Origin of the sequence: Sphingobacterium corticis (genome assembly GCF_042684745.1) — a bacterium.
GTDB classification, from domain to species: domain Bacteria; phylum Bacteroidota; class Bacteroidia; order Sphingobacteriales; family Sphingobacteriaceae; genus Sphingobacterium; species Sphingobacterium corticis.
The window spans coordinates 54,848-112,518 of the sequence record NZ_JBHUMA010000009.1; the positions used below are offsets into that span (position 1 = coordinate 54,848).

Sequence of the window (57,671 nt, forward strand, 5' to 3'; positions counted from 1 at the left end):
CATCGTCCGAATATTTGCTATCATTAAAATGGAAACCACCCAATTTGCCTTCCATCAGCAATAGCGAAACAATCTGTTCAATATTCGCATTTGGCAGATGATGACCTAAATCCACCAACGTATATGCTTTTGGCCCCAATTTATTGGCCAACAATAACGATTGTCCCCAATCTCCAATGGTCATGGAATAGAAGAAGGGTTCGAATGCTTTGTATTCTACGAACAATTTCCAATCTTCCGGAAGGTGCGCGTATATTTCCTGCAAGGAACTCAACGTATTCTGGAACGCTTCACGGAAATTAAGTTGTCCAGGGAAAGAAGACCCATCGGCTAGCCAAACCGTCAAAGATTTGGATCCTAACTCGATACCGCGGTTGATTACATCAATATTATGTTGCACGGCTTGCTTACGAACAGCCGGATCAACATGATGCAACGAACCGAACTTATAGCTCAATTCTTGAGCGTCCTGATCTTGAAATGTATTGGAATTGACGGCATCGAACGACAAACCTAATGAGCTTGCCAGTTCTTTCACCTTCGTGGCATCATCCACATTGTCCCAAGGAATATGCAAAGAAATTGCGCCGCTGGATTGATTTAAAGCATGTAATAAACCTACATCTTCGATCTTTTGTTCCAACGTTCCCGGCTCACCTTTTCCGGAAAAACGACCAAAACGCGTGCCGCCCGTTCCCAGCGCCCAACTCGGAATAGCAATCTGAAATTGTTGTAAGCGCTCGATAACAGCCTCCACTTCGGGCACTTCCGAACGAATGTATTGAAATGCGCGCTGATGCTTTGCGATGCGCGGCGCGTTATGACTTTCTATATCTTGATTATGTATTTTCATATAAATGACTTGTTTTTTAATGGTGATATGGAATGTTCATGCTTGTTTGTTTTCTACCTAACATGAATATTTCATAGCGTTCAAATTAAAGGAAGGTGCTAAGAATATGGCTACTCCTAACACCTAAACCAACACAAACATAAAACTTATCTTACGAATGCCATGGCAACACCACCATCGACATTTAATACGTTTCCCGTAGATTTATTTAAACCACCGCCAACAAATGCAAAACATGCATTGGCAATATCTTCCGGCAGTATGATCTCATTTAATAGCGTTCTCTTCGCGTAGTATGCTGGAAGCTCTTCTACGCTAACACCGTATGCCTTCGCGCGCCCTTCGGCCCATCCGCCAGCCCAGATATTACTATCAGAAATAACCGCATCCGGATTAACAACATTGACACGTATTCTTGCACTTCCCAATTCTGCTGCGTTTAATCGGCTGAGATGCAATTGCGCTGCTTTTGCACTACCGTAACCTGCATTGTTCGGCCCGCTAACTAATGCGTTTTTACTAACGATATTCACAATATCGCCGCCGATTTCTTGTGCTTTCAATACTTTCGTAGCACCTTGGGTTACCAAGAACTGGCCTTTAACCAATACATTATATAGCAAATCCCAGTCTTTCTGCGTATGATCTTCGATCGTTTTCGAGATGGATAATCCAGCATTGTTTACGATAATATCAATTCCTCCGAAGGCTAGAGCTGCTTCTGCTAAGGCTGTTTCGATCTGTTCTTCGTTGGTGACGTCCAGCTTCGCTGTCGCTACGGCATCTTTACCAAACAACTCAACAAATTCTTCCTTAGCGCTCGCCAAACGTTCCTCGTTCAAATCGTTTAATAGCACAACAGCACCTTCCTGAACGAATTTCTTAGCAATCGCTTTTCCGATTCCGCCCGCACTTCCGGTCACCAAAGCGATCTTTCCAGATAATGCTTTTGGCTTAGGCATGCGCTGTAATTTTGCTTCTTCCAAAAGCCAATATTCAATATTGAAAGCTTCTTGACGCGGCAATGATGTATATTCGCTCACCGCCTCTGCGCCTTTCATCACATTAATTGCATTGATATAAAATTCCGCTGCCACGCGCGCTGTTTGCTTATCTTTTGCGAAAGCAAACATCCCTACGCCCGGATACAGGATAATTACCGGATTACGATCGCGAATGTCCGGACTATTCGGATGTTTGCATGTTTCGTAATATTCGGTGTACATGGCGCGGTAATCGGCAAACCAAGGACTTAATTTAGCTTTCACTTCTTCCAGATCACCCAAATCTTCATTGGCATCCAGTTGCAAAACTAACGGTTGAATTTTGGTGCGTAAGAAATGATCCGGACAGCTCGTTCCTAATGGTGCCAAGCGATCAAGATCCGCTGAGTTGATAAACTCCAGCACCTTTTCGTCGTCGGTAAAATGTCCGATCATGTGACGTTCGCTAGAACAAAAACCGCGCAACACGGGCGCTAATTTTGCAGCTTGCAAACGACGCGCATCCGCATCTAAACTTTCTATTTTTTGTCCGCCGAAAACAGGGCGATCTTTGCCGTAATGTTCGCTTAAATAGCTTGCGCAAGTTTCAATAACGTCCAAAGAATTTACATACGATTCGTATGCTGTATCTCCCCAAGTGAATAAACCATGTGAACCAAGCATGATACCACGGATGCCTGGATTTTGCTCTAGGCATTCACGAAGCTGTAATCCCAAATCAAAACCAGGTTTCTGCCAATCTACCCATCCGATCGTGCCGTTAAATAGCTTTTGTGTAATTTCCTTTCCATCTTTGGCTGCCGCGATAGCAATAGCAGCATCCGGATGAAGATGATCGATATGTTTGAACGGCAAGAAGCCATGCAGCGGTGTATCAATAGAAGGTGCTTTCGAATTTAAATCAAAGATACAGTGATTGAAAAGCTCCACCATCTCGTCTTCATGATCTATACCGCGGTATACATTTTCAAGGTTCCTCAAACGATTCACGTACAAAGCAGCTAAACCGGACTTTTTCAATGTTCCGATATCGCCACCCGAACCTTTAATCCACATTACTTCCACCTCTTCACCTGTTAACGGATCTTTGTCGACCGTTTTGCAAGACGTATTCCCTCCGCCGTAGTTTGTAATTCGAAGATCGGAACCCAATAAGTTCGATCGGTAAAGTAACAAGGCAACTTCATCTCCCTCCAGAGATTTCGCTTTGTCCTCGTCCCATAGATAGTTTACATGTTTATATGATTTCACTTCCATTTTTATAATTTTCTATTCTAATGTTTTCGCAAACCCGACAATACAGATCGATAAAATGATTGTGAGAATGCCTATAATAATCGTGTTGTACGTTGTTTTACCTACACCTTTCCATTCTTTCAGAATAATACCCCAAGCATTAGATATCAGGATAATAAATGCCATATGTAATATCCACGAGCTGGCACCATTCCCCAGTCGGCTTTCTCCCATCCCATAAAAGAAAAATTGTAAATACCAGGTTGTACCAGCCAAAGCGCACAGTAGCAAGTTTTTCAACCGCGGTGCAGAAGTTTTACGGTAATCGGTAATAGTTTTGTTTTTCAGTAATAGAAAAAAGCACCAAATAAAGTTCGTTGTGAAACCTCCCCAAAGAATGATGATATAGCTGACGTTATTTTGGTAGAGAAATTCTCCTTGATTTGGATTCGCGCCCTTCCACACATTGTTTGCGACGTCCGCCATCGGTTTTCCGGCTTCGATACCAAAATTAAAGCAAGCACTTAGAATACCAGATATAATGGCTACGAGTATCCCTGTGGCAAAATTATAACCCGCTTTTGCTTCTGCTGACAGATGAGCCATTCCCTTTTCTTTAAGCATTCCTGCTCTCCCGCAAAGCACAACACCAAGCACACAAACCAGCAAACCTGCGAGAACGCATATTCCAGCGTTATCGGTAAAGAAATAATCGATACCATGTTTACCTTCTACTTTATTGAAAAAGTAATAAACGGCAGGCGTGAGCGCGCCAAAAACCATACTAAGTCCGAGCATGACGCTGCTTCCAAGCGAAACACCTAAAAAGCGGACTCCTAGACCATAAGTTAGTCCACCTATTCCCCAAAGAACGCCGAATAGATACGTAAATCCTAAGGTGCTTGCATCCGTATTTTGAATGATCTTCCAGAAACCAGGAATGGTTATCCATGCTGCTAGCGGTGGAACGATAATCCAGGAAAACAAGCCACCCAATATCCACATTGCCTCCCACGACCAGTCTTTTACCTTTTTGTAAGGCACATAAAAACTGCCAGATGCAAATCCTCCAATAAAATGAAATATTACTCCTGCTAACGCATTCATAGTTTGTTTTAAATCAGTTTAGCTTTATAATTGAAATTCTAAATTAAAATATCTCGTGCATACAACTGTTATGAACTGTCATGTACAGCGTTTGCAAAATAAGCAGATAGCTTTAAACCTTCTGTATTTTCTAACGTCTAAACCCATATAAGATCACGTTTAGCGTATAAAACCATGAAAAAATATGTAATCTATTCGACCATGTTGCTTTGCGTAACGTTGCTTTTTGCAGCATGTCGCACCAACAAATTCAACACTACTAAGGTGATGAATAAGGATTTCACACAATATAAAACGTACGGCTGGTTAGCGCCAATCGATTCCTTATCCAAAGATTATTTCTCCAATGACATTGCGCGCGAGAATATTATGATCGCAGCGAACACGGAGATTGAAAAATTAGGATTGACGTACTCAAAAGAAAACCCGGATATCCTGTTCCGCTATATCGCTATCGTAAATAATAAGAGCCGTATGGTTTGGTCGAACCCTTATTGGGGCGGCGGCTGGGGTTTCGGTCCTTGGGGCATGATGGGAATGGGTTGGGGCATGGGCTGGGGAGGCGGCTGGTCGCAACCAGTTGGCCGAGAAGGTTACCGCTACGCACATATCATCGTTGAAGCAGTAGATCGCAAAGAAGATGCGGTAGTATGGCAGGCTCGTGGATCACGCGAGGTACGCAACCCAGAACGTGCTATAAATAGATTACCAGAAGTCGTTCGAGGTATTTTCAAACAATATCCAGTTCGCAATTAAAAGGAAACAAAAACCAAACAAGATATAGTACCGAGGTAAGCAATTATGCTTACCTTTTTTGTTTACTTTTTTTCCATGCTCTTTTTGTAGATTCGTTGTGTATATATTGATGCAGGAAATTATAAAACCAATAACCTATGCAAGAGATATTAGATCATTTAGCTTCGCTAAGCAACGAAAGCACTTATGCGCACAACACAAAATACGGTGCAACAAATCAATATGGTGTCAAATTGGGTGATATTCGTCAGGTTGCAAAATCCACGAAAAAAGACAAACAGTTGGCGATAAGTTTATGGGAAACGGGGATTGCTGATGCGCAGTTACTGGCGACTTTAATTGTTAATCCCAAACAATTGAGTTTGGATGAAGTGGATGAAATGGTTCGAACGATCAATTTCTCTCAGGTTGCCGATTGGTTTAGTGCTTATTTATTAAAAGATCGAACAGACAAACGCTTATTGTATGATCAATGGATTGAAAGCGACAACAAATGGGCACAACGCGCTGCATGGAATTTACTTTCAGGGTTTATAGCTAGAAATACCGAAAACATCAACTTGGATGTTATTCTAAAAGATATTGAGAAAAACATGAGCTCCGCTGCGCCGGAAATACAATGGACAATGAATACCGCTTTAGCGCAAATCGGAATCCATCACGAAGCTTACCGAGAACAAGCACTTTCTATTGGGGAGAAACTCGGCGTTTATCGCGATTATCCGGTTTCTAAAGGTTGCACCTCCCCTTTCGCGCCCATTTGGATTAATGAAATGGTTTCCAGAAAAAACAATAAAGCTTAACTCCAGCGTTATGAAAAAGTGGACGGACGACCAAAAACAAGACCTATTTACGATATTACAACAACGTTTTGAAAAATTTCCAAAACGACATGAAGGCATTATATGGGAGCAGGTGCAAGAAAAGTTAAACGCTGCATCGGACAAGCAACTTTCCGCCTTACTGGCCATGGAGGAAACGGGCGGCGAACCCGATGTGATCGGAACGGACACCAAAAATGGAGCTATTATTTTTTGCGACTGCGCAGCAGAAACGCCGAAAGATCGTCGAAGTTTGTGTTATGATCAAGCCGCACTAGATGCTAGAAAGCAAAATAAACCGGCAGGCAATGTGGTAGAAACCGCAAAAGCAATGGGCATTGAATTGTTGGATGAAGAACTTTACAAAAAGCTCCAAGAAGTTGGACCGTTTGATCAGAAAACGTCCAGCTGGATAGAAACACCGAAAACCGTGCGCGATCGTGGCGGCGCATTGTTCGGCGATTACCGATTTGGCCGCGTATTTATTTACCACAACGGAGCAGAATCCTATTATGGAGCACGCGGATTCCGAGGTTTAGTCCGCATTTAAAATTAAGAAATGAGAAGTGAGAATATCAATTCTCACGACTAACCACTATCATCTAGATACGCACATCTCAACACTCATCATTCAACCAACTTTCCTTTGGTGCTGACGCAAACCTGATCAAGCGTGACACCATCATGTAGTTCCACGATTTTAAAACCACCGTCCGGAATAACATCAAACACTCCTAATTCAGTAACGATCTTTTTAACACACCGAAGCCCGGTCAACGGCAACGTACAAGCTGGCAACAATTTTGATTCGCCTTGTCGATTGACATGCTGCATCGCAACAATAATATTCTGCGCACTTGCAACTAAATCCATTGCCCCACCCATTCCTTTCACCATTTTCCCTGGAATCTTCCAATTGGCGATATCACCATTTTCAGAAACTTCCATCGCTCCCAAAATCGTCAGATCGACTTTTCGGGATCGAATCATTCCAAAACTCATCGCAGAATCGAAAAATGCCGAACCCGGCAATGTGGTAATGGTCTGCTTTCCCGCATTGATATAATCTGCATCTTCTTCCCCCTCAAAAGGAAACGGCCCCATACCAAGCAGACCATTCTCGCTCTGCAAAACAACATCAATATCATCAGGAATATAATTGGCAACCAAGGTTGGAATACCAATTCCCAAATTTACATAATAGCCATCCTGCACTTCCTTAGCGATGCGTTTCGCAATTCCATATTTATCTAACATAACCTTAGCATTTTTTGATAATCATTGCGCTGGCGCCGCCACCGCCATTACAAATTGCTGCCAAACCATAATTACCACCTTCTTGTTGTAGAACACTCGTCAATGTCACCACGATACGTGCACCACTACAACCTAGCGGATGTCCGAGTGCTACAGCTCCGCCATAAACATTCACTTTCTCGGTATCCAGTCCAAGAATTTGAGCATTTGCCAATGCGACCACCGAAAATGCTTCGTTGAATTCGAAAAAATCGATTTCGCCAATGTTCAATCCAGCCTTTTTTAACACCTTCTCCGTAGCAATACTTGGCGTAGTTGTAAACCATTCCGGATCTTGCTCCGCATCTGCATAAGCAATCACTTCGGCCAAAGGCGTTAAGCCCAGCTCCTTCAGCTTTTCCTCGGAGACAAGCAATACCGCTGCCGCGCCATCACTTAATGTAGACGCGTTTGCTGCTGTAATCGTTCCGTCCTTTTGAAATGATGGATGTAGTTGCGTAATCTTATCTACTTTCACTTGGCGGAATTCTTCATCCTCAGAAATCACCACATCCCCTTTCCTACCGGAAATGGTAATGTTCACCACTTCATTAGCAAACTTGCCGGAATCCCATGCTTTTGCACTTCTTTCGTAAGATGATATGGCATAATTATCTTGATCTTCCCGACTAATATTGTATTTCGAAGCGCAACTTTCCCCACAGTTTCCCATGGCTTGATCCGAATACACATCCGTTAATCCGTCTTTCTGCAAGCCATCGATCAATTGCTGATGGCCATATTTCGCTCCCCAACGTGCCGCATTATCGTAGAATGGCACTTGACTCATGCTTTCCATTCCGCCGGCGACAACGACATCCGCATCGCCAAGCAAAATTTGCTGTACGCCAATGGAGATCGCTTTCATACCGCTCGCGCATACTTTATTAATGGTGGTAGCCGGAATAGAATCCGGCAACCCCGCTTGCTTAGATGCTTGTCGTGCCGGCGCTTGTCCGACGTTTGCAGACAAAACATTTCCCATTAACACTTCGTTCACTTCTCTAGCAGCAATTCCGCTACTTGTGATTACTGCCTCGATCGCTTTACCGCCAAGTTTTGGTGCGGATAAACTGGATAATGTTCCGCCAAACCCACCGATTGGCGTTCTTTTCGCTGCAACTATAAATACCCGTTTGTTGTTGTTTTGCATTGCCTTTTAGTTTTCTTGTTTGCTGTATGTGCGTTGTTCTATTCTTTTCTCGTATCGCTCGCCTTGGAAGATTTGGTGAACGAAAATGCCTGGCGTATGGATATAATTCGGATCCAACTCACCCGGCTCTACCAATTCTTCTACCTCCGCAATCGTGATTTTTCCGCACATCGCCATCGCATGGTTGAAATTGTTAGCTGTTCCGCGATAAACCAAATTCCCCATGCGATCGCCTTTCCAAGCTTTTACAAAAGCGTAGTCGGGCTCAAAAGCATGCTCCATGAGGTAATCTTTTTCTACACCTTGAAAAGTAAAACGACGCACTTCTTTGCTTTCAGCAACCTCGGTTCCCACACCGGCAGGGGTAAAAACGACGGGCATTCCGTAGCCCGCTGCCATTAAACGTGTTGCCAGCGTTCCTTGCGGAACTAATTCCACCTCCAATTCTCCGCTTAACATCTGCCGTTCAAATTCCGCGTTTTCGCCAACGTAAGATGCTATCATCTTTTTCACTTGCCTGCGTTGAAGTAATAAGCCCAAACCAAAGTCATCCACACCGGCATTGTTGCTGATGCAGGTTAGGTTAGTAATGTTACGATCGATCAACGCTTGAATTAAATTTTCTGGAATGCCGCAAAGGCCAAAACCACCCAAGGCGATGGTCATTCCGGACTGCACGTCGCGGATGGCTTCCAGTGCATTAGACACTGTTTTATCTATCATAAAGTTTATAATTTGCTGGTTGAAAACCTTAATAAAGGTACGAATTTGATGGTGGGAAATAAAATACAAATCTTGCGTATGTACAATATTATGCCTAAAATTGAGTCAACATATAAAATATCAACAACGTTTTTCGAATTATGTCTAAAGCATTTTTTTCTACCGCCTTCTTTTTTTGCGTATTATTTTCTTTTAGCCAAAACAGGCCCATGTTACCGTACGCATTAAAAGGAGCCGTTGACTCGCAGTTTTATTTTATTAATACGCTGTCGCGTAGTCAGGATGCCGACACCAAGTTGATCCGTAAAACCAATTTGGAGATCCTTCGGAAGAATACGCTGGACACGATTAATCGTTTGAAGAAAGAAATTGCTGACATCAATCAAGCAAACTCTTCTTCCGTTGCGACGACAAAAAGCTTACGCGATTCAGTATCTACTTTGGAAGGTGATTTACGCGTAGAACGTGATCGTACGGACAGCATTTCTTTTTTAGGAATTGATTTTCAAAAAAGCAGTTACCATACGATGGTTTGGGCATTAATTTTTGTTTTTGCCATTGCCTTTATTGCGAGTTTCTTCGCTTTCAAAAAGTCGAAGATCGACACCGTAGAACATAAGAAAACCGTAGAAGAATTGCAGGAAGAACTGCAAGCATTCAAAAAGAAATCGATGGAAAAAGAGCAACTTTTGAAACGTCAGCTCTTGGACGAACAATTAAAAAGAAATTCTTAAGCATTAGCTTCAAGAAAAAATCGAATCAATTATGTTTCGCACATTGATTCTCATAGGTATCGGCGGAGGTGCAGGCAGCATTCTCCGCTTTTTAACGACTGTAGGTGTCAACAGATACCTGCCTTCGGCTTTTCCTTGGGGAACGTTTGCGGTAAATATTGTCGGATCCTTTTTAGCAGGAATCGTTTTATCCTTTGCTAGCAAAAGCGGCGAACAAGCTGAGCAATGGCGATTTCTATTGATGACGGGATTTTGCGGAGGATATACTACTTTCTCTGCCTTCACGGCTGAAAATTTGACGCTGTTACAATCCGGACAATCGTTCACCGCATTGCTCTATATTCTTAGTAGCGTGTTGAGCAGCCTCCTTGCTATTTGGGCTGCATTCCTATTAATGCGATAACTCAACGAATTTTCTTTTTTAAGTTTTGGTTTTCAACGGATAAAAGCTATTTTTGCAAACCAAAATACATCACTACAGAAGTGACTGTATATCAATGAATAATTATATTTAGTCCTATTAATATGCCCAATATTGGTAAAATAGCGCAGATTATCGGTCCGGTTGTTGACGTCAACTTCGCCGACAACGAAAATCTTCCAAAAATTTTTGATGCTCTGTACATTGAAAAAGAAAATGGTCAGCGCGTAGTTTTAGAAGTTCAAAAACACCTAGGTGAAGAACGTGTTCGTACCATCGCGATGGATGCTACCGAAGGTTTAGTTCGTGGTATGAAAGTAGTTGATACTGGAGCGCCAATCAAAATGCCTATAGGTGAAGCAATCAAAGGTCGCGTATTCAACGTGGTTGGTGATGCGATCGATGGTATCCAAAATGTGGAGAAAGACAATGGCCGTAGTATCCATAATGTACCTCCTCGTTTCGAAGATTTATCGACAGAAACAGAAGTACTTTTTACTGGTATTAAAGTAATCGATTTGCTAGAGCCTTATGCTAAAGGTGGTAAAATCGGTTTGTTCGGTGGTGCTGGTGTAGGTAAAACAGTATTGATTCAAGAGCTTATCAACAACATCGCAAAAGGACACGGTGGTTTATCTGTATTCGCTGGTGTAGGTGAGCGTACTCGTGAAGGAAACGATTTGCTTCGTGAGATGTTGGAATCGGGCATTATTAAATATGGCGATCACTTTATGGAAAGCATGGAAAAAGGCGAATGGCCTTTGGATCAAGTGGACCACGAATTAATGAAAGAATCAAAATGTACTTTCGTATTCGGACAAATGAATGAGCCTCCAGGTGCGCGTGCACGTGTAGCACTTTCCGGATTGACGATTGCAGAATATTTCCGTGATGGCGATGGCGAAGGTCAAGGTCGTGATGTACTTTTCTTTATCGACAACATCTTCCGTTTTACACAAGCAGGTTCTGAGGTATCCGCACTATTGGGTCGTATGCCATCTGCAGTAGGTTACCAACCAACGTTGGCAACAGAAATGGGTTTGATGCAAGAGCGTATTACATCTACTAAAAACGGCTCCATCACTTCTGTACAAGCGGTTTACGTTCCTGCGGATGACTTGACGGATCCGGCGCCGGCAACTACATTTGCCCACTTGGATGCAACTACGGTATTATCTCGTAAAATTTCTGAGCTAGGTATCTATCCTGCGGTGGATCCATTGGATTCTACTTCTCGTATCTTATCTCCTGCAGTTTTGGGTGATGAGCACTATAATACGGCTCAACGTGTAAAAGAAATTTTGCAACGTTACAAAGAATTACAAGATATCATTGCTATCTTGGGTATGGATGAGTTGTCTGAAGAAGATAAATTGACAGTAACTCGTGCACGTCGTGTTCAACGTTTCTTATCACAACCTTTCCACGTTGCAGAGCAATTCACTGGTTTAAAAGGCGTGTTGGTAGATATCAAGGATACGATCAAAGGATTTAATATGATCATTGATGGTGAAGTAGATGAATATCCTGAAGCTTCATTCAACTTAGTAGGTACCATCGAAGATGCGATCGAAAAAGGTAAAAAACTATTAGCTGAAGCGGTATAATTGTATAATATGAAGTTGACAATCGTAACTCCAGACAAGTTAGCATACGAAGGGGATGTAACAGCAGTTACAGTACCAGGTAGTGCGGGTTCTTTTCAAATTTTGAAAGACCACGCTGCTATTGTATCTACATTGGACGATGGTAAGGTAATTATTAATACAGGTACAGCAGAACAAGTTTTTCAAATTAATGGTGGTGTAGTAGAAGCAAAAGATAATGTAATTACTGTCTTGGCTGAAGGTATTGTTGTGGATAAACAATAACGGTAAACCCTGCATCAGTTAAGCCTCCTAAAACGTGATGTTTTAGGAGGCTTTTTTTGTTATGTAGATCGATGATCTCGATGTTTTCAGGAAGAAATCAGACATACTAGCAAAAAAAGTCATATTTCAAAAAGTAGACTACATTTAATATTAGTCTACCAACAACAGAATTATATTCTGTGCTAAATTTAAATTTTAAACTTAAATACCTAACAAGTGCTATAAACGAAACAAAAACCTTTTTTAATTTTCCGAAGTTAGCTATTGCACAATAATTGGATTCGCGCTAACTTACCAAAACGAAAAGAAAGGTTTACCACAATTTGGAAGCTATGCAATATTACAACCACGACACCTACATTTTTTTAGATGGAGAATTTGTGAAAGCAAATGAAGCCGGTACCGACTTTTTCGGACAAGCGTTGCATTATGGATATGGTGCTTTTGAAGGCCTTCGCGCCTACGCTACGCACAACGGCGCGCGTATCTTCAAAGCGGAAGAACATTTCGAACGCTTAAAAAAATCCTGCGAAGCGATAAACCTACCTTTTACATGGACTACGCGCGAATTGTCGGAAAGCGCTTACGAGCTGTTGGAGCGTAACAATCTCCGAGCCGCCTATATTCGTCCCTTGGTATTTTCAGGTTCTAATATGCATTTAACATCTGCATCAGCTTCCCATATTGTCATTGCAGCTTGGGAATGGGGACCATTTCTTGGACAAAACCTACTAAATGTTTGCATCTCGTCTATCCGCCGACCGGATTCCAATGCTTTTCAAATCGACGCCAAGATTTCCGGACAATATATCAATGCAATACGCGCGACGAGTGATGCTATCCAACAAGGTTTTGATGAAGCATTGATGTTGGATCAAGATGGTTTTGTAGCCCAAGCTTCCAGCGAGAATTTGTTCATAGAGAAAGATTTCAAATTATACACACCACCATTAGATAATGCCTTTCCAGGCATTACTAGACAGACAGTCATTGCTATTTGCAAAGAATTGAATATCGACATCGTCGAAAAGACGCTAACGATTGAAGATGTTCTTGCTGCAGATAGCGCATTCTTATGTGGAACAGCTGCAGGTATCATCGGCATCCAACGAATAGATAACACGACCTATCCTGAAGATTGGGAAAACACGATAGGTTCATCCATACAACGTACATACAAGAAATTAGTATTAGAGCAAGAGAATTATGAAGTCATCATCTGATAGCGGACAAGTATTAAATAAATACAGCCGCATTTTCACACAGGATGAAACCCAACCTGCCGCGAAGGCAATGCTATATGGCATCGGCCTAACTGATCAGGACATGGGAAAAGCGCAAGTCGGAATTGCTAGCATGGGATACGATGGTAATACCTGCAACATGCACTTGAACGATTTGGCTAAAGAAGTTAAAAAAGGTGTTTGGTCGGAAGATCTTGTCGGACTGATTTTCAATACCATCGGCGTAAGCGATGGAATGAGCAACGGAACGGACGGAATGCGCTATTCATTGGTAAGTCGTGATGTTATCGCGGATAGCATTGAGACGATTTGCGGCGGACAATATTATGATGGCGTCATTGCTATTCCGGGTTGCGACAAAAATATGCCGGGTGCAATTATGGCGATGGCACGATTGGATCGACCTTCTTTGATGGTTTACGGAGGTACGATTGCTCCAGGACATTATAAAGGAGAAGAATTAAATATTGTTTCCGCTTTTGAAGCTTTAGGACAAAAGATTTGCGGAAACATCTCTGATGAGGATTTTGAAGGCGTTATTAAGCATACCTGTCCAGGCGCAGGCGCTTGCGGCGGTATGTACACCGCAAATACCATGGCTTCAGCAATTGAAGCATTAGGAATGAGCTTGCCGTATTCTTCTTCCAATCCCGCAGTGAGCGTGGAGAAAAAGCAAGAATGTTTAGACGCTGGACAGTACATCCGTATTCTATTAGAAAAAGATATTAAGCCATCCGATATCATGACGCGTAAAGCATTTGAAAATGCGTTGCGTACGATTGTTATTTTGGGCGGAAGTACGAATGCTGTGCTACATTTTATTGCTATTGGAAAGGCTGTTGGCGTTGATATTACGCAAGATGATTTCCAACGTATGAGCGATCAAACGCCAGTTTTGGCGGATTTTAAACCAAGTGGAAAATACTTGATGCAAGATTTGCATCAATACGGAGGAATTCCTGCAGTCATGCGCTTTCTATTGGATGAAGGATTGATTCATGGCGATTGCTTAACCGTTACCGGAAAAACAGTGGCAGAAAACCTAGCAGATGTAAAATCCATCATGGATTACAACCAGCCGATCATCAAGCCATTGAGCGAACCGATTAAAGCAACCGGACATTTACAGATTTTGTACGGAAACATTGCGGAGAAAGGTTCCGTAGCGAAGATTTCCGGCAAAGAAGGAGAACGTTTCGAAGGACCTGCACGTGTTTTCGATGGTGAACAAAATTTGATTCAGGGAATCTCCTCCGGAAGGGTGAAACCGGGCGATGTCGTAGTAATTATCAACTCGGGACCAAAAGGCGCGCCGGGCATGCCGGAAATGTTGAAACCTACTTCCGCAATTATTGGCGCAGGTTTAGGTAAATCCGTAGCATTAATCACCGATGGTAGATTCTCCGGCGGAACACATGGTTTTGTAGTTGGTCACATTACCCCAGAATCCTACAACGGCGGATTAATTGGATTGATCGAAGATAACGATCAGATTGTAATTGATGCAGTAAACAATACCATCAACGTGGCATTAAGCGACGAAGAAATTGCTGCACGTCGAGCGCGCTGGCAACAACCGGCGTTAAAAGTGAGCAAAGGAGTTTTATATAAATACGCCAAAACGGTAGCAGATGCTTCCGAAGGTTGCGTGACAGATTTGTAAAAAATAACAAATTAGAAGTGGGAAGTGGGAAGTGGGAAGTGGGAAAATTAAAAATTAGAAACTGTGAAGACGTCTCAATACTAACTACTCAATACTAATTGACTTTTGACTTAGAAACGATGAGTACACTAGAAAAAACGGAGTTAGAAAAGGAAACCGCAACCAGCACAACATTGAGCGGTTCGCAAGCGGTGCTAGAAGCCTTACTTAACGAAGGCGTGGATACCATTTTCGGTTATCCAGGTGGTGCGATTATGCCCATTTATGATGCTTTGTATGATTACAATGAGAAGCTAAAACATATTCTCGTCCGCCATGAGCAAGGCGGTATTCACGCAGCACAAGGTTACGCGCGTACATCAGGAAAAGTCGGTGTAGCATTCGCTACCAGCGGACCGGGTGCAACAAATCTCGTCACCGGTTTGGCAGATGCGATGATCGATAGTAACCCGATTGTTTGTGTTACCGGACAAGTTTTCGCCGCGCTATTAGGTACTGATGCATTTCAAGAAACCGACGTGATCAACATCACGACTCCGGTCACTAAATGGAATTATCAAGTAACCGATGCTACCGAAATTCCTGAAGTCATGGCTAAAGCTTTCTATATCGCAAGAACCGGCCGTCCTGGACCTGTTTTGGTAGATATTACGAAGAATGCTCAGCTACAATTATTCGAATATTTAGGATATAAAAAATGTAATCATATCCGCAGTTATCGTCCTGCTCCCGTTGTACGCAACGAATATATCGCGAAAGCAGCGGAAGTGATCAATCAAGCTAAAAAACCATTTGTGCTTTTCGGACAAGGCGTGATCATCGGAAAAGCGGAACAAGAGTTTAAAGCCTTTATTGAGAAATCGGGCTTTCCTGCCGCTTGGACAGTCATGGGATTAAGTGCTTTGGAAACCGATCATCCGCTGAATGTGGGTATGCTTGGTATGCACGGAAATTATGCACCGAACGTAATGACCAATGAATGCGATGTTTTGATTGCCGTTGGTATGCGATTCGATGACCGTGTTACGGGACGATTGGATAAGTACGCTAAGCAGGCCAAAATCGTTCATCTAGATATTGACCCGGCAGAAATCGATAAAAACGTAAAATCTACGGTACCGGTTTGGGGCGATTGTAAGGAAACGCTTCCATTGCTTACCGAACTTTTAGAAGTGAAAGATCACAGCACTTGGCTTGCTAAATTCCGCGAATTGGAACAAACGGAGATCAAAGAAGTAATCCACGACGAACTGAATCCGCAAGGCGACGTCATGACGATGGGCGAAGTATTGAAAACGTTGAATGAACTGACGAATGGCGACGCAATTGTCGTTACTGATGTTGGTCAGCACCAAATGGTTTCCTGCCGCTACGCGAAATTCAACCAAAGCCGTTCCAACGTTACTTCGGGTGGATTAGGAACGATGGGATTCGGATTACCAGCCGCAATTGGTGCTTGGTACGGCGCACCGCATCGTGATGTGGTCGCGATCATCGGCGACGGCGGTATTCAAATGACGATTCAGGAATTAGGAACAATTATGCAGTTCGGCGCTAAAGTCAAAATTTTGATTCTCAACAACGAATTTTTAGGAATGGTTCGCCAATGGCAACAGCTTTTCCACGAACGTCGCTATTCTTTCGTTGACATCACCAGTCCAGATTTTGTCGCGGTAGCAAAAGGTTACTACATCGATGGCAATAAGATTTCTGAACGCAAAGATTTAAAATCAGCGCTTAAAACCATGTTGGATCATGAGGGGGCTTATTTACTGGAAGTAATGGTTGGAAAAGAAAACAATGTTTTCCCGATGGTAGCGCAAGGCACTTCGGTTTCCGAGATAAGGTTGAAGTAGAATTGAAGTATAAAGTTAGAAGTGAGAAGTTTGAAGTAAGAAATTGGAAATGGAGAGCGAAAGAAAGATATATGACATTAAAGATCGAACTTTTGAATTTTCCAAAAGCGTAGTTCTTTTCGTTAAGGACTTCAAATTCAACCGCATTTACCATTCTTTATTCGACCAATTGATAAGAAGTGCTACGTCTATCGGTGCAAATATAACAGAAGGAAAAGCGGGATCTTCTAAAAACGACTTTTTGAAATTTCATATCATAGCTTTGAAGTCAGCCAACGAAACGGAATATTGGTTAAAACTTATTAAAGAAACATTAGTAACGGAAGAACAATCAGAAAATATTAACTCCTTACTGAAAGAAACGGATGAGCTTATCAGAATACTGGTGGCAATAATAGTTAGGACAAAAAAAATAGAAGTTACAAGCCAGAAGTAGGAAATTAAAAGTCAGAACGGCTTTCTCACTTCTTCCTTCTTACTTCTTACTTCTTAAATTAAGTACAATGGAAAAACAAGAATTCACGATAACCGCATTTACGGAAAACTCCATAGGGATGATCAGTCGTATTTCGATCATCTTCTCCCGCCGTAAAATCAACATCGAAAGTTTAAATACATCACCTTCAGAGGTGGATGGAATACACCGTTTCACGATTGTCATCAGCGAAAGCGAAGAAGTGGTACGCAAACTTTGTCGCCAGATCGAAAAACAGGTGGAAGTTTTAAAAGCGTATTACAACACCAACGACGAATTGATTTGGCAAGAACAAGCTTTGTACAAAGTACCAGCGGATGTGATTGCGGAAAAAGCATACGTGGAAAGGTTGTTGAGACAATATGGTGCTAGTGCCGTGGTTATCCGAAACGATTACATCGTGTTTGAAACGGCGGGACACCGCGAGGAAATCGACCGATTAACGGCAGAATTAACCAAATATAATTTGATTGAGTTTGTCCGCGGAGCGCGAATAGCAATTATTAAAGATAGCGCTGGATTCCACCAAAAAATAAAACAATTTGAGCAACGCGAGCCGTCACCGGATGTAGTAGAAAATGAGTTCTTAGATCAGCAAGATCGCGTATTCACGATGTAAATGGAAAACGTTATGATGGAAGTATTTAATTTTATTCGAGATACACGACGCGCTTTCATAGCGCTCTTAGATGGCTTGACATTGGAACAACTTAACGAAATTCCAGAAGGCTTCAACAACAATATGATATGGAATTTCGGTCATATCGTCGTTTCCACGCAAGCGCTGTGTTATGCTCGTTCGGGCGTACGGCCTGATCTTAGTCAAATCAGTTATTTGGCTGGATACATTAAAGGCAGCAAACCCGAATATTTTGTTTCGCAGGAAGAAGTAGACGATCTAAAACGCTTAGCGCTGGAAACAATCGACCAACTACAACAAGATTACGAAGCAAACTTTTTCTCCGGCTTTCAAGCGTTCGAAACATCCACATATCAATCGCAATTGCCGCGCATTGAAGATGTGATCGTTACCACGGCCGGACATGACAACCTGCATTTTGGCTACGCCATCGCACAAAAACGAATAATAAACTAACCCAATTGATATCAAAAAATATAAATAAAAAACAATGGCAAATTATTTCAATACCCTATCGCTTAGAGAGCAATTAACCCAATTAGGTCAAGCTGAATTTATGGATTTAGCAGATTTCAGTGACGGCGTAGAAGCCCTAAAAGGCAAAAAGATTGTGATCGTAGGAGCTGGAGCACAAGGCTTAAACCAAGGTTTGAATCTACGCGATAGCGGTTTAGATGTATCTTATGCGTTGCGTAAGGAAGCCATCGAAGAAAAAAGAGATTCTTGGAAAAATGCGACCGACAATAATTTTGTAGTGGGCACGTATGAAGAATTGATTCCATCGGCAGATTTAGTGATTAATCTTACGCCAGATAAGCAACACACCAATGTGGTAAATGCGGTACAGCCCTTGATGAAAGAAGGCGCTACGCTATCATACTCGCACGGTTTCAACATCGTGGAAGAAGGATTACAAGTACGTAAAGATTTAACAGTAATCATGGTGGCTCCAAAATCTCCAGGTTCGGAAGTTCGTGCAGAATTCCTTCGTGGATTTGGCGTACCAACGTTGATCGCCGTTCACCCAGAAAATGATCCGCAAGGAAAAGGCTGGGCTGAAGCAAAAGCGTACTGTGTTGGTACAGGTGGACATAAAGCTGGCGTATTGAAATCATCTTTCGTTGCTGAAGTGAAATCTGATTTAATGGGTGAACAAACCATCCTTTGTGGATTGTTGCAAACAGGTTCTATCCTATCGTTTAATAAAATGGTGGAGAAAGGAATCGATGCCGGATACGCTTCTAAATTGGTACAATATGGCGTTGAAGTAATCACGGAAGCGTTGAAACACGGCGGTGTGAGCGGTATGTTGGATCGTTTGAGCAATCCTGCAAAAGTGAAAGCTTACGAATTGTCCGAAGAGTTGAAAGATATTATGCGTCCATTATTCCAAAAACACCAAGACGATATTATGTCGGGTGAGTTCAGCAAAACGATGATGGAAGACTGGGCAAACGGCGATGCGAATCTTTTGAAATGGCGCGCAGAAACAGGCGAAACAGCATTTGAGAAAACACCAGCTGGCGATGTTCAAATCAACGAGCAAGAATACTTCGACAATTATACATTAATGGTGGCTTTCGTTCGTGCCGGAGTAGAATTGGCGTTCGAAGTGATGGTAGAAGCAGGTATCAAACCAGAAAGTGCTTATTACGAATCGTTGCACGAAACACCTCTTATCGCAAATACGATCGCGCGTAAGAAATTGTTCGAAATGAACCGCGTTATTTCCGACACCGCAGAATACGGATGTTATCTGTTCGATCAAGCTTGTAAACCATTGTTAACAGATTTCATGAAATCCATTGATACCGATGTTGTTGGAAAGAATTTTAACGAAGGCAAAGATGGCGCTGTGGACAACGTGAAATTGGTAGCGATCAACGAAAAATTGCGCAAGCACCAAGTGGAAATCGTTGGACGTGAGCTACGTAAGGCGATGAAGGCTATGAAAACAATTAAAACGGCGTAAGGCTGAAAAACAGATAATCCATTAAAATTTTCGTAATTTTGATAGAGACATCGCGGGATAAATTGAGAAAATATCAATTTATCCCGTATCTACAATACCACAATTTGAGATAGAGTATAATGGGAAAAACGTTAGTAGAAAAAATTTGGGATGCACACGTAGTGAAAAGGCAAGAGGGCTTTCCCGACATCCTATATATCGACACGCATTTGATTCACGAGGTTACTTCTCCGCAAGCGTTTGATGGTTTGCGCAAAAGAGATTTGCCCGTATTGCGACCAAATCAAACCGTAGCGACAGCAGATCACAACGTTCCGACAGTAGATCAGCATTTGCCAATTAAGGAAGAGCTATCGCGCTATCAGGTGGATATGCTAAGCAAAAACACAAAGGAATTCGGCGTGGAGCTTTACGGATTGGGGCATCCTTATCAAGGAATTGTACACGTGATTGGTCCGGAATTGGGAATAACACTTCCGGGGAAAACCATGGTTTGTGGCGATAGTCACACGTCAACACACGGTGCATTTGGCGCAATTGCTTTTGGAATCGGAACATCACAAGTGGAACAGGTTTTTGCTACGCAATGTTTGTTGCAACAGAAACCGAAAACCATGAAAATTGAAGTGAATGGTACGTTGGGTGCTGGCGTAAGTGCAAAAGATATTATTCTATATATCATTGCCAAAATTTCGGCAGCTGGCGGAACGGGATATTTCATTGAATATGCAGGTTCGGCAATTCGTGCGTTGAGCATGGAAGCGCGCATGACCATCTGCAACATGAGCATTGAAATGGGTGCGCGTGGCGGATTAATTGCTCCGGATGACATTACATTTGATTACATTAAAGGACGCGAATTCGCACCGAAAGATGCAAAATGGGATGAGGCATTAGCGTACTGGAAAACCTTGTACACCGATGAAGATGCGCAATTTGATTCCGTATTGGAATTCGCGGCAGAAGATATTGAGCCGATGCTGACTTACGGTACAAACCCAGGCATGGGAATGGGCGTAACCGAACATATTCCTGCGACGGAAGCACAACCGGAATCCGAACGCCCATCATACAAGAAAGCATTGGCGTACATGGGATTTGAAGACAATCAACCGCTTTTGGGACGCGATATTGATTATGTTTTCATCGGAAGCTGCACTAACTCACGCATTGAAGATTTACGCGAGGTAGCCGATTTCGTGAAAGGAAAGCGCAAAGCAGATCACGTGGAAGTCTGGATTGTACCCGGATCGAAGCAAGTGGAAGCGCAAGCGAAAGAAGAAGGCATCGATAAGGTTTTGGAAAGTGCTGGATTTATTCTACGCGAACCGGGTTGCTCGGCATGTTTAGGCATGAACGAAGATAAAATTCCGGCAGGCAAATACTGTATTTCAACATCGAATAGAAATTTCGAAGGTCGTCAAGGACCGAATGCACGCACGTTACTGGCAAGTCCGTTGACCGCCGCTGCAGCAGCGATTACCGGAAAGATTACGGATGTTCGTGAATTTTTAAACAAGGAGGCGGAGTTGGAATTGGCTTAACCGTTCAAGCTTGTAAAATGATAATCGTTTACGTCGTTTGAGTTAACAAAATAAAATGTACCTTCGGCGAGAATATATAATTAACTATAGATTATCATTTAACATTAAATTTTGAACAATGAAGACCATTCATTCTTTTAAAAAAATCGCTGCCGTATCTATTTCTACGTCGATCTTGTTTGCTAGCTGCGCGAGTAAAACGATGATTCAGTCCAATCCGTCAAACGCTAAGTTGTATATCAACGAGGAGTATGTTGGAATGACACCATTTTCTTACAAGGATACCAAGATTGTAGGATCAAGTAATGATGTCAAACTTGAAAAGGAGGGTTACGAAACATTTTATTCTTCGTTCTCTAGAAGTGAAAAAGCAGATGTTGGAGCAATCATCGGAGGTGTATTCCTTTTATTTCCATTTTTATGGACGATGAAATACAAAGACAGCCGTACGTACGAACTTCTTCCTGTTGGCGGAACGCCGGAAAAGAAAGAAGCGCTAACAAATGCGAGTGATTCAAAAGCAAAAAGATTACGTGATCTTAAACAATTGTTGGATGAGGAAGTGATCACGAAAGCAGAATTTGAAAAAGAAAAGGAAAAAATCCTAAACGAATAAGGATGATGGGCATTTCAAATGCGATTGCCTGCATCTAAAAAATGGTCATCCTACACGGATGACCACAATTGCATTAGAAATGAAAAAATTTGAAAAATTAAGTTCTCGGGTAGTACCTCTACCGATTGAAAACATTGACACCGACCAAATCATTCCCGCGCGCTTCCTAAAAGCAACTACGCGCGAAGGATTTGGCGACAACCTATTCCGCGATTGGCGATTCGATGGTGAAAACCAACCGAAATCCGACTTCGTGATGAACGATCCTACTTACAGCGGCAAAATATTGGTTGCCGGGAAAAATTTCGGTTGCGGATCTTCCCGCGAGCACGCTGCGTGGGCTATTCAAGACTACGGATTCGACGTGGTTATCAGTTCATTCTTCGCAGATATTTTTAAGGGAAATGCCCTAAACAACGGCGTTCTTCCAATTCAAGTTCCTGAAGCGTTTCTAGAGAAAGTATTCGCAGCAACATTCGAAAATCCAGCATCCGAATTGGTGGTAGATTTAGAAGCACAAACCGTAACTATTGCCGAAACGGGCGAAGCGTTCACATTCGAAATCAACGCTTACAAAAAATCGTGCTTAATCAATGGTTATGACGATATCGATTTCATATTGAGCCATACCAATGAAATAGAAGAATTCGAAAAGAATCGTCCTTTCAGTTATGTCTAAACCTTTCGTCCACATACAAAATCTTTCTGTTCAATATGGCCAAAAAACCGTATTGAAGGATTTGGAGTGGATTTATTCAACAGGTTCGCAGTGGGCAATTGGTGGGAAAAGTGGTTCTGGAAAAAGCACATTGGCGAAAGCCATCGCCGGACAGGTTTCCTATCAAGGTTCCATCGATTTGAATACGCCAGAACGAAAAGTACTTTACGTACCAAGCTGGTATCAATTCACGAATTTGGAAGGCGATAGAAATTTCTATTATCAGCAACGCTACAACACACAACAACGAAAAGATACGCAAACCGTAAAGAGCGATTTGGCAAACTTCGCTAAGGATGCCAACCTTCTGCTCGAAGATTCACTGCCTTTGATGGAAGCTTTGGGGTTAACCGATCAATTAAATGCACAGCTTATTGCGCTTTCTAGCGGCGAGCATAAAAAGATGCAGCTGGTTAAAGCATTTTGGCAACGTCCAGCGATGCTCGTTATCGATGAACCATATACGGGATTGGATAAAGCGACTCGATCTGCATTAAATGATTGCTTCAACGATCTTTCCGACAAAGGAACTCATCTTATTTTACTGACGAACGACACAAATCTTCCTCAGTGCATCAACGCCTTTGCGGTGATAGAGAATGGACAGCTTAAGCAAGTGGAAAGTCCGCTTCATTTCACACCAGCGGAAGTTCGCGAAGCGAAAAATCTACCGGAATTTTTGAAGGAAGAACCAACGCTTTCCAGCTCCGAAATTGTTCGTCTAAAAGATGTAAACGTTCGCTACGGCGACAAGACGGTGCTTTCCGATATTTCGTGGCAAATTGATCGCGGAGAAAGATGGGTAGTTCAAGGGCATAACGGATCCGGGAAATCGACTCTGCTAAGCTTAATAAATGCCGACCATCCGCAAGCTTATGGATATGATATTCGCTTGTTTGGCAACCAACGTGGATCAGGCGAAAGCATTTGGGATATTAAGCAGAAAATCGGTTTGATTTCTCCCGAAATGCATTGGTATTTCGATCAAACGGCAACCGTTTGGGAAACCGTTGCTTCCGGTCTGCGCGATAGCATTGGATTGTTTTCCGATATTTCCTATCGGGAAAAACAGCAAGTGAATGAACTGCTGGATTTCTTTGAGCTAACGGAAGTGAAAAACGACCTGTTGCAAACATTAGCTTTGGGAAAACAGCGCTTAGCGATGCTTGCTCGCACCATTATTAAGAATCCACCTTTGCTGGTGTTGGACGAACCGTGCCAAGGTTTGGATCAATCGCAAACGCAATATTTTAACGACGTCGTCGATGAATTATGCCAATATGGTAAAACATTGCTCTACGTCGGACATTACGAAAGTCAATTGCCAAAAAGTATTGATCATCGTTTGCTTTTGGAAAAAGGACATATCGTATTTAACGGAGCAATAAAGTCCGTTAAAGAAACAACAGTAGAACAAGAAGCTTAGATTGGTGACAGGCATTTTACGCGTAAAATGATTGATCCGACAGAGCACATAAATAGATAACACGCATGAAAAAAAATATATTGATCATCCCGGGAGACGGAATCGGACAAGAAGTTACGGCTTGGGGAAAAGAAGTTTTGGTAAAAATTGCGGAGCAATTTGGACATGAATTTGTGTTCGAAGATGCAATCATGGGACATACTGCGATTGAAGCAACTGGAAATCCACTTCCCGATGAAACATTGGAAAAAGCTAAAGCTTCTGATGCGATCTTGTTTGGCGCAATCGGCCATGCGAAATACGACAATGATCCTTCGGCAAAAGTTCGTCCGGAACAAGGATTACTTAAAATCCGTAAGGAATTGGGCTTGTACGCCAATCTTCGTCCCATCTTATTGTTCGACGAGCTGTTGGATGCGTCCAGCTTGAAACCTGAAATCTTGCGCGGAACGGACATCCTTTTCTTCCGTGAATTGACGGGCGATGTATATTTTGGCGAGAAACTACGTAATCAGGATAACACGTTTGCGTCCGATTTGATGAATTACCATCGCTACGAAGTAGAACGTATCACCCGTAAAGCATACGAAGCAGCGCAAACACGCGGGAAACGACTTTGCTCGGTAGATAAAGCCAATGTTTTAGAAACTTCACGCCTTTGGAGAGAAGTGGTGCAAGAAATTGCGGCAGAATATCCGGATGTAGAAACGGAACACATGTTTATCGACAATGCAGCGATGCAATTGGTAAAGAATCCGAAGAAATTCGATGTTGTTTTGACAGCTAATTTGTTTGGTGATATCTTAACCGACGAAGCTTCGCAAATTGCCGGATCTATGGGCATGTTGGCTTCCGCATCAATTGGTGATGGCACCGGATTCTTCGAACCAATCCACGGATCAGCGCATGATATCGCTGGTCAAGACAAAGCAAATCCATTAGCTTCCATCCTATCAGCAGCTTTGATGTTGGATATCGCATTTGGTTTGCAAGATGAAGCGAAAGCGGTAACCGATGCAGTCGACAAAACGTTGAAAGCAGGTTGGAGAACCTCCGATATTGCAGACAAAACAACGCCAGCAGATCACATTCTAGGCACAGCAGCGATGGGCGCTAAGGTGTTAGCGTTTTTGAAATAAGAAGTAACCGATTTAAACATATACTGTACAGTACTAAAATTTGAACATTATGTTACACGATCCTAATCATTTATATATTTTCGACACCACGCTACGCGATGGGGAACAAGTACCCGGATGTCAATTAACTACGCCGGAAAAAATTGAGATTGCTAGAGATCTAGAAACTTTGGGCGTAGATATTATTGAAGCTGGATTTCCAGTTTCAAGTCCAGGAGATTTTCAATCTGTGGTAGAGCTTTCCAAAGCGGTAGATAATGTTATTATTTGTGCGTTAACACGTGCTAACGAAAACGATATTACCGTTGCCGCAGATGCGCTAAAATATGCGAAACGTCCGCGAATTCATACCGGAATCGGTGCTTCGGACATGCACATTAAATATAAATTTAATAGCACACGCGAAGAAATTCTGAGCCGTGCGGTCGGTGCGGTGAAGCATGCGAAAAGCTTCGTCGAAGATGTTGAGTTTTACGCAGAAGATGCAGGAAGAGCAGATTTACCTTATTTGGCGCAGATGATTGAGGCCGTTATTGCTGCTGGCGCAACGGTAGTCAACATTCCGGACACCAACGGATATTGTTTAGCGGATCAATATGGCGCAAAGATCAAGTACTTGAAAGAAAATGTAAAGAACATTGATCAAGCGATTATCTCGGCACATTGTCACAACGACTTGGGATTGGCAACAGCCAATTCTATCGCCGCCATTCAAAATGGTGCACGCCAAGTGGAATGCACCATCAACGGAATTGGCGAACGTGCCGGAAACACCTCATTGGAAGAAGTAGCGATGATATTAAAAGTACATGCTGCGCATTTCCCTGGATTAACATCGAATATCAACAGCAAGCTTTTTACGGCAATTTCGCAAAAAGTAAGCTCCATGATGCGCATGCCGGTACAGCCGAATAAAGCAATCGTTGGGAAAAACGCATTTGCACATAGCTCAGGAATCCACCAAGATGGTTTCTTGAAACATCGCGAAAACTACGAAATCATTCGTCCGGAGGATGTTGGTTTGGATGAAGCAGGAATTATTTTGACTGCGCGTTCAGGCCGTCACGCATTGAAGCATCATTTGGAGCGTTTAGGATACAACCTAGATAAAGAAGCTTTGTCGGATACTTACGAACGTTTCCTTGCTTTAGCGGATGCGAAAAAAGACATTGTTGACGAGGATTTATTGAGCTTAGTCAAATAATTCGTCACTTAAACATAAAATCAATCTACCGATGAATTTATCCTCGTTGGAAATCGACTGCCTGCGTGCGAAAGAACGCATAAAAGAGGTCGTTTTCCGAACACCATTACAATACAACCATCACCTCTCCGAGCAATACGGCGCGGAGGTTTATCTGAAACGCGAAGATTTGCAGGTAGTCCGCTCGTACAAATTACGTGGCGCATTCAATAAAATCAGCAGCCTGTCGCAAGCTGATCTTCAGCATGGCGTGGTATGCGCAAGTGCGGGAAATCATGCGCAAGGCGTAGCACTTTCGTGCAAAAAATTAGACATCAAAGGGGTGATCTTCATGCCCGGCCCAACTCCGCGTCAAAAGATCACGCAAACAGAAATGTGGGGCAATGGTAACATCGAAATTGTGCTTACCGGTGATACATTTGATGATTGCCAAAAGGCGGCATTAGAATACGCATCCGAGCACAATATGACGTTTATCCCTCCTTTCGATGATATTAAAATCATCGAAGGCCAAGGAACCGTTGCAGTCGAAATTTTGGAAGATTTGCCGGACGTAGATGCAGTAATTATGCCGATTGGCGGTGGTGGATTGTCATCGGGTTTAAGCTTCTACATGAAGCAACATGCGCCTGCAACAAAATTATACGGCGTGGAGCCGGAAGGCGCTCCGTCGATGCAGGCAGCGATGAATCATGGCGAGCCCATCGAATTAGAAAGCATTAACAAATTTGTAGATGGTGCGGCCGTTAAAAAAATTGGAGCACTACCATTTGCGATCAGCAGTCAATTGCTGGACAGCGTAAAATCTGTTCCCGAAGGAAAAATCTGTACAACGATCTTAGAACTTTATAATAAAGATGCCATCGTTGCTGAACCTGCCGGAGCGCTATCCATCGCTGCGTTGGACTTCCACAAGGAAGAAATAAAAGGCAAAAAAGTGGTTTGTATTGTTTCCGGTGGCAATAATGATATTGATCGCATGGGCGAAATCAAAGAAATGTCGCTTTTGTATGAAGGAATCAAGCATTATTTCATTGTTCGCTTCCCACAACGTCCGGGTGCTTTACGTCTGCTTGTTACCGAAGTTCTTGGTCCGAAAGATGATATTACGCGTTTTGAATACATCAAAAAAACGGAACGCGAACGTGGTCCAGCATTGATCGGTGTCGAATTGGGAACTGCAAAAGATTACACCAGTTTGATTGAGCGATTAAAAGCCTACAAATTTGATTTCATCGAAGTCAACAAAGATCAAACCTTATTTGAGTACTTGGTTTAGGTGTAAACAATCATCGCATAGAAAAAAATTAGCAAAGCAGCATTAACAATGGTTAAAGCTGCTTTGCTTTTTTTATTTTATATTATATTCGTGAAATTTAAACTGACAAACCATTAACAACTAGGAATATGGCATCAAAAATCCGATGTTTTGCACTAAAACTATTCTTTCTAACGATCGTCATGCTTTCCGCTTCCCCAGTCAACGCGCAAGAAAAAAAGGCTGTCGATTGGCATCTTGTAGATTCTTTGCTGGAAAAAGTTAGAAACGATTATCATGTAGGCGGATTTTCAGTTGCGGTAGTCCACAAAGACAGCGTGATATATAGCAAAGGGTTCGGATATCGAAATATTGAGCAAAAATCACCAGCAACCTCGGAAACCTTGTATGCGATTGGTTCTTCTACGAAAGCATTTACGGCTGGTTTGTTAGGAAAATTATTTAGCGACAGCTTATCGCTCGACGATCGCCTTATAAAGCACTTGCCAGCCTTGGAATTTCAAGACCATCGCGAATCACAATTGACCGTTCGTGACCTTATGTCGCATCGAACCGGATTATCCCGATATGATTTTTCTTGGTATTTGTTTAACACAAGCTCTCGAGATAGTTTGTTAATGCGTGTGAAACACATGAAACCCACGGCAGATATACGAACAACATGGCTTTATAACAACTTTATGTACCTCGCGCAGGGCATGATTGCTGAACGCATGACAGGAAAAACGTGGGAGGACAACATTCAATCGTCCTTCTTCAAACCTTTAAATATGTCGTCAAGCAACTTGAGCATAGCTTCGTTGAAAGAAAGTAAAGCCGCTTCGCTGGGTTATACAACGGATAAAGACGGAAATAACATACTACTGCCCTACTACAATATCAATGGTATGGGACCAGCTGGAAGCATCAATAGTAGCGCTAAAGAAATGGCCAATTGGCTAAAAATTTGGCTCAACAATGGGAAATATAATAATCAACAAATTCTGCCGGCAAAATACGTTCTAGATGCAATCAGTGCTCAAATGATCATGAATAGTCGTCCGCCTCAAGAGGGTCAACCGAATGGACACATATCAAATTATGGATTAGGATGGATGATGGGTACTTACCGCAACCATTTTCATGTAGAACATGGTGGAAATATCGATGGCTTTTCTTCTTCTGTAGGATTTTTTCCGAAAGATTCCATCGGAATTGTAGTTTTGACGAACCAAAACGCTTCCGAAGCACCGAATATCGTTCGAAATCTGATTGCCGATCAAGTTTTGGAGTTACCTTTCTATAATTGGAATACGCGCGGAACTAAAAAGGAAAAAAAATCGGATGATGAATTTCCGTCAGAAGATTTCGTACGAGTGAAAAACACCAAACCTTCTCATGTTCTGAGTGATTACACAGGCCAATATTCCCATCCTGCTTACAGCCATTTCGAAATCAGCTTAAAAAATGATTCCCTACAATTGCAGATGGGCGAAAAGCACTTTTATTTAACCCATTATCATTATGACACCTTCAACATATATGAAAAGAATAATGATATTGCAAAAGATGACGACGATGAGAAGCAACAAATTACTTTTCACACCGGGTTCGATAGCGAAATAAAAAGTGCAGAAATGTTACTGCCGGAACCTGTAGAATTTTCGCGTCAAGCCAAAGCAAAAGAGATTGATCCTAAAGAATTTGACAGCTATGTCGGAAAATATACGATTGGTAATATGACAATCACAATTACCGTAAAAGACAATACTGTTTTCATGGATGTTCCGGGACAAAAAAATTACGAAACAATAGCACAAGGTAATCATGCATTTAAGATCAAAGACTTAAGCGGTTTTTCTGTCCGTTTTGAAGTGGATGAAAATACCAAAAAAGCAACGAAGATTTATTTGATTCAACCGAACGGAACATTTTCTGCTAAACGTGTGGATGATTAAGTAAACGCGCAAAGCAAATTGCTAAAAGGCTGCCTATGCCAAGAAATCTTAAAAATGTCTTTCATTAAATTGGAGGACATTTTTTGTGATGCCCAATTATTAACGAAACAAGCGAATCCGATTTGGTCAATTAACAAGAATTCCAATACTCAAAACAAAGTTTTTCAGCAGCATCCGTTCCAAAATAATCAGAAAAGCAAGGTAAGCGTAAGTTTAGCATCTCGCATTACGTTAATTTATTTCTTTTAGCTAAGATGATATATTGATATCCATGATCACTTATCTTTCGATTTACATTCGGCATTCTGCTGTACCACAAAAACCTTTTAGCAAATTTTGCTAAACAAATTTCTTACAATAATTACAAAATTAGCGCCCAAAAAATAGAAATACCATCTATTTTCATTACTTTTGACGACCATTTATAAAAAAATCACAAAACTACATAGTTTGCACACAACATCTTTACGTAGCTGTTTAAGAGAAGGGGCTAACTAAAGGCTTTATTATAAACTTAAAATAAACTAAACATGAGACAAAAATTACCTGCTAAAGGTATGCGTGCGTTGTTTTCTGTCATGGCACTTTTCCTTCTATTCGGAAATATAGTTTATGCACAAACTACTATGCTAAACGGCCGGGTACGAGGCGATGGCCAACCAATTTCTGGTGCTACATTAACTATTGTTGAGCTGGAACAAACGGCAGGAACAGATGCTGGAGGAACATTCAGTTTCAGCGCAGTAAAACCTGGAACGTACACATTAACAGTTGCTTTTTTAGGGTTTGAAACATATCGCGAGAAGATTACCGTTGGAGAAGGAATGTCGCCATTAAATATTAATCTTCAACCTTCCGATGGCGAAGATATCGGAGAAATTACCGTAGTAGGTTACGCTTCCGTTCAACGCAAAGATTTAACTGGAGCAGTAACGAAGGTGAGCGAAAAGGATTTTAACCAAGGACCCTTTACAGCGCCAGATCAACTGATTCAAGGTAAAGCTCCCGGTGTACAAATGATTAACAACAGCGGTCAGCCCGGTGGAGAAACTACGGTTCGTATTCGTGGTAATTCAGCCGTCACAGGAGCTGGCCAGCCATTATATGTCGTGGACGGAATTGCATTAGACGGTCGTTCTCCACGTCCATCGCGGAGTGCTGCAGTTGGCTCCACGCCCGGCGGAAACCCATTGGTTTTTTTAAATCCTTCGGATATCGAAAGCATGGAAATTCTGAAAGATGCTTCCGCAACGGCGATTTATGGAGCACGTGCAGCTTATGGCGTCGTTTTAATTAATACAAAACGCGGAAAAGCAGGACCATTGCAGGTTAATGTAAATGCTTCTACTGGCGTTGCATCGCTAATGCGTCGGATAGATATTTTGGATGCCAATCAATTTCGCAGCGCGTTGAACAGCTACGGAATTACGGGCGGCGATTACGGTGACAATGTGGATGCTTTGGGAGCAATCACGCGTAACGGCATCTTGCAAGATTATGCTGTTTCGATGTCTGGAGGTACGGAAGACGCGAAATTCCGTGCATCGGTCGGTTATCAGGATCAGCAAGGTATCCTAGACAAAAGTGGTTTCAAAAAAATTGCTGCTTCTGTCAACGGAAACTTCCGCATGTTGGAAAGCAAGAAATTAGGATTGGATTTGGGTTTGATTGGTACGCAAACCAATGAACAACTGGCCGCAATTACAACGGACGCCGGATTTGAAGGCAGTTTGGTTGGTCAAGCATTAAATTGGAATCCTACCGAACCGTTGTATAACGAAGATGGATCATTAAATATTAAATACGGCACATCGGTTATTAACCCACTGGGAATGAGCGGTGCAAATAATGATCATGCTCGGGTAAACACCGTTATTGGTAGCTTATCTCCTTACTACAAATTCAACGACTGGTTAGAATACCGCGTATTGGGATCGGTAAATTACAGCTCGGGTATCCGCCGTGCTTCTACTAAAAGTTGGATCAACATTCCTGGAATTGTTGCCGACCAAGACGGTGGTGCATTGGGTGGAGAAGCATCTTATGCGAATAACGAATTGCTAACAACACAATTAACACACACGTTGACATTCAATCGCGAGATCGCAGATAAATTAAACTTAAATGCCGTTGTCGGTTACGAATACATGAATTTCATGTACCGTGGAATGGACTTTAGAGGTATTAATTACGGCGATATCGACATTGATTACACAGATGCCTTACAAGCGGGGTCAAGTGGTAATCGTAGAGTAAACTCATTTGCAGATCCTAACACCGAACTACAATCCTATTTCTTCCGTGCTATTTTCAATTACGACAGCCGCTATCTGTTAACAGCAACAATTCGTCGAGATGGTTCCACCAAATTTGGCGCAAACAACAAGTACGGAAATTTCCCGTCGTTCTCTGCCGCTTGGAACATTCGAAATGAAACCTTCATGCAGGATGTAAACTGGCTGAGCGAATTGCGCTTACGTGCTGGTTGGGGACGCACAGGGAATCAAGAATTTCCTGCTGGAGCAGCAGTAAATCGTTACGGATTTATCGATGACAATGCGATCAGACCGATTAACAATAGAAACTTGGATTTACGCTGGCAGAGCGATGAGCAGCTAAACATTGGTTTGGACTTTGGTTTCTTTGGAGGCAGACTAAGTGGTACCATCGATGTATTCGACAAGAAAACAACAGACCTACTTTACCCAACCATTCCGCTCTATCCGAATGCACCGGATGCGCCGATCATTTGGAGCAATTTGGATGGGCGCGTTCGCAACCGCGGGGTCGAGTTAGCACTACTAGGTAATATCATCCAAAAAGAGAATTTGACTTGGAACATCGGCGGTAACTTGACTTTATTGAAGAATGAAGTGAGCAACATGAACAACGTGGTTCTTACTGGAGCGTTAAGTGGACAAGGTGTTTCGGGAGCTACCGTGCAGGTAATCCAAGCCGGATATCCTATGTTCGCTATGATGACTAGAGAATACCTAGGACTCAATGCGGAGGGATTTTCTACTTACACCGATGACGGATTTTCGATGTTGTACATGGGTAATCCAAACCCAAGCGCAATCGTTGGTTTAAGCACGGATGTAGCTTATAAGAGATTCACATTCTCGGCGAATTTCAATGGTATGTTGGGACAAGATATTTACAACAACACCGCGAATACGGTTTTGCCAATCACAAACTTGGGCGGTTTCAGAAATATTGCTGCAGGGTTGCTAGACTCTCCTATTCAAGAATCATTGACAAATTCTGCGTCGCCTTCGTCGCGCTTCATTGAAAATGGCAGCTATTTGAAATTAGCCAATGCGACAATCGGTTATCGCGTTGGAGACATCGGTGCTTCTCTAAAAAACCTGAACATTTTCTTCAATGGAACTAATCTATTATTATTCACGAAATATAGCGGGTTTGATCCGGAAGTGAATACTGCAAAAGGGGTTGGAAACACAGGTTCTGCAGGCATCGATTACATCGGTTATCCGCCACTAAGAACATTCAACTTAGGCGTCAACTTCTCACTTTAACGGAAACAACAATGAAAAAACAATTATATACGATATTATTAGCTGGATGCGTCGCGTTTACCGGCTGTACGAAGCTGGACGAATCGCTTAACGGGCAAATTTCAGATAACGAACCTGGAGCAGTCAATGCAACGGCACTTCTTCAAGGAGCATACATCTCCATGCGAAGCCCATACCAAGGTAACGGCGGTTGGTGGGCGTTGCAACAAACAACCAGCGACGAAACCATTCCACCAACGCGTGGTGGTGACTGGGACGATAATGGAGCTTGGCGCGCGCTGTATTTGCATCAATGGCAAGCCGACCACGTGCGTATCCACGATGTATTCCGCAATCTAAATGCCGTGAGTTATGCTGCCACCGACCTCCTTCGCTATAACCCGAACGCTACGCAATCTTCGGAAGCCCGTTTTATTCGTGCGTTTTCTCAGTTTTCCATTTTGGACGGTTGGGGACAAGTGCCTTATCGCGATCCAGGAGAAGACATCTTGCAAATGCCGCGCGTTCGTCAAGCAGAAGAGCAGATCGAATACCTGATTAGTGAATTGAATGAAATTATGCCGACGCTACCTACTGGAAATCCGCAAGTAGCTAATCAAGATGCTGCACGTATGCTTCTCATGAAAGTTTACCTTAATAAAGGTGCTTTCTTAAATCGCGCAACGCCAGCGTTCGACAATGCTGATATGCAGAAAGTAGTTGAGCTGGCCGATCAAATTATTGGGAATCATTCCTTGGCCAACAACTATTTTGACAACTTTGCTTTAAACAACCACACCTCGCCAGAAGCTATATTCGTCGGGGCAAATACAGGGGGTAGCAATTCCGGGGATATATATTCGCTTCTCAGAACAACCACGCACTATAATATGAACCCGAGCGGTTGGAACGGCTTTGCTACGCTATCTGATTTGTATGATAAATTCGAAGAAGGCGACCAACGTAGAAACTCTACTTACCGCGGTGTTACGGAAGTTTCAGGTTTGCGAATGGGCTTTTTGGCTGGACAACAAGTAAACAAGGATGGTGCAGCCCTTCAAGATCGTCGGGGGAACCCACTGAGTTTTACGCGTGAGGTTAGCATTATTGAGCGCGGAAGCAATTTAGAAATCACGGGAATTCGTGTAATAAAATATGTTCCAGATTATGCAAATTTGGGCGCAGGACATGCTGAAAACGATTGGGTATTTTATCGTTATTCTGACGTATTGTTAATGAAAGCAGAGGCACTTTTGCGCATGGGACAAGCTACAACCGCTTTACCGTTGGTCAATGAGGTGCGAACTGCTCGTAAAGCTTCGGCGCTTACGACACTAACGGAAGATGTACTATTGGATGAACTTGCTCGCGAATTCTTTTGGGAATCTCACCGCCGTACCGATCTAATCCGCTTTGGAAAATACTTGAATGCTTGGCAGGAAAAACCCGCCTCTGATCCGCGTGCACTATTGTTCCCTATTCCTCTTAACCAACTTGGCAATACGAATCTCATTCAGAATCCGGGTTATTAAAAAAACAGATGAAACATAGGTAATGGAAGCGCCTGTTCGATCAATCGACAGGCGCTTTATCGTTAAATGCACGTTATCTACCCATCTATTTTGACGATTAATTAAAATGTGGTTTTTGTTTTAGAAATAATGCCATTTTTTTGTCAGGAAAAATGATAATTTTGGTAAATAAATAGCGAAAATATATAACCTATTTAAAGTTATCCACATACTTTAACCACTGTATAACAGTAAATTACCAAATAACAGGTTTCAAGAACGAGCATCAGCGAGTATTGCGCGAAACGATGTGGAAAAATCCAACTAACTACAGGCGCTAAATTATATGATCTTTGTTAAAGATAATAGAGGCGATCACTGCCTCGAATCAATTGAAATATTTATTTATGGCAAACGTGGGTTGACTTTCCGAGTCGACTTCAAGTTAACCTCCAAAAGATTTATATAAACATGGCTAGAATCATTAAATTCGAAAAAAATGACTGTGCTCCATGCGCACAGGTGTCTTCCTACTTAGATAGCAAAGGCGTTTCTTACGAAACAATCAATCCTTTCGATGAGCCGGAATTGGCCGTAAAATTTAAAGTGCGCACTGTACCAACCGTGCTAGTATTGGAGGAAGAAGAAATTAAACACCGTGTGATTGGTTTTAAACCGGAAGAATTGGATCAAATAGCGTTATAAACCGGATCGATCACATCAAACCACGGACAGAAGATGCATATCTACTACGATTCAAAAACAGGCAATGTTGATCGCTTTATCAACAAAGTCATCCAAATCACAGGCTGGAAAGCCACTCGTATACAGGAAGATACTGTGCCAACTGAAGTTGGTCATCTCGTCACGTACACCATCAATTTTGGCAAAGTGCCCGAAAAGACACTTGCTTTCACAGAAAAATACAACCACCTGATCCATTCGGTCAGTTCAAGTGGTAACCGCAACTGGGGCAGAAATTTTGCCGTTGCGGCTGATAAACTCGCTGAAAACTTCGATCTACCCGTAGGTTTAAAGTTCGAACTTTCGGGGACCTTGGTAGATATTAATGAGTTTATTGACATTATAAAAAATCAATATTATGATAGCAAACGACGTAGCGAAAAACTGGATATTGCTTAACAACGAAATCATGATTAAACATGATGACGAGTTTAGCTTACATAAAGATAAAGAAGCGGTAAGAGCATACTTTTTGGAGTATGTAAACAAAAACACGGTCTTCTTTTACAACTTGAAAGAAAAAATTGATTATCTGATTGAGAACAACTATTACATTGACTTCTATCAATGGTTTTCTTTTGAAGAAATTCAAGAAGTTTACGATTATGTATACGCGAAAAAATTTCGCTTTCAGTCGTTTATGGCTGCTTTCAAATTTTTCCAAAGCTATGCGTTGCGCGACGATTCGGGCGAGAAGTTCTTGGAACGCTACGAAGACCGCGTTCTCGCCGTATCCTTGTTTTTAGCCCGCGAAGAAGGCGTACAGAAAGCCATCGAATACGCTGAAATCATGATCAGCCAAGAATATCAGCCCGCGACACCTACGTTCTTGAACGCTGGTAAAAAGCGTTCCGGAGAATTGGTTTCCTGTTTCTTGGACGAGGTTGGCGACAACCTAAATGGTATCGGATACGCTATCGACTCTGCCATGAAGTTATCTTCCATCGGTGGTGGTGTTTCCTTCAACATTTCTAAAATCCGCGCACGTGGCGAAGCCATTAAAGGTGTTGACGGACGTGCTGGAGGTGTGTTGCCGATCATGAAAATTATGGAAGATACGTTCTCTTACGCCAACCAACTGGGTCAGCGCCCGGGAGCTGGAGCAGTCTACTTAAACATCTTCCATTCCGATATCGAAGAATTCTTGGATTGTAAAAAGATTAATGCGGATGAAAAAGTTCGTATCAAATCCTTATCAATCGGTATTATCGTTCCCGATAAATTTATGGAATTGGCGGAAAAAGACGAAGCGTGCTATTTGATCTATCCGCATACCGTCATGCAAGAATACGGCAAGTATTTGGACGAGATGGATATGGATGAGATGTACGACGAGTTGATTACTAATCCAAACATCAAGAAGAAGAAAATCAACGCGCGTCACCTACTGGTTAAAATTGCGCAAACGCAGAAAGAATCCGGTTATCCTTATATCTTTTTCAAAGAAAACGCGAATAATGAGCATGCTTTGAAAGGCGTTGGTAACGTAAAATTCTCCAACCTTTGTACGGAGATTATGCAGGTTTCTGAAGTTTCAGACATCAATATTTACGGCAAAGAAGATAAAATCCGTTACGGAATCTCTTGTAACTTAGGCTCATTGAACGTGGCTACGGTTATGGACAACAAACGCATTAAAGAAGCCGTGAAAACTGCGACGCGTGCGTTGACTGTGGTAACCGATGTTACGGATATCGAAATGGTTCCAACGATCGCCAAAGCTAACCGCGAATTGCATTCCGTAGGTTTGGGCGCGATGAACTTGCACGGATTCTTAGCAAAAAGCTTCATCATGTACGAATCCACTGAAGCATTGGATTTCGCGAACACGTTCTTCATGATGATGAACTACTACTCGCTGGAAGCTTCTATGGAAATCGCAAAAGAACGTAGCCGTACTTTCGTTGGTTTCGAAAAATCGGCTTATGCAGATGGCACTTACTTCGACAAATATTTGAACCGCGATTATTTACCGAAAACGGATAAAGTAAAAGAATTGTTCGAAGGTGTTCATGTACCGACGATCGAAGATTGGGAGAACTTAAAAGCGCAGGTGAAAGAGCACGGAATCTATCACGCGTATCGTTTGGCCATTGCACCAAATCAATCAACATCATACATTATGAATGCGACTGCATCCGTGATGCCGATTGTTGACATTATCGAAGTACGTGAATACGGAGATAGCACAACGTATTACCCAATGCCATATTTGACGAACGATAACTACTTCTATTTCAAATCGGCATACGATATGGATCAGATGAAAGTATTGAAAATGATTTCGGTGATTCAACGTCATATCGACCAAGGTGTTTCTACGATCTTGCATACCAATTCAAAAGATAGCACGCGCGATTTGGCAAAATATTATATCTACGCGCACAAACTAGGATTGAAATCCTTGTATTATACACGTACGCGGAAATCGACCATCGAGGAATGTATCTCGTGTTCGGCATAACCTTTTTATTATAGTTCAATTCAATTCCAAGGGAACTGAATCGGAGCGAGCAAAAGCTTGTTTATCGGTTCAGTTTCTTTAAGTTAACAAGCAAACCATGAGCAAACAATATACGGCAGTAAACTGGAATACTCCTGATAATGATTACGCGTTGATGTTTTGGGAACAAAATATCAAGCAATTTTGGATCGACACCGAATACATTCCCTCAAAAGATATCGACAGCTGGAAAGGATTAAGCTGGGATATGAAAGAATGCTATAAGAAAGCGTTGGGCGGATTGACTTTGTTGGATACGCTACAAAGCCATACCGGTATGCCAAAAATCATTGATCATATCAACTCGTTGCAGAATAAAGCTGTGCTTTCGTATATGTGTATGATGGAAGCGATTCATGCTAAATCGTATTCCACGATCTTCACCACCGTTTCTACAACCAACGAAATTAATGACGTATTTGGTTGGGTATCCGAAAACAAATACTTACAGTATAAAGCTTCGACCATTGATCAGTACTACCGCGCGATCGATAAAGAAAACGTAACGGATGAAGAGCTTTTTATGGCGCTTGGAGCTTCTGTATTGTTGGAATCTTTCTTATTCTATTCCGGTTTCTTTTTGCCACTTTGGCTTTGCGGTCAAGGTCAAATGGTAGCTTCTGCGGATATTATCAAAAAGATTATTGCAGATGAATCTATTCATGGTGTTTTCGTAGGATTAATCGCTCAAGAAGTTTTCAATCGCTTACCAAATAAAGAAGAAGTGAAAGCGCGTTTCTTGAAACTTTTGAATGAGCTTTACGAGAACGAGTTGAAATACACAGAAGAATTATACACGGTAGTGGGATTGACCGCTGAAGTAAAAGAATACGTTCGCTATAACGGCAATAAAGCGTTGATGAACTTGGCATTCGAACCGATCTTCGAAGTAAAACAAGTAAATCCTATCGTTTTAAATGGTTTGAGCACAGAAACAACGCAACACGATTTCTTCTCGAAGAAATCAACGAACTACGAGAAAGCAACCGAAATTGTGCATTTAATGCACGAAGATTTCGAAATGGACGCTACCGTAGATATTTAACAGCTACCTTCTGGAAATAATTAAAAAGCCGAACTTGTATAGAACAAGTTCGGTTTTTTTGTATTCAAAATTTACAGGATTTCATCTTCTCTTTATCATAAAACAAATCGAGCCACAACTTTCGCTGTAGCTCGATCCTTCTGAAAGATAATCAGGGATTATCTTTCTTGATAACCTGCATTTTGCGTCAGATTAGTATTACGTTGCAACTCATCCATAGAAATTGGGTAAACTAAATCCGTTTCTTTGAATACGGCATCCGAACCGTTTCTTGCTCCTACCAATGGTACGAAAGTTACTTGACCACGATTAGTTCCTGAAATATTTGGGAACATCCCAGTACGTAAACAATCGTCCCACATTTTGAACTCCAATGGCAATTCACGTAAACGCTCTTTCCACACTTCTTGTACAAACTGCTCCACAGAAAGTCCTTGTAATTGTGCTGTAATCGTTGCTACTGTCTGACCAGTTGTACTCGCACGAGCTCTTACTTCAGCTAAATATCCAGCCACTGTTGATGTCACAGCATTTTCTGCCCTAGCACCAGCCTCTGCAGCGATAAGTAAAGCCTCGGCATAGCGATAGATATTACGATCTTTAATGGATCTACCTGTATTTAGCAATGCATCTTCCTCCACGAATGCCCAAACACCTGCAACATCGCCGCCACTCCACGTTCTACCATTCAAGGGGTTTGTGTAGCTCCAATGATAGAATTGATTTGGTTGAATACGCAAATCATCCGCTTCGTAAATATTTAGAAAGCGATTAGTTGGACCATAAACTCGTTCAAAAATGGTGTATTTGTCAAATATGGAGTTAGCAGATGCGGTAAATCCATAGGTCGGCCAAGAGCCTCCTGGATTAATAACCGCATCGTACTCCATGGAGTAAATCGTCTCATCTAAGTTATCCAAAGTACGCAGCTTATTGTAAGCACTATTTGCGCCTAAACCGGTGTGAGTTGTTAAGCTATGTGCCGATTGAGTGACCGTATTAACAGCACTTGCTGCTTGAGCAAACTTACCTTGCTGGAGATAAACATTCGCCAACGCCATCGCGGCAACATTTTTATTTACACGACGTCCGCTCGTGTTAAATACTCCAGTAGGTAATGCTTCTACAGCAGCCACCAAATCCGATTCGATCAACTGATAAACTTCTTCGACAGGACTACGAGCCAGGAAAAAATCTTGATCCAAGCTAACGTAAGGTTCTGTTGACAACGGCAATGCACCAAACATTTTAACAAGGTAGAAATAGTTAAATGCTCGAAAGAATTTCGCTTCCCCTACTAACCTAGCTTTCACATCATCTGGCATGGAGATATTAGGAATATTTTTGATTGCTCCATTAGCACGATTAATAGCTACGTATGCTGGGTTCCAAATATCATTAATACGGTTAGAAACTATACGTGTGTTTTGTTGTCTAGTAAGCAAACGTGAGTACTGATTAATCTGTTCCTGCCCTTCATAGCTATTTTCGAAGTAACCAGTCAGCATCACTGGAACTGATGCGTAAGGTCCCTGATATGCACCGTTGGCGTTCCCATAGTACATTGGTGCTCCAATACGATACAAGCTATTTACATTCTCTTGAGCTTGGGCTTGAGTTTTGTAATAATTTAACTCGTCTATTTCGGTTCTCGGAACTTCGTCCAAAAAATCTTTACAAGCGGTCATGTTTAATAGCACCGATCCGCAAAGGCCGAAAAATATATATTTAAGTTTCATCTTTTCTAAGTTATTAAGTAATTGATTACAGCGTCAAGTTCAAGCCGAAAGTGAAAGTTTTCGCTCTCGGGTAAGAGAAAAACGTTACGTTTTGACCGAATTTGTTTCCATCTCCTGTTGAAGTACTCTCCGGATCATATCCTTTGAAATCTTTCGAAGTAATCACCCATGGATTATTTGCACTAGCATATACACGTAACGCAGAGATACCCAAGCGTTGTGCCCAAGACGAGTCGAATGTATAACCCACTTGAACCAAATTGAAACGCAAGAAAGATCCGTCTACGATCCAAGAAGAATCGATCCGTGTATCTTGTCCAGCATGACCACCATTTGTTAGGAAGATCGCTTGTTGGTTCGTGTTTGGATTTGATGGACTGTAGGCATCGGTTAAAATTTCCTTCAAACCGTTAGTAATACCAAAACGATCGTACGTAGAGTGATAGAATTGTTGCAAAGTTTCTACTCCATAAACGATTTGCATATCCACGGTCATATCAAAATTCTTGTAATTAAACGTGTTGATAAAACTTCCTGACCAATCTGGAATACCTTTACCTAGAATTTCTTGACTTGCTGAGCGATTTGGTCGGCCAATTTGTGCTCTAGTGATTAGACCATTGTTAAAATCTTCTTCCGTGAAGATGCCATTCCGACGGTATCCGTAGAAACTATTTAAGTTTTCTCCCACGCGAATGATGCTGTTCGGCCCTCCAACAAAGTTGTTTAACTGAATATCTGCGTTATTATTACTTAACCGAACAACTTCATTCTTGTTGTAGTTCATATTGATGGTCGATGTCCATTGGAAGTCGTCGTTCCGTACAGGCGAACCACTGATCATAATATCTAAACCACGGTTATTTACTGCGCCAATGTTACGTGTAACGAAACCGAATCCAGAAGCATAGGGCAATGGTGCTTCTAGTAATAAGTCTGTTGTTCTACGATTATAGTAAGAAATATCAAAGTTTAAGCGATTTTGGAATAAGCCTAACTCAAAACCTCCATCGATTGTAGCGGTTCTTTCCCAACGCAGATCGTCGTTACGTAAATTGTTCAAATAAGAGATTGGAACGCGGGTGCCATTGATAGAATGGGTATTGTTCAATGCTCTTGCAATAGATTGAAAAGAGGTAATTTCTGAGTTACCCGTGATACCGAAACTACTACGCAACTTCAAATTATTCAACCAAGATACTTCTTTTAAGAAATCTTCATTCGAAGCGATCCAAGCTAAACCCATAGATGGAAAGAACCCGAACTTGTTGTTGGAACCAAAACGTGAAGAACCATCGTAACGTCCGGTTACTGTTGCCGAATACTTGTCATTCAACGTGTAGGCCGCACGCATAAAATAAGAGTTCATTCCCCAACGGTCATAAGCTGATTGCGGTGCTTGCGGCAACGTTCCAGCGGCCATATTGTTCCACTTGAAAAAGTCGTCTCTAAACCCTTCGGTGCGATTAGAACTAAAATTACGTGTACGCTCTTGCCAAGATAGTCCAGCTACAGCGTTGATACGGTGATTTCCAAATTGCTTATTGTAGCTTAAATACGTTTCTTGTTGCCAATAGAAGATATCTTCGTTGTCGATTTGAGCCCAGCCATTTGGACGGGAAATATTGTGAAGTAATACGGAAGAATATCCATTGTACAACCTTCTTTGTTTATCTACACCATATTGCGTTTTCAAATCCAACCCATCTGCCAAGTGGAAAGTCAAAGCGGCGTTACCAAAAATCTGCGTATTCGCACGACGTCTCTCCTGTAGATCTAAAATAGATACGGGATTAGACATTCCCTCGAAACCTAAGCGGCCATTAATCGTAGAAGAACCAGAAAAAGTATACTGCCCGTCAGGCTGGTATACCGGCAACCAAGGTAACATCTCAATCATTGTACGGCGAGCCTCTTGACCACCACCATCTTCGGGTGTAAAACGCCCGAAAGTATGGTTGGCCGTTAAATTGATACTGGTAGACAGCCATTCCTTTACTTTCGCATCATACGCTAATTTTCCATTCAAACGTTTGTTGTAGGTGTTATTGACTACCCCTTGCTGATCCGTGTAGTTGATAAATGCACCCATAGATGAGTTTTGATCTCCCTGTTGAATGTTTAATTGATGATTTTGAGAAAGCGCAGTGCGAGTCGCTTCTCTTTGCCAATCCGTATCATACAACGGATTTCCATTTGCATCAAAATAGTTTGGATCATTAAACCAGTCTTTACGATCTAGCGACCAATTGAATCTAGCTGGCTGATATTGATTTTCATTCGCTAAACCAGTCATAAATGCCTGTACCCATTCTTCCGCATTCATTACATCCATGTAACGCTGTGGAGAACTCGCGCTTGCTGATCCTTGATAACTGATTGTTTTGCGACCATCTTTTGTACCTCTTTTAGTAGTAACCAAGATAACACCGTTTGCACCTCTAGCTCCGTAAATAGCTGCAGAAGAAGCATCTTTTAATACCTCCATACGCTCGATATCATTCGGGTTAACTAAATGGAAGTTTTCCATGACTACCCCATCGACAACATACAGCGGACTTGAAGCAGAGTTGATAGAAGCTGTACCACGAATTACAACACGATTCGCATACGCACCAGGTTGACTCGAATTGGAATAGACATTCACACCCGCTGCCTGTCCGCGTAAGTTATCTAAGGCACTGAAATTTTGTGCCTTAATCATGTTTTCACCCTTTGCGATGGAAATAGAACCCGTTACGTCGGATTTGCGCATAGTACCATAACCGACAACTACAACTTCTTCCATATCTTCTCCTTCGGTATCCAACGAAAAATTAACGGTAGATGCACTTACGCGCATCTCGGTAGTTCTATATCCTAAAAAGGAAGCTACCAAAGTCTGACCGCTACGAGCTGAAATCGTAAATTGTCCATTTTCATCAGTTTGTGTACTGACATTCGTTCCTTTCACGGTAATAGTTACACCGGAGATAGGTTCATTGGTGCTGGCATCGTTGACACGACCCATCACATTCTCTTGCTGTTTTGTGATTCCTGCAGTCGGGTTAGTCGACGTCAATGGAACCGCTTGCAAAGTGTTAAAACTCAGCGCAGCAACAGCTAACAGCGCAGTCCAAAGACGGCCATCAGATTTGTAGATGTTCTTCATAAATCATAAAGTTTAAAATTGTACTGAATTGCGTTACTACAAATCTGCTGGATAGTTGGCTATAACAGGTGGATTGGTAGTGTTTATAATTGTTTGATTTCTCAGCGGCAATTAACAAAACTTTAACGAAACGGCGAAATCTTTTTTGTCAAAAAAAGATTTCGCCGTTTCGTTTTAGCAAGACTAAAAACGCANTTTCCCTTTTTCATCTCATTGATTGCATAATCAACGGATCGGGCGGAGAACGCCATGTAGGTTAGCGAAGGGTTTTGTGTGGATGTAGAAGTCATTGCGGCACCGTCTGTCACGAAGACATTTGGCACATCGTGCATTTGATTCCACTTATTCAGGACGGAAGTTTTAGGATCGTGTCCCATTCGGGCACCGCCCATTTCGTGAATATCCAATCCTGGAGCTTGCGAAGCATCAGCTCGACGAATATTGATGAAACCCGCCTCGGTAAACATCTCCTCCATCGTATCCAGGTAATCCTTCTTCATCTTCGCATCGTTATCATCGTAATCCACGGATATGTGTAACAACGGAATTCCCCATTCGTCCGATTGTTTACTATCTAACGAAACGTAGCTTTCCTCCTTTGGAATCGTTTCACCCATCATGTGCGACCCGACACCCCAATTTCCCCATTCCGGATTTAATAAGGAGTTCTTCAGATCTTCGCCCCAACCTGTTCTATCGGAATGTTGTGATCGCCACGCACCGAAACCAGCTGCATACCCGCGTAAATAATCCGTTTCTTGTTTATGCAGATTCCGGAATCTTGGAATGTAACCGCCACCCGCTGGATTCCTTCCTTCGGTTTTATAATCCAATAAACCTTCGTATTCAGCATAAATCCGTGCGCTATAATTGTGGAAAGCGACGTATTTACCTAGCGTTCCGCTATCATTTCCTAATCCATTTGGAAAGCGATCCGATTTTGAATTCAGTAAAATAAGGTTTGTATTGATGGCCGCTGCGTTGACAAAAATTACCTTTGCAAAGAAATCAATCTCCTCCTTGGTATTTCGATCAATGACGCGTACGCCGACAGCTCTTCCTTTGTCTTTATCATAGAGCACAGAATGTACGACGGCATCCGGGCGCAACGTCATGTTTCCCGTCTTTGCCGCCCAAGGCAAGGTGGATGCATTCGAACTGAAATAACCGCCAAATGGACATCCACGCTGGCATAATGTTCGATTCTGACATTGTGTTCTACCTTGCTGGATATGTATGGGTTCCGGTTTTGAGATATGTGCACAGCGCGCTGCAATTACTTTACGTTCCGGATACTTTTTCGCTACCATTTGCTTAAAGTATTTCTCCACGACATTTAGCGGATAACCCGGAAGAAATTCTCCATCCGGCAATTCCGGCAAACCATCTTTATCGCCAGAGATTCCAGCAAAACGTTCCACATAATCGTACCAAGGCTTCAAATCGGCATACCGAATCGGCCAATCGACTGCAAAGTCATCACGCTTTGGCCCTTCAAAATCAAAGTCCGACCAGCGTTGCGTTTGGCGCGCCCAAAGCAACGATTTTCCACCAACTTGATAACCGCGAATCCAATCAAATGGCTTATCTTGCACGTATGGATGTTCTTTGTCCTTCACAAAAAAGTGCGCTGCATCTTCGTGATACGCATAACAACGGCTCACGATCGGATTTTCCTGCTGATTAGCATAGGGCATCTCGTTGCGATGCTCGAACTCCCAAGGATTCATATTGGTCGTCGGATAGTCTTTGATGTGTTTTACATCGCGGCCGCGCTCCAATACCAAAGTTTTCAATCCCTTTTCACACAACTCTTTCGCCGACCAACCGCCGCTGATACCTGAACCGATTACAATTGCATCGTACGTTCTATCTTTGACGGAGTCAATATTTAAATTAGCCATAAATTATTTACGCATTTATCTTAACAGCACCGTCGTATCGCCCGGGTACCAATTCATAGATCAATTTATTTGTCATCACATATTCGGAATTGAGGTATCCCTGCAATGTGCGCGCTTTCAAGATTTCCGGAAACTCTTCCTCTTCCGAAGCCTTCTGGAGATATGCTAAAAGCTGAGCGTCATCCTGCTCGGCTTGCTTATGGCATTTTTTTAAGCCCGACAAAAACGCTTCCTGTTGTTCAGGAGAAGCACAATCATCCACCATTTTCATGACAAATAGATGCAGATTTAAGGACTTGCCTCCCGGCGAATCACTTTCAGGAATAATTAAATCGACCAAACGAGCTAACAAGGCTTCGTCGTCTGCCGAAAAATCGACATTTTGCAGGTCTATAGACGCCTTCTTTCCTGTAAAATCGCAGGAACTGGCAATCAATATTCCACCCGCCATCACAAACATTTGTTTGATGACCTCTCTTCTCTTCATACTGCGTTTGTATAATTGATTTGTCCAATTTACAAATAATATTGAAAGTGAACTGCGCTAAACCGATTATTTTGGCTTGACGACACTTTTCGATTTACGTCAAATTAATCTTTTTAATATCCCATTTATACCACTTCCATCATTGGTTTACGCAAACCTATTTCGTTATATTTGTTTACCTACATCAATGAGATTGTAGGAAAGACATCCATTAAACAAGCATTCAACATTATGAAGATCGTCGCTATCGGCCGCAATTATATCAATCACGCAAAAGAATTAAATAATCCCGTACCGGAAGAACCAGTGATTTTCATGAAGCCCGACACCGCTGTACTTCGAGATGATAAAGATTTTTACTATCCGGAATTTTCTAAAGACATCCATTACGAGGTGGAAGTGGTTTTGCGGATTTGTAACGAAGGGAAGCATGTCAGCGAAAAGTTCGCACATAAATATTATGATGCGATTGGTTTGGGAATCGATTTCACGGCGCGTGATATTCAACAAAAGCAAAAAGAGAAAGGTTTACCTTGGGAATTAGCAAAAGCTTTTGACCATTCTGCCGTCATCAGTCCGTTTATTCCGAAGGAAGAATTGGGCGACGTTCAAAACATTTCCTTTTCGCTTCAAAAAAATGGAGAAACGGTGCAGAATGGCAACACGAAAGATGTCATCTTTAATTTCGATCAGCTGATTGCTTACGTTTCTGCGCGAATTACATTGCGCAAAGGCGATTTAATCTACACCGGAACACCCGAAGGCGTCGGTCCAATTCAAATTGGCGATCATCTTACCGGTTTTATCGCAGATCGAAAAATGTTTAGCTGCAACATCAAGTAAATTATGCAAAAACTATCAGCTTGCTTACTAACAACCTTGCTTCTCAGCAGCACGGCGTTAACTGCACAACAAAAAGATATCATCACCGCACGCGATTATCCCGTCGGCTATTTTCGTTCACCGCTAAATATCACGCCCGATGCATCGGGCACGTTCGGCGAATTGCGATCCACGCACTTTCATGCAGGCGACGATTATCGCACGCAGCAACGCACCGGACTTCCGGTTTATGCGGTAGCTGATGGCGAGGTTTCGCGCGTTCGCGTACAGATTGGTGGCGGTGGAAACTCGGTTTACATTGATCATCCGAATGGCTATACATCGGTTTATCTGCATCTGGAAACATTTAGCGATGCGCTTACGAATATCATTCGCGCCGAGCAATACAAGCAAAAACGCTTTGATGTTGACGTGATGGTAGAAAAAGGCGTATTGTCGTTTAAAAAGGGCGAAGTAATTGCCAACTCGGGTAACACAGGAGCGTCTGGCGGACCACATTTGCATTTCGAAATTCGCGACACCAAATCGCAACATCCGCTCAACACACAATTGTTTGGATTAAAATTCGCAGATCGCTTTGCTCCGACCATTCAAGGTTTGATGGTCTACGATTTAAATGATGATTTATTTAACGAACACACATTTCGTCGTCCCTTGGCGACAAGCGCTGCTAGCGGAACAAACTACCGACTTAGTAGCAACGCGGTCGTAAAAGTGAATGGAAAATTCGGCTTTGGACTAAATGCGATCGATCGCCATCGAGCCGGAGGATTCCGCAATGGTGTATATTCTATCGAATTGTATGTAGATGGCAAACCAAAATCAATCGTGCTATTTGAAGAATTGGACTTCAATACGTCACGTGGCATTCATTCATACATCGATTACCCACATTGGAAACGCACGCAAGCCAAATACCAAAAGAGCTTCAAAGATCCGGGCAATCCGATTGAGATTTTCCACCAATTGGACAACGGCGGAATTATCGAACTCAAAGACAACGAAGTGCACGATGTAAAATATGTAGTTAAAGACGTACAAGGCAATTGCTCCGAGCTCAATTTTCAAGTGCAAAATTCCTCCAGCTAAGCTGCGAAAAGCAATCTTTCGAAAGGGGAACTGATGCCACATAATAAGGAGAATACATTTTCCAAAGAAAATATTGAATTGCGGATTCCAAAGGGCGTTTTGTATAGTGATCTTGATTTTATCTACAGCAGCAGCGCGAAACCGGCTGGCGGATATTCTGAAATTCACCATGTGCATAATCCGCTAACGCCATTGTTCACGACGTATGAATTACGTATCAAGCCAACCAACTTGCCTACACATTTGCAAGATAAGGCGCTGATTGCATCCGTGCAATCTGGCTCAGAAGGCGGAAAGTTTCAGGATGGATATGTCGTGGTAAATACGCGCAACCTAGGTTCTTTTTATGTAGCAGTGGATACCATCGCGCCGCGAATAGTTCCACGCAATCTAACGCCGGGCAAAAATGTTGCGCAGCAATCTAAAATTGATTTCACCATTTCCGACAATTTCTCCGGCATTCAATCTTTTGATGGCTATATCGACGGCGAATGGGTTTTGATGGAATACGATCCGAAAAACAAACATCTTTGGCACACCTTCACCTCATCTTTAAGCAAAGGCAAACATCGATTCAAATTGGTGGTTAAGGATTGGAAAGACAATGAGAAAGTTTACGAAGCAGATTTCAACCGATAAATATCGATTATGAGCACATTAGAAATAGGCGATAAAGCGCCAGCAATTAAAGCGAAAAACCAAAAAGGTGACACCATACAACTTTCGGATTTCGAAGGAAAACGCGTCATTTTATATTTTTATCCGAAAGATAATACGCCCGGTTGTACCACAGAAGCCTGCAATTTTAGAGATAATTACCAAAGCTTGCTACAAGATGGTTTTGAAGTTTTAGGTGTAAGTATTGACAGCGAGCAATCGCACCAAAAATTCATCGCCAAACATGAATTACCTTTTAATTTATTAGCCGATGAAGACCAAAAAATCGTCAACGATTATGGCGTTTGGGTGGAGAAAAATATGTATGGAAAGAAATATATGGGTACGGCACGCACCACTTTTGTTATCGATGAGAAAGGAAACATCGCGCACATTATCAAGAAAGTAGACAACAAAAATGCATCCGGGCAAATCCGAGATTTATACAAATAATTTAGCATAAGCATTTGCCCATCTTAATTAATTATATTTGCCTGTTATGAGCAAAAAAATAGACGATTTTTTCAAAAATATTGTTTCGCATGCGAAGGAATACGGTTTTGTGTTTCCATCCAGCGAAATCTACGACGGCTTGAGCGCTGTTTACGATTACGGTCAATTAGGTGCCGAGTTAAAGAATAATTTGAAAACCTACTGGTGGAAATCCATGGTGCAACTCAACGAAAATATTGTCGGTATCGATGCCGCTATTTTCATGCACCCAAATACATGGAAAGCATCCGGTCACGTCGATGGATTTAGCGATCCGATGATCGATAACAAAGATTCTAAAAAACGTTACCGCGCGGATCAATTGATCGAAGAAAAAATTGATCGCTACGAAAAAGACGGTAAAAGCGATAAAGCTGCAGAATTGCAGGAAGCGTTAGATGCTGCTCTAAATGCGGACGATTTGGCGCAATTGAAAGCCTTAATCGAAGAACACAACATTGTTTGTCCAGTTTCCGGCACTAAGAATTGGACCGATGTACGTCAGTTTAACTTGATGTTTGCAACACAGATGGGCGCGATGGCAGATGGTGCAGAACAAGTTTACTTGCGCCCTGAAACAGCTCAAGGTATTTTCGTCAACTTCTTGAACGTACAGAAAACGGGACGTATGAAAATTCCTTTCGGAATCGCACAAATTGGTAAGGCGTTCCGTAATGAAGTAATCGCTCGCCAGTTTATCATCCGCATGCGCGAATTCGAGCAAATGGAGATGCAATTTTTCGTTCGCCCCGGCACGGAGATGGAATGGTATCAAAAATGGAAAGAAACACGCTTAAAGTGGCATTTGGCATTGGGCGCGGATAGCGAAAAATACCGCTACCACGATCACGCTAAACTGGCGCACTACGCAAATGCGGCGGTAGATATTGAATATGATTTCCCATTTGGCTTCAAAGAAGTGGAAGGTATCCACTCGAGAACGGATTTCGACTTAAGTCAACATCAGAAATTTTCCGGGAAGAAAATGCAATATTTCGATCCGGAAGTAAACCAAAATTATGTTCCTTATGTGATTGAAACTTCAATCGGTTTAGACCGTCTGTTCTTAACTATTTTCGCAAACTCGTTGGTAAACGAAGATCTTTCTACGGAAGCGAAGCAAGATTCACGTGTGGTATTAAAATTCCATCCGGCGATTGCTCCAGTGAAAGCAGCGGTACTTCCGTTGACGAAGAAAGATGGTTTACCGGATAAAGCGCGAGAAATCCTTGCGACGCTTAAAATGGATTTCAATACGCAATACGATGAGAAAGATGCAATTGGAAAACGTTACCGCCGTCAAGATGCTATTGGTACGCCATACTGTATTACGGTCGATTACCAAACGTTGGAAGACGATACCGTTACCATTCGCCACCGCGACAGTATGGAGCAAGAGCGCGTAGCAATTGCTGATTTACAGCGATTGATTCAAGACAACGTAAGTTGGACAAGTTTGTTGAAGCAATTGGTGTAAGTTAAATACTTTATAGTACTAATAAAGCAGAAAAAGACGAGCTTAGAGCTCGTCTTTTTCTGCTTTACAAAGGTTTTTTTCTAGGGTAAGTTGTAAACAAAATCATAGATCAACAAAAGCCATATCCCAAATCAAAACTTTTATACCGATGAGCACAAAAAAAGCCCTTTCGCGATGCAAAAGGGCCTTCATATAATGCTGGAACAATTTATTCTTTTTCTACCTGCATGTAGTTCAACTCCAAAGGAGTTTTACGACCGAATACCTTAACCATTACGATTAATTTCTTCTTGTCTTCATGCACTTCTTCGATCTCCCCAGTAAAGCCATTGAAAGGACCGTCGTTCACTTTCACCGTTTCGCCTACGTAGTAAGGAACATTGATCGTTTCGCCTTGCTCTGCCATCTCGTCTACCTTACCTAAAATACGGTTAACTTCCGATTGGCGAAGAGGAATCGCATTACCTGCCTTATCTCCCAAGAAACCAATAACGCTATTCACGTTCTTGATCGCGTGTTCGATCTCTCCATCTAAAGCTGCTTCGATCAATACATATCCAGGGTAGTAGTTACGTTCTTTGGCTACTTTTTTGCCGTCGCGCATTTGGTAGTATTTCTCCATAGGGATCAATACCTGAGTTACTAAATGCTGAATACCTAGACGGTTGATTTCCGCCTCTACGTATTGCTTTACTTTTTTCTCTTTACCACTTACAGCACGAACTACGTACCACTTCAGACTTTGATCTGCCATACTATATTCCTGTAAATTTATTAAGAGTTAATTCCGTATAAAAGCTCTAATACGTTACTTGAAACTTTATCCATGGCGAATACCACCAATGCAATAATGATTGAAGCAACAAGTACGATGACCGCATGGTTTTGCAACTGCGACCATGTAGGCCAAGTTACCTTCTCGGTAACTTCGACGTAAGAGTCTTTAAAAAAATCAAGTACCTTTGCCATTTGTTCCTTTACTTGTATTTAGATTTTCTTTTGCACGGGCACAAGGATTCGAACCCTGATCAACGGTTTTGGAGACCGCTATTCTACCATTGAACTATGCCCGTAGAATTTGTTTTTGAACGTTGCAAATATAGGCTTTAACCTGCATTACAACAAATATTATTTACTTTATTTTGCTCTTTAAGGCACTTTTCGACAACAAACTGTCGACTAATGATTTCAGAGAAAAAATAAGCTAACCAGAAATCTGGTTAGCTTATTTTATATGCTATGCTTTAATCTAATAGATTAAGCAATGATTTCCGTTACCTGACCAGCACCTACAGTTCTACCACCTTCACGGATAGCGAAACGTAGACCTTTTTCCATAGCGATAGGGTTGATCAATTTAACATTGATAGTAACGTTATCACCTGGCATTACCATTTCAGTTCCTTCTTCCAAAGCGATCTCACCAGTTACGTCAGTCGTACGGAAGTAGAATTGAGGACGGTATTTGTTAAAGAATGGAGTGTGACGTCCACCTTCTGCTTTAGACAATACGTAAACCTCTGCTTTGAAATCAGAGTGAGGAGTTACTGAACCTGGTTTAACGATAACCATACCACGACGGATATCAGTTTTCTCAATACCACGTAACAATAAACCTACGTTATCACCAGCTTCACCGTAATCTAAGATTTTACGGAACATCTCAACACCAGTAACTGTTGATTTCAAATCTTCAGCACCCATACCTAAGATCTCAACTGGATCACCAGAGTTGATTACACCTCTTTCGATACGACCAGTAGCTACAGTACCACGACCAGTGATCGAGAATACGTCCTCTACAGGCATCAAGAAAGGAAGATCTGTCAAACGTGGAGGAATTGGAATGTAGTTATCTACAGCATCCATAAGCTCCATGATAGAATCAACCCACTGCTCTTCACCGTTCAATGCACCTAATGCAGAACCTTTGATTACAGGGATATCATCACCTGGGAATTCGTAGAAAGATAACAATTCACGAACTTCCATATCAACTAAGTCTAACAACTCAGCATCGTCAACTAAGTCAACTTTGTTCAAGAATACTACTAACGCAGGAACACCTACCTGACGAGCCAAAAGGATGTGCTCGCGAGTTTGAGGCATAGGACCATCAGTCGCAGCAACTACGATGATAGCTCCGTCCATTTGTGCAGCACCAGTAACCATGTTTTTTACATAGTCAGCGTGACCTGGACAGTCAACGTGCGCATAGTGACGAGTTTGTGTTTGGTATTCTACGTGAGCTGTGTTGATTGTGATACCACGCTCTTTCTCTTCAGGAGCAGAGTCAATTGAATCAAATGAACGAGCTTCCGAAAAACCTTTGTCAGCCAAAACTTTAGTAATCGCTGCAGTAGTTGTTGTTTTACCGTGGTCAACGTGACCGATTGTACCAATGTTTAAGTGTGGTTTACTCCGGTCAAATTTCTCTTTTGCCATGATTTATGCGAATTAGTAATTATAAATTATTTCTTAATTAAATTGTATTTACAAAAGTAACAAACTTATTTAAATGAGCCAAAGATGGGATTTGAACCCACGACCTCTTCCTTACCAAGGAAGTGCTCTACCCCTGAGCTACTTCGGCTTTCAAAGTTTTAAAAACCGTATTTACAGATCAATGCCCCTACCCCTTTTAGATCATTACACTAAACAAAGACAGAGACATTACTTGTTCTATAAATGGAGCGGAAGACGAGGTTCGAACTCGCGACCTATAGCTTGGAAGGCTATCGCTCTACCAACTGAGCTACTTCCGCTTGAAAGCCTGTATAAAACAGATAAACTCTTTATACAGACTCAATGGTGGTGGAGGGAGAAGGATTCGAACCTTCGAAGCCGAAGCAACGGATTTACAGTCCGTCCCATTTGACCGCTCTGGAACCCCTCCAGACCTGCAACGCACTGTCGCAATTGAGCCTCCTATCGGGATCGAACCAATGACCTACTGATTACAAGTCAGTTGCTCTACCAGCTGAGCTAAGGAGGCTTATTTTTCAACAGCTATCTTTTCAGATAGCGTGTGCAAAAATCTTAATTTTAATTGACTTCTGCAAATTTTATTTTACTTTTCTTTTAAAGAACATTTGAACGTCGCGTCGTTTGCGTTTTCAATGGTGCAAAGATAGCGACTGATCAGATATATCAAAAACTATTTCATCTTTTTTTAGCTCATTTTATGCATTTCGCTGATTCGCAACCAAATAAATTTTACAGCAAATCCCACACTTCCTATTTCGTTGAATCTTTCCCTATATTTGATCACTTTTAAATACATATGAAATGTAAATTCTGGCAGCTTATTCTGCCCGCAGTAATCACACTATTCCCCCATTTTGGCTCCGCACAAGTCAAAGATGTCGGCTTAATAAAACGAACGTATAATAAGTTTTTCTCTACACAAGAGACGGACACCACACGTGGCTCAAGTTTTTTCGTACTTCCAGCGCTAGGTTATGCACAAGAAACCGGATTGGAATTTGGTATCGGAAGCTCCTATAACTTCTATACCGACCGGAGCGATCCCAATAGCAGGACATCGACCATCACGTTAATAGGAACGGTTACGACCGAAAAACAAAAAAACATCAAATTGAATACGGATGTTTGGACGCGCGATAATCAATACCACATTTTATCGGAAATTCGCTATCGCGATTGGCCGTTTAATTTTTACGGCATTGGCAACACCACGCAACACGCCAACGAAGAATGGATTGGACAGCGCCTATTTCGTGCGCGCATTGATGTGGAAAGGAAGATCTTTCCGGACATTTACGCTGGATTGAATGCTAACTTCGAGAACTTCGAATTTGAAAGTTTTGAAACCGATGGCGTATTTCAAAGGGAATCGTTTCGTGGAAAACCCGGTGGGAAACACCTAATCTTAGGAACGTCGTTATTATATGACACCCGAAACTTCACGACATATACTACAGCGGGATGGTACGGAAGAATAAAATACGGCTATGCACCGAACTTTTTTGGTGGAGAAAACTTTAATGGCCATCAATTGGAAACAGACGTCAGACATTATTATCCGATCAATAACAAACTGGCATTGGCTGCACAAATTGATTACCGTGGAACGTATGGTTCGAACGCGCCATTTTACGTGTACAATGAATTGGGTGGTGATAATATGCTCCGAGGATATTATCTAGGGCGCTATCGCGATAAGAATTTCTTGGCCGCTCAGGCAGAAGCGCGTTATCGCTTTCATCCGCGATTCGGGATTACTGCATTTCTCGGAACGGGAAGTACTTTTTCTAACGAGCAAAACATTCGCATGGTACCAAGCTACGGGGCAGGATTACGCTACTTTTTCAACTTAGAACATAAAACTACCGTTCGTTTCGATTATGCGATCGGCGAAAAACGTCCGGGAGAACAACGTCAAAAAGGCTTTTATTTGAGTTTATCGGAAGCGTTTTAGTCATTTTATCCAATACGGATAACGCAAGACAAAATCTTCTTTCACTTGTATGGAGCGATGCACTAAAATCCCGAAATGAAGCAAATCAATGCTGACCGTTACTTTGGATGCTCGTGTAGCATTTTCCCAAACAGATTTGTTCTTTTTACTGCGATGGATTTTATTGATAATAATAATTCGTTGATCCGTGAGATATTGATCTATTAAAGGCGTCGTAAGTTGTTCTGCGTCTACAAAAAGCACATCGGCTTCTCCGAAGAAGTTCGAAATCCCGACGATTTGCTTCTTCTCCAAATGATGCAATATCCGTGATATCAACGAACGATAAGGTTCTGGTATGATTTCGCTTCCAGTAACGTTATCGGTCACGGCTTTCTGCTTATTATAAATCGCTTGATCTGCTAACGCATACACAAACGGCGAGTGCGTTCCGTGCCGACTATTGGAAATCAGAAAATGTCGAATACGTTGCAACAGAAAATACATGCACAAAGATACGGTTTCGCGTTGCGATCGTCGACAAATTTAAAACTGCAGTGTGAAGGTACTGCCCTTACCGGTTTCGCTGCTTACAAAAATATTACCGTTATGCACCAACATAATCTGCTTACTCAACGTCAAACCAATTCCGCTTCCTGTCTTTTTTGTGGTGAAAAATGGCGTGAAAATTTGCTCTTGAATATCAGGCTCCATCCCTTCCCCATTATCCGAAATCTTGATAAACGTACGGCCATTTTCTTCGGAAGCCGACATACTGATATACGGGTGTTCCGATTCTTTGACGGCTTCCATCGCATTTAACATCAAGTTAATCAGCACTTGCTCGATAAGATGAATATCCGCCTGAATGGCAATTCGGCGATTTTTGAGGATAATATCTACATCCAAGCCTTTCTGCAAAAAGGAAGGTTCTAATAGGTTATAAATATTCTCAAAAAGTTGGGCGACAGAAATTTCGCCAAATTGTGGTTTATCGACTTTATTAATTAACCGATAGCTTTTAGCGAACTTCAACAAACCTTCACTTCGTTTCTTGATTGTATGTACGCCCACTTTCACATCCTCTAGTTCGTCGCTGTAAGCCGTTTGTTCCAACCTGCCGTGCAATGTTTCAGCAATCGACGATATTGGCGCAATGGAATTCATAATTTCGTGCGTCAATACGCGCAATAACTTATGCCAAGCCCGATTTTCCGTTTCATCCATCGCATCATTGACGTTTTGATACATCACGATACGATAACGCCCATCTTCGGTTTCAAATTCAGAAACTTGGATCAGCAATTTGATTCGTCCTTTGCTGGAATGCGCCGTTTCAATATGTTGCTGACCAATGTTAAGCGCCATCGTTTTTTCATACAGCTCCGCGCGGCGCTTCTTCAATCCAGCAATATTCCCCAAATGCGGCGTTTCAAACATTTCTTTAAATGCGTCATTTACCCATTCGACCTTGCCCGTGTCTGCCTGATAGAAAATCAATGCCGAATCAAGCATGTTGATCACTTTAGTGAGATATTGATGTTGAATTTCGCGCTTCGCGCTAACCTCTTTGAAGGCTTCGTTGATACGATTGAAGGAATCGTACAAGCGATTTTCTACCGTATTTACTTTTTTCACAGCATAACGGCGCGTAAAATCGCGGTATTTCACTGCTTCGGAGAACTCATCGATCTGCTTTTGCAACCAAACATGACGATTGAACCATTGAAACAGCAAAATCAGAGCAAGCAAAGCGGCAGCAACAGCATACGTCGTTTGTTGGGCGAAATACAAATATCCCGATCCAAAGCACAACGCCATGAGCAATGCGGCACGTAAAAATTCTTTCCATCGGAGCTTTCCCATATCGCTAAATCGAAGAATTAAATATCATATTTCTCCATCCGGCGGTACAACGCAGCGCGCGTTAAGCCCAATTCTTTCGCCGCTTTACTGATATTTCCGCTATATCGATCGATCGCCTGCTGAATAGCCTTTCGTTCCATTTCTTCCAAATTCCTTGGTTGATCAGCCAAATTAGCTTCCGCCGCTTGTGGCGATTCGATGGGTGAAAACAGCAAATCTGAAGCGCGCAAAGCTTGTCCTTCCGACATGATCACAGCGCGTTCAATGCTGTATTGCAATTCACGCACGTTGCCGGGAAAATGATATTTACGCAGTTTTTGGAGTGCATCCGCTTCGAAACCGCCAATGCTTTTGTTATATTTTGCAGTATAATGCGTCAGGAAATGTTCGCCCAACAGAACAACATCTTCTCCGCGTTCGCGCAAAGGCGGAACTTGAATTTCCACGGTGTTGATTCGATAAATTAAATCTTTCCGAAATCGTCGCTCATCGGCCAGCTCGCGCAACGGAACATTTGTCGCCGAAAGCAAACGAATA

The 57,671-nt window shown here is 42.1% G+C and carries 49 protein-coding genes, 5 tRNA genes and 1 pseudogene (2 of these 55 running past the window's edge); 34 read left to right on the plus strand and 21 right to left on the minus strand.

The genetic code is table 11. From position 1 onward, the window contains the following. The 3 genes from ACFSQ3_RS14920 to rhaT all read right to left on the minus strand — a co-directional run. Nucleotides 1-853, minus strand: partial view of a sugar isomerase gene (locus tag ACFSQ3_RS14920; RefSeq protein ID WP_380870375.1) — the 5' portion only. Its footprint begins 422 nt before the window's first position; only the first 853 of its 1,275 coding nucleotides appear in the window; its start codon is at nucleotides 851-853; its stop codon lies off the left edge, out of view. Between the two features lie 146 nt (nucleotides 854-999). Continuing rightward, nucleotides 1,000-3,114: a bifunctional aldolase/short-chain dehydrogenase gene (locus tag ACFSQ3_RS14925; RefSeq protein WP_380870376.1), complete on the minus strand. Its 2,115-nt coding sequence runs from the start codon at nucleotides 3,112-3,114 to the stop codon at nucleotides 1,000-1,002. 12 nt (nucleotides 3,115-3,126) lie between these two features. Beyond that, nucleotides 3,127-4,200, minus strand: a complete 1,074-nt coding sequence (gene rhaT / locus ACFSQ3_RS14930; RefSeq protein WP_380870377.1) for an L-rhamnose/proton symporter RhaT — start codon at nucleotides 4,198-4,200, stop codon at nucleotides 3,127-3,129. A 174-nt stretch (nucleotides 4,201-4,374) separates the two neighbouring features. Between rhaT and ACFSQ3_RS14935 the strand changes: the two genes are divergently transcribed. From ACFSQ3_RS14935 to ACFSQ3_RS14945, 3 genes are all read left to right on the plus strand, one after another. Beyond that, nucleotides 4,375-4,956 (plus strand): DUF4136 domain-containing protein, encoded by a 582-nt coding sequence (locus ACFSQ3_RS14935; RefSeq protein WP_380870378.1) that lies wholly within the window; start codon nucleotides 4,375-4,377, stop codon nucleotides 4,954-4,956. 137 nt (nucleotides 4,957-5,093) lie between these two features. Beyond that, nucleotides 5,094-5,759, plus strand: coding sequence for a DNA alkylation repair protein (locus ACFSQ3_RS14940; protein WP_380870379.1), 666 nt, complete (start codon nucleotides 5,094-5,096; stop codon nucleotides 5,757-5,759). Nucleotides 5,760-5,769: 10 nt separating this feature from the next. Continuing rightward, nucleotides 5,770-6,327: a DUF4256 domain-containing protein gene (locus ACFSQ3_RS14945; protein ID WP_380870380.1), complete on the plus strand. Its 558-nt coding sequence runs from the start codon at nucleotides 5,770-5,772 to the stop codon at nucleotides 6,325-6,327. 77 nt (nucleotides 6,328-6,404) lie between these two features. Here the strand turns inward: ACFSQ3_RS14945 and ACFSQ3_RS14950 are convergent, their stop codons facing one another. Genes ACFSQ3_RS14950 through ACFSQ3_RS14960 form a run of 3 tightly spaced genes read right to left on the minus strand, consistent with a single transcriptional unit; the run spans nucleotide 6,405 to nucleotide 8,949 of the window. After that, nucleotides 6,405-7,034 carry a 3-oxoacid CoA-transferase subunit B gene (locus ACFSQ3_RS14950; protein ID WP_380870381.1) on the minus strand — a complete coding sequence of 210 codons (630 nt, stop codon included), beginning with the start codon at nucleotides 7,032-7,034 and terminating at the stop codon, nucleotides 6,405-6,407. 4 nt (nucleotides 7,035-7,038) lie between these two features. Beyond that, nucleotides 7,039-8,226, minus strand: coding sequence for an acetyl-CoA C-acyltransferase (locus ACFSQ3_RS14955; RefSeq protein ID WP_380870382.1), 1,188 nt, complete (start codon nucleotides 8,224-8,226; stop codon nucleotides 7,039-7,041). 6 nt (nucleotides 8,227-8,232) lie between these two features. Continuing rightward, the gene (locus ACFSQ3_RS14960) at nucleotides 8,233-8,949 is read right to left on the minus strand and encodes a CoA transferase subunit A (RefSeq protein WP_380870383.1); all 717 of its coding nucleotides are present in this window, start codon (nucleotides 8,947-8,949) and stop codon (nucleotides 8,233-8,235) included. Between the two features lie 209 nt (nucleotides 8,950-9,158). Between ACFSQ3_RS14960 and ACFSQ3_RS14965 the strand changes: the two genes are divergently transcribed. From ACFSQ3_RS14965 to nrdF, 25 genes are all read left to right on the plus strand, one after another. Then, nucleotides 9,159-9,683, plus strand: coding sequence for a hypothetical protein (locus tag ACFSQ3_RS14965; RefSeq protein WP_380870384.1), 525 nt, complete (start codon nucleotides 9,159-9,161; stop codon nucleotides 9,681-9,683). 31 nt (nucleotides 9,684-9,714) lie between these two features. Continuing rightward, nucleotides 9,715-10,086: a fluoride efflux transporter CrcB gene (crcB, locus tag ACFSQ3_RS14970; protein WP_380870385.1), complete on the plus strand. Its 372-nt coding sequence runs from the start codon at nucleotides 9,715-9,717 to the stop codon at nucleotides 10,084-10,086. A gap of 122 nt (nucleotides 10,087-10,208) precedes the next feature. Next, nucleotides 10,209-11,711: a F0F1 ATP synthase subunit beta gene (atpD, locus tag ACFSQ3_RS14975; protein WP_380870386.1), complete on the plus strand. Its 1,503-nt coding sequence runs from the start codon at nucleotides 10,209-10,211 to the stop codon at nucleotides 11,709-11,711. Between the two features lie 9 nt (nucleotides 11,712-11,720). After that, a complete protein-coding gene (gene atpC / locus ACFSQ3_RS14980; protein ID WP_380870387.1) occupies nucleotides 11,721-11,975 on the plus strand; it encodes an ATP synthase F1 subunit epsilon in 255 nt (84 codons plus the stop codon). A 332-nt stretch (nucleotides 11,976-12,307) separates the two neighbouring features. Then, a complete protein-coding gene (locus ACFSQ3_RS14985; RefSeq protein ID WP_380870388.1) occupies nucleotides 12,308-13,198 on the plus strand; it encodes a branched-chain amino acid transaminase in 891 nt (296 codons plus the stop codon). After that, a complete protein-coding gene (ilvD, locus tag ACFSQ3_RS14990) occupies nucleotides 13,182-14,882 on the plus strand; it encodes a dihydroxy-acid dehydratase (protein WP_380870389.1) in 1,701 nt (566 codons plus the stop codon). Before ACFSQ3_RS14985 ends, ilvD begins: the two co-directional genes overlap by 17 nt. A 119-nt stretch (nucleotides 14,883-15,001) precedes the next feature. After that, nucleotides 15,002-16,738 (plus strand): biosynthetic-type acetolactate synthase large subunit, encoded by a 1,737-nt coding sequence (ilvB, locus tag ACFSQ3_RS14995; protein WP_380870390.1) that lies wholly within the window; start codon nucleotides 15,002-15,004, stop codon nucleotides 16,736-16,738. Between the two features lie 49 nt (nucleotides 16,739-16,787). Beyond that, nucleotides 16,788-17,174, plus strand: coding sequence for a four helix bundle protein (locus tag ACFSQ3_RS15000; RefSeq protein ID WP_380870391.1), 387 nt, complete (start codon nucleotides 16,788-16,790; stop codon nucleotides 17,172-17,174). A gap of 67 nt (nucleotides 17,175-17,241) precedes the next feature. After that, on the plus strand, nucleotides 17,242-17,832 hold the full coding sequence (gene ilvN, locus ACFSQ3_RS15005; RefSeq protein WP_380870392.1) for an acetolactate synthase small subunit: 591 nt from the start codon (nucleotides 17,242-17,244) through the stop codon (nucleotides 17,830-17,832). Nucleotides 17,833-17,844: 12 nt separating this feature from the next. Further along, a complete protein-coding gene (locus ACFSQ3_RS15010; protein ID WP_380870393.1) occupies nucleotides 17,845-18,309 on the plus strand; it encodes a DinB family protein in 465 nt (154 codons plus the stop codon). 34 nt (nucleotides 18,310-18,343) lie between these two features. Next, nucleotides 18,344-19,825 carry a ketol-acid reductoisomerase gene (gene ilvC / locus ACFSQ3_RS15015; protein WP_380870394.1) on the plus strand — a complete coding sequence of 494 codons (1,482 nt, stop codon included), beginning with the start codon at nucleotides 18,344-18,346 and terminating at the stop codon, nucleotides 19,823-19,825. Between the two features lie 119 nt (nucleotides 19,826-19,944). After that, nucleotides 19,945-21,369 (plus strand): 3-isopropylmalate dehydratase large subunit, encoded by a 1,425-nt coding sequence (gene leuC, locus ACFSQ3_RS15020; protein WP_380870395.1) that lies wholly within the window; start codon nucleotides 19,945-19,947, stop codon nucleotides 21,367-21,369. 118 nt (nucleotides 21,370-21,487) lie between these two features. Next, nucleotides 21,488-21,985, plus strand: coding sequence for a PEGA domain-containing protein (locus ACFSQ3_RS15025; RefSeq protein WP_380870396.1), 498 nt, complete (start codon nucleotides 21,488-21,490; stop codon nucleotides 21,983-21,985). A 79-nt stretch (nucleotides 21,986-22,064) separates the two neighbouring features. Further along, nucleotides 22,065-22,664, plus strand: coding sequence for a 3-isopropylmalate dehydratase small subunit (leuD, locus tag ACFSQ3_RS15030; protein ID WP_380870397.1), 600 nt, complete (start codon nucleotides 22,065-22,067; stop codon nucleotides 22,662-22,664). Then, nucleotides 22,657-24,129 carry an ATP-binding cassette domain-containing protein gene (locus ACFSQ3_RS15035; RefSeq protein ID WP_380870398.1) on the plus strand — a complete coding sequence of 491 codons (1,473 nt, stop codon included), beginning with the start codon at nucleotides 22,657-22,659 and terminating at the stop codon, nucleotides 24,127-24,129. The genes leuD and ACFSQ3_RS15035 overlap by 8 nt, the downstream gene beginning before the upstream one ends. A 65-nt stretch (nucleotides 24,130-24,194) precedes the next feature. Beyond that, on the plus strand, nucleotides 24,195-25,268 hold the full coding sequence (leuB, locus tag ACFSQ3_RS15040) for a 3-isopropylmalate dehydrogenase (protein ID WP_380870399.1): 1,074 nt from the start codon (nucleotides 24,195-24,197) through the stop codon (nucleotides 25,266-25,268). Nucleotides 25,269-25,317: 49 nt separating this feature from the next. After that, complete coding sequence (locus ACFSQ3_RS15045; protein ID WP_380870400.1) at nucleotides 25,318-26,472, plus strand: 2-isopropylmalate synthase; 1,155 nt, start codon at nucleotides 25,318-25,320, stop codon at nucleotides 26,470-26,472. A gap of 31 nt (nucleotides 26,473-26,503) precedes the next feature. Next, nucleotides 26,504-27,751 carry a threonine ammonia-lyase IlvA gene (ilvA, locus tag ACFSQ3_RS15050; RefSeq protein ID WP_380870401.1) on the plus strand — a complete coding sequence of 416 codons (1,248 nt, stop codon included), beginning with the start codon at nucleotides 26,504-26,506 and terminating at the stop codon, nucleotides 27,749-27,751. A gap of 128 nt (nucleotides 27,752-27,879) precedes the next feature. After that, nucleotides 27,880-29,688: a serine hydrolase gene (locus ACFSQ3_RS15055; RefSeq protein ID WP_380870402.1), complete on the plus strand. Its 1,809-nt coding sequence runs from the start codon at nucleotides 27,880-27,882 to the stop codon at nucleotides 29,686-29,688. A 530-nt stretch (nucleotides 29,689-30,218) separates the two neighbouring features. Then, nucleotides 30,219-33,227, plus strand: coding sequence for a SusC/RagA family TonB-linked outer membrane protein (locus ACFSQ3_RS15060; RefSeq protein ID WP_380870403.1), 3,009 nt, complete (start codon nucleotides 30,219-30,221; stop codon nucleotides 33,225-33,227). 11 nt (nucleotides 33,228-33,238) lie between these two features. After that, on the plus strand, nucleotides 33,239-34,738 hold the full coding sequence (locus ACFSQ3_RS15065) for a RagB/SusD family nutrient uptake outer membrane protein (RefSeq protein WP_380870404.1): 1,500 nt from the start codon (nucleotides 33,239-33,241) through the stop codon (nucleotides 34,736-34,738). Nucleotides 34,739-35,188: 450 nt separating this feature from the next. Beyond that, nucleotides 35,189-35,422: a glutaredoxin family protein gene (locus ACFSQ3_RS15070; protein ID WP_380870405.1), complete on the plus strand. Its 234-nt coding sequence runs from the start codon at nucleotides 35,189-35,191 to the stop codon at nucleotides 35,420-35,422. 33 nt (nucleotides 35,423-35,455) lie between these two features. After that, nucleotides 35,456-35,860: a class Ib ribonucleoside-diphosphate reductase assembly flavoprotein NrdI gene (gene nrdI / locus ACFSQ3_RS15075; protein WP_380870406.1), complete on the plus strand. Its 405-nt coding sequence runs from the start codon at nucleotides 35,456-35,458 to the stop codon at nucleotides 35,858-35,860. Further along, nucleotides 35,820-37,925, plus strand: a complete 2,106-nt coding sequence (gene nrdE / locus ACFSQ3_RS15080; protein ID WP_380870407.1) for a class 1b ribonucleoside-diphosphate reductase subunit alpha — start codon at nucleotides 35,820-35,822, stop codon at nucleotides 37,923-37,925. The genes nrdI and nrdE overlap by 41 nt, the downstream gene beginning before the upstream one ends. A 97-nt stretch (nucleotides 37,926-38,022) precedes the next feature. Next, nucleotides 38,023-39,009 (plus strand): class 1b ribonucleoside-diphosphate reductase subunit beta, encoded by a 987-nt coding sequence (nrdF, locus tag ACFSQ3_RS15085; protein ID WP_380870408.1) that lies wholly within the window; start codon nucleotides 38,023-38,025, stop codon nucleotides 39,007-39,009. Nucleotides 39,010-39,167: 158 nt separating this feature from the next. Here nrdF and ACFSQ3_RS15090 read toward each other — a convergent pair whose 3' ends face one another. From ACFSQ3_RS15090 to ACFSQ3_RS15105, 4 genes and pseudogenes are all read right to left on the minus strand, one after another. Then, a complete protein-coding gene (locus ACFSQ3_RS15090) occupies nucleotides 39,168-40,748 on the minus strand; it encodes a RagB/SusD family nutrient uptake outer membrane protein (RefSeq protein WP_380870409.1) in 1,581 nt (526 codons plus the stop codon). A 25-nt stretch (nucleotides 40,749-40,773) separates the two neighbouring features. Next, complete coding sequence (locus tag ACFSQ3_RS15095) at nucleotides 40,774-43,899, minus strand: SusC/RagA family TonB-linked outer membrane protein (RefSeq protein WP_380870410.1); 3,126 nt, start codon at nucleotides 43,897-43,899, stop codon at nucleotides 40,774-40,776. A 197-nt stretch (nucleotides 43,900-44,096) separates the two neighbouring features. Continuing rightward, a pseudogene (locus ACFSQ3_RS15100) lies at nucleotides 44,097-45,803 on the minus strand (GMC oxidoreductase); the annotation flags it as partial. Nucleotides 45,804-45,810: 7 nt separating this feature from the next. After that, entirely contained in the window at nucleotides 45,811-46,290 is a 480-nt protein-coding gene (locus tag ACFSQ3_RS15105; protein ID WP_380870412.1) for a gluconate 2-dehydrogenase subunit 3 family protein, read from the minus strand. 231 nt (nucleotides 46,291-46,521) lie between these two features. Between ACFSQ3_RS15105 and ACFSQ3_RS15110 the strand changes: the two genes are divergently transcribed. The 5 genes from ACFSQ3_RS15110 to ACFSQ3_RS15130 are packed head-to-tail and all read left to right on the plus strand — an operon-like array spanning nucleotide 46,522 to nucleotide 50,848. Beyond that, entirely contained in the window at nucleotides 46,522-47,133 is a 612-nt protein-coding gene (locus tag ACFSQ3_RS15110) for a fumarylacetoacetate hydrolase family protein (RefSeq protein WP_380870413.1), read from the plus strand. Between the two features lie 3 nt (nucleotides 47,134-47,136). Next, on the plus strand, nucleotides 47,137-48,222 hold the full coding sequence (locus tag ACFSQ3_RS15115; RefSeq protein ID WP_380870414.1) for a M23 family metallopeptidase: 1,086 nt from the start codon (nucleotides 47,137-47,139) through the stop codon (nucleotides 48,220-48,222). Nucleotides 48,223-48,255: 33 nt separating this feature from the next. Further along, entirely contained in the window at nucleotides 48,256-48,861 is a 606-nt protein-coding gene (locus tag ACFSQ3_RS15120; protein WP_380870415.1) for a hypothetical protein, read from the plus strand. 9 nt (nucleotides 48,862-48,870) lie between these two features. Next, complete coding sequence (bcp, locus tag ACFSQ3_RS15125; protein ID WP_380870416.1) at nucleotides 48,871-49,332, plus strand: thioredoxin-dependent thiol peroxidase; 462 nt, start codon at nucleotides 48,871-48,873, stop codon at nucleotides 49,330-49,332. 46 nt (nucleotides 49,333-49,378) lie between these two features. Then, nucleotides 49,379-50,848, plus strand: a complete 1,470-nt coding sequence (locus ACFSQ3_RS15130) for a glycine--tRNA ligase (protein WP_380870417.1) — start codon at nucleotides 49,379-49,381, stop codon at nucleotides 50,846-50,848. A gap of 208 nt (nucleotides 50,849-51,056) precedes the next feature. On the opposite strand, the gene nusG is transcribed toward ACFSQ3_RS15130, so the two are convergent. The 8 genes from nusG to ACFSQ3_RS15170 all read right to left on the minus strand — a co-directional run bounded on the left by nusG (nucleotide 51,057) and on the right by ACFSQ3_RS15170 (nucleotide 53,843). Next, nucleotides 51,057-51,602, minus strand: coding sequence for a transcription termination/antitermination protein NusG (gene nusG, locus ACFSQ3_RS15135; protein ID WP_380870418.1), 546 nt, complete (start codon nucleotides 51,600-51,602; stop codon nucleotides 51,057-51,059). A 20-nt stretch (nucleotides 51,603-51,622) separates the two neighbouring features. Then, the gene (secE, locus tag ACFSQ3_RS15140) at nucleotides 51,623-51,817 is read right to left on the minus strand and encodes a preprotein translocase subunit SecE (RefSeq protein ID WP_380870419.1); all 195 of its coding nucleotides are present in this window, start codon (nucleotides 51,815-51,817) and stop codon (nucleotides 51,623-51,625) included. A 33-nt stretch (nucleotides 51,818-51,850) separates the two neighbouring features. Next, nucleotides 51,851-51,921: transfer RNA gene (locus ACFSQ3_RS15145), tRNA-Trp, on the minus strand. 184 nt (nucleotides 51,922-52,105) lie between these two features. Next, the gene (gene tuf, locus ACFSQ3_RS15150) at nucleotides 52,106-53,293 is read right to left on the minus strand and encodes an elongation factor Tu (protein ID WP_380870420.1); all 1,188 of its coding nucleotides are present in this window, start codon (nucleotides 53,291-53,293) and stop codon (nucleotides 52,106-52,108) included. A 76-nt stretch (nucleotides 53,294-53,369) separates the two neighbouring features. Continuing rightward, a tRNA-Thr gene (locus tag ACFSQ3_RS15155) sits at nucleotides 53,370-53,441 on the minus strand. Nucleotides 53,442-53,537: 96 nt separating this feature from the next. Continuing rightward, a tRNA-Gly gene (locus ACFSQ3_RS15160) sits at nucleotides 53,538-53,613 on the minus strand. 47 nt (nucleotides 53,614-53,660) lie between these two features. After that, a tRNA-Tyr gene (locus ACFSQ3_RS15165) sits at nucleotides 53,661-53,744 on the minus strand. 26 nt (nucleotides 53,745-53,770) lie between these two features. Continuing rightward, nucleotides 53,771-53,843: transfer RNA gene (locus ACFSQ3_RS15170), tRNA-Thr, on the minus strand. A gap of 288 nt (nucleotides 53,844-54,131) precedes the next feature. Between ACFSQ3_RS15170 and ACFSQ3_RS15175 the strand changes: the two genes are divergently transcribed. After that, complete coding sequence (locus ACFSQ3_RS15175) at nucleotides 54,132-55,289, plus strand: BamA/TamA family outer membrane protein (RefSeq protein WP_380870421.1); 1,158 nt, start codon at nucleotides 54,132-54,134, stop codon at nucleotides 55,287-55,289. On the opposite strand, the gene ACFSQ3_RS15180 is transcribed toward ACFSQ3_RS15175, so the two are convergent. The 3 genes in view from ACFSQ3_RS15180 to ACFSQ3_RS15190 are tightly spaced (at most 39 nt apart) and all read right to left on the minus strand, a layout consistent with a single transcriptional unit that may run on beyond the window. Next, on the minus strand, nucleotides 55,290-55,775 hold the full coding sequence (locus ACFSQ3_RS15180; protein ID WP_380870422.1) for a hypothetical protein: 486 nt from the start codon (nucleotides 55,773-55,775) through the stop codon (nucleotides 55,290-55,292). Between the two features lie 39 nt (nucleotides 55,776-55,814). Further along, the gene (locus tag ACFSQ3_RS15185) at nucleotides 55,815-57,134 is read right to left on the minus strand and encodes a sensor histidine kinase (RefSeq protein WP_380870423.1); all 1,320 of its coding nucleotides are present in this window, start codon (nucleotides 57,132-57,134) and stop codon (nucleotides 55,815-55,817) included. 17 nt (nucleotides 57,135-57,151) lie between these two features. Next, nucleotides 57,152-57,671: the 3' portion of a sigma-54-dependent transcriptional regulator gene (locus tag ACFSQ3_RS15190; protein ID WP_380870424.1), read on the minus strand. Its footprint extends 839 nt past the window's final position; the window shows 520 of its 1,359 coding nt (coding positions 840-1,359); its start codon lies off the right edge, out of view — the gene reads right to left on this strand; the stop codon is at nucleotides 57,152-57,154.

Excerpts from the sequence above, each read along its gene's own strand:
- ACFSQ3_RS14925 (WP_380870376.1), bottom strand. The coding sequence starts at position 3,114 with ATGGAAGTGAAATCATATAAACATGTAAACTATCTATGGGACGAGGAC.
- rhaT (WP_380870377.1), bottom strand. The coding sequence starts at position 4,200 with ATGAATGCGTTAGCAGGAGTAATATTTCATTTTATTGGAGGATTTGCA.
- ACFSQ3_RS14935 (WP_380870378.1), top strand. The coding sequence starts at position 4,375 with ATGAAAAAATATGTAATCTATTCGACCATGTTGCTTTGCGTAACGTTG.
- ACFSQ3_RS14940 (WP_380870379.1), top strand. The coding sequence starts at position 5,094 with ATGCAAGAGATATTAGATCATTTAGCTTCGCTAAGCAACGAAAGCACT.
- ACFSQ3_RS14945 (WP_380870380.1), top strand. The coding sequence starts at position 5,770 with ATGAAAAAGTGGACGGACGACCAAAAACAAGACCTATTTACGATATTA.
- ACFSQ3_RS14950 (WP_380870381.1), bottom strand. The coding sequence starts at position 7,034 with ATGTTAGATAAATATGGAATTGCGAAACGCATCGCTAAGGAAGTGCAG.
- ACFSQ3_RS14955 (WP_380870382.1), bottom strand. The coding sequence starts at position 8,226 with ATGCAAAACAACAACAAACGGGTATTTATAGTTGCAGCGAAAAGAACG.
- ACFSQ3_RS14960 (WP_380870383.1), bottom strand. The coding sequence starts at position 8,949 with ATGATAGATAAAACAGTGTCTAATGCACTGGAAGCCATCCGCGACGTG.
- ACFSQ3_RS14965 (WP_380870384.1), top strand. The coding sequence starts at position 9,159 with ATGTTACCGTACGCATTAAAAGGAGCCGTTGACTCGCAGTTTTATTTT.
- crcB (WP_380870385.1), top strand. The coding sequence starts at position 9,715 with ATGTTTCGCACATTGATTCTCATAGGTATCGGCGGAGGTGCAGGCAGC.
- atpD (WP_380870386.1), top strand. The coding sequence starts at position 10,209 with ATGCCCAATATTGGTAAAATAGCGCAGATTATCGGTCCGGTTGTTGAC.
- atpC (WP_380870387.1), top strand. The coding sequence starts at position 11,721 with ATGAAGTTGACAATCGTAACTCCAGACAAGTTAGCATACGAAGGGGAT.
- ACFSQ3_RS14985 (WP_380870388.1), top strand. The coding sequence starts at position 12,308 with ATGCAATATTACAACCACGACACCTACATTTTTTTAGATGGAGAATTT.
- ilvD (WP_380870389.1), top strand. The coding sequence starts at position 13,182 with ATGAAGTCATCATCTGATAGCGGACAAGTATTAAATAAATACAGCCGC.
- ilvB (WP_380870390.1), top strand. The coding sequence starts at position 15,002 with ATGAGTACACTAGAAAAAACGGAGTTAGAAAAGGAAACCGCAACCAGC.
- ACFSQ3_RS15000 (WP_380870391.1), top strand. The coding sequence starts at position 16,788 with ATGGAGAGCGAAAGAAAGATATATGACATTAAAGATCGAACTTTTGAA.
- ilvN (WP_380870392.1), top strand. The coding sequence starts at position 17,242 with ATGGAAAAACAAGAATTCACGATAACCGCATTTACGGAAAACTCCATA.
- ACFSQ3_RS15010 (WP_380870393.1), top strand. The coding sequence starts at position 17,845 with ATGATGGAAGTATTTAATTTTATTCGAGATACACGACGCGCTTTCATA.
- ilvC (WP_380870394.1), top strand. The coding sequence starts at position 18,344 with ATGGCAAATTATTTCAATACCCTATCGCTTAGAGAGCAATTAACCCAA.
- leuC (WP_380870395.1), top strand. The coding sequence starts at position 19,945 with ATGGGAAAAACGTTAGTAGAAAAAATTTGGGATGCACACGTAGTGAAA.
- ACFSQ3_RS15025 (WP_380870396.1), top strand. The coding sequence starts at position 21,488 with ATGAAGACCATTCATTCTTTTAAAAAAATCGCTGCCGTATCTATTTCT.
- leuD (WP_380870397.1), top strand. The coding sequence starts at position 22,065 with ATGAAAAAATTTGAAAAATTAAGTTCTCGGGTAGTACCTCTACCGATT.
- ACFSQ3_RS15035 (WP_380870398.1), top strand. The coding sequence starts at position 22,657 with ATGTCTAAACCTTTCGTCCACATACAAAATCTTTCTGTTCAATATGGC.
- leuB (WP_380870399.1), top strand. The coding sequence starts at position 24,195 with ATGAAAAAAAATATATTGATCATCCCGGGAGACGGAATCGGACAAGAA.
- ACFSQ3_RS15045 (WP_380870400.1), top strand. The coding sequence starts at position 25,318 with ATGTTACACGATCCTAATCATTTATATATTTTCGACACCACGCTACGC.
- ilvA (WP_380870401.1), top strand. The coding sequence starts at position 26,504 with ATGAATTTATCCTCGTTGGAAATCGACTGCCTGCGTGCGAAAGAACGC.
- ACFSQ3_RS15055 (WP_380870402.1), top strand. The coding sequence starts at position 27,880 with ATGGCATCAAAAATCCGATGTTTTGCACTAAAACTATTCTTTCTAACG.
- ACFSQ3_RS15060 (WP_380870403.1), top strand. The coding sequence starts at position 30,219 with ATGAGACAAAAATTACCTGCTAAAGGTATGCGTGCGTTGTTTTCTGTC.
- ACFSQ3_RS15065 (WP_380870404.1), top strand. The coding sequence starts at position 33,239 with ATGAAAAAACAATTATATACGATATTATTAGCTGGATGCGTCGCGTTT.
- ACFSQ3_RS15070 (WP_380870405.1), top strand. The coding sequence starts at position 35,189 with ATGGCTAGAATCATTAAATTCGAAAAAAATGACTGTGCTCCATGCGCA.
- nrdI (WP_380870406.1), top strand. The coding sequence starts at position 35,456 with ATGCATATCTACTACGATTCAAAAACAGGCAATGTTGATCGCTTTATC.
- nrdE (WP_380870407.1), top strand. The coding sequence starts at position 35,820 with ATGATAGCAAACGACGTAGCGAAAAACTGGATATTGCTTAACAACGAA.
- nrdF (WP_380870408.1), top strand. The coding sequence starts at position 38,023 with ATGAGCAAACAATATACGGCAGTAAACTGGAATACTCCTGATAATGAT.
- ACFSQ3_RS15090 (WP_380870409.1), bottom strand. The coding sequence starts at position 40,748 with ATGAAACTTAAATATATATTTTTCGGCCTTTGCGGATCGGTGCTATTA.
- ACFSQ3_RS15095 (WP_380870410.1), bottom strand. The coding sequence starts at position 43,899 with ATGAAGAACATCTACAAATCTGATGGCCGTCTTTGGACTGCGCTGTTA.
- ACFSQ3_RS15105 (WP_380870412.1), bottom strand. The coding sequence starts at position 46,290 with ATGAAGAGAAGAGAGGTCATCAAACAAATGTTTGTGATGGCGGGTGGA.
- ACFSQ3_RS15110 (WP_380870413.1), top strand. The coding sequence starts at position 46,522 with ATGAAGATCGTCGCTATCGGCCGCAATTATATCAATCACGCAAAAGAA.
- ACFSQ3_RS15115 (WP_380870414.1), top strand. The coding sequence starts at position 47,137 with ATGCAAAAACTATCAGCTTGCTTACTAACAACCTTGCTTCTCAGCAGC.
- ACFSQ3_RS15120 (WP_380870415.1), top strand. The coding sequence starts at position 48,256 with ATGCCACATAATAAGGAGAATACATTTTCCAAAGAAAATATTGAATTG.
- bcp (WP_380870416.1), top strand. The coding sequence starts at position 48,871 with ATGAGCACATTAGAAATAGGCGATAAAGCGCCAGCAATTAAAGCGAAA.
- ACFSQ3_RS15130 (WP_380870417.1), top strand. The coding sequence starts at position 49,379 with ATGAGCAAAAAAATAGACGATTTTTTCAAAAATATTGTTTCGCATGCG.
- nusG (WP_380870418.1), bottom strand. The coding sequence starts at position 51,602 with ATGGCAGATCAAAGTCTGAAGTGGTACGTAGTTCGTGCTGTAAGTGGT.
- secE (WP_380870419.1), bottom strand. The coding sequence starts at position 51,817 with ATGGCAAAGGTACTTGATTTTTTTAAAGACTCTTACGTCGAAGTTACC.
- tuf (WP_380870420.1), bottom strand. The coding sequence starts at position 53,293 with ATGGCAAAAGAGAAATTTGACCGGAGTAAACCACACTTAAACATTGGT.
- ACFSQ3_RS15175 (WP_380870421.1), top strand. The coding sequence starts at position 54,132 with ATGAAATGTAAATTCTGGCAGCTTATTCTGCCCGCAGTAATCACACTA.
- ACFSQ3_RS15180 (WP_380870422.1), bottom strand. The coding sequence starts at position 55,775 with ATGTATTTTCTGTTGCAACGTATTCGACATTTTCTGATTTCCAATAGT.
- ACFSQ3_RS15185 (WP_380870423.1), bottom strand. The coding sequence starts at position 57,134 with ATGGGAAAGCTCCGATGGAAAGAATTTTTACGTGCCGCATTGCTCATG.